This window comes from Shewanella polaris (assembly GCF_006385555.1).
GTDB classification, from domain to species: domain Bacteria; phylum Pseudomonadota; class Gammaproteobacteria; order Enterobacterales; family Shewanellaceae; genus Shewanella; species Shewanella polaris.
In genome coordinates this window covers 1,326,447-1,384,117 of record NZ_CP041036.1, presented here as the reverse complement: position 1 = coordinate 1,384,117, position 57,671 = coordinate 1,326,447, and the positions used below count along the sequence as shown (strand labels likewise).

Genomic DNA, 57,671 nt, shown 5'->3' with positions numbered 1-57,671 from the left:
AAAAGTCGCTCAGTAACAAAGCACCAATAACAATGCCTAACCCTAGCGAAAGTAGCACCTTACGGGTTAAAATGGCGAGTAAAATAGCCACAAGTGGTGGCAAAACGGAAAGTGCCGAATCGGCATAACTTATTATCATAATTTAATTATTTCTTCGTTGGATACGAATAGAGAAAACTAGAAATAAGGCTAAACATACGCCGAAAGAGTATGCATTAACTTAACTAGTAGCGCTCCACAGTAATACCCACTTAATATGAATATCATTCTTTTATCATATAGATAAAAACTCTATGACAGTGCAGCCCCTTTCGAGTACTGCACCAACAAATGTGTTTGATAGACTCATTTGTTTCGGCATTGCATCCTTTAATACTGAATTATTGGCATCACCCAATTCAATACGACTTTTACGCAATGCACCTCTACTTTGGCCATTTGCATTTAAAATGCATTACAAACAGCGCGAACATACAATCATAAACGACTTATTCTATGCCAGAAAAAAACACTAAATCGCAGTACAAATAACAATATTGCCAACAAAATCCACAATTGCATAGCATTAGTCTAACGTTTTTAAGTCAAATGCACACTAGCGTAATGGGCACAAAAACAGCAACTGCATCAAACTATTGATTTTTGAACTGACATTTTTAAAACTCAACATAAAAACTAATACTAATTCAAAACTAATCTAACACTAGCCCAATAAAAAAGGTTTCTACTTTATGAGTAGAAACCTTTTGAATAGAACAACGAACGTTTAATCGCGCTTCAAAGTCGGCTGAAAACACTAACTTAATCAACGCCCCCATCTAACGACTTAACGTCAGATTAAATTAGATTGTTCAATGCTGGTACTGCTTCAAATAAGTCGGCAACCAAACCATAATCCGCCACTTGAAAAATAGGGGCTTCAGGGTCTTTGTTAATAGCAACAATCACCTTAGAGTCTTTCATACCAGCAAGATGCTGGATTGCACCAGAAATACCCACTGCGATATACAAATCTGGCGCGACGATTTTACCCGTTTGACCCACTTGTAAGTCGTTTGGAACAAAGCCAGCATCAACCGCAGCACGAGAAGCACCCACAGCCGCGCCCAGTTTATCGGCAAGTTGTTCCAAAATAGCAAAGTTTTCACCGCTACCCATACCACGGCCACCAGACACAATAATGCCAGCATTACCGAGTTCAGGACGCGCTGATTCTGTTAACGATTGAGAGATAAACTCAGTACGCGCCTCAATAGCTTGACTAAGATTAACCACTTCAGCACTGCCTGTTGATGCGACGGCATCAAATGCACTTGAACGCACTGTCATGACTTTTTTATCATCTAAACTTTGCACGGTTGCTAAAGCATTACCCGCATAAATAGGGCGAACAAAAGTGTCACTACTGACAACTTCAATCACTTCAGAAAGTTGTGACACATCTAATAATGCTGCCACACGCGGTAACGTATCTTTACCAATACTGGTTGCTGCCGCTAGAATATGCTCATAGTCGCCCGCAATCTCTACAACTAATTTTGATACATTTTCAGCTAGTTGAGCACCATATTGAGCAGCATCAGCAACTAACACTTTACTCACACCGGCCAAACTTTGTGCTGCACTTACTGCAGCGCTACAATCAACACCAGCAACTAACACATGGATATCACCACCAATTGCGGTTGCCGCGCTGACCACTTTGGCCGTATCGGTTTTTAAACTAACATTATCATGTTCTGCTAATACTAAAATGGCCATGTTAGATCACCTTCGCTTCATTTTTTAACTTCTCAACCAACTCTTCTACAGAAGACACCATAATACCCGCTTTACGATCAACAGGAGGAGTGACCTTAAGCACAGTTTGATGTGCTTTTAAGCTAACACCTAAATCAGAAATCGTCAGCGTTTCTAGCGGTTTACGCTTGGCCTTCATAATATTAGGCAATGATGCATAACGAGGCTCGTTTAAGCGAAGGTCGACCGTAACAATCGCCGGTAAAGGCATTTTTAAAGTTTGTAATCCGCCATCTATCTCACGAGTCACCGTGACAGTATCACCATCAACTTTGACCTCTGATGCAAATGTCGCTTGGGGCATATCAGTTAATGCCGCTAACATTTGTCCAGTTTGGTTGTTGTCACCGTCAATAGATTGCTTACCGAATAATATTAATTGCGCTTGTTCTTTTTCTTGCACGGCTTTTAACAGTTTAGCAATTGACAATGGTACTAGATCTTCATCAGTTTCAATATGAATTGCTCTATCGGCCCCCAGAGCCATAGCCGTTCTTAATTGTTCCTGTACCACTTTTGCGCCCACACTCACCACGACAACTTCGGTGGCAATGCCAGCTTCTTTCAAGCGCACAGCTTCTTCTATTGCAATTTCACAAAATGGATTTAACGCCATTTTAAGGTTAGTAGTCTCAACACTTGTGTTATCAGCTTTTACCCTGACTTTCACATTGGCATCGACTACACGTTTAACAGGCACCAAGACTTTCATAGGGTTTCCTTCCTACAACTTCAATGAACGTGGACAACACATTGACTGTGGCCAATGCAATATGGGTTTACTCTACGTCCTGCTAACGTTAACGTCAACAAAAGTCAAACGCTTGTTTACATGTTTTTGTTGTGATAATGGCAACCAAACAGAACAAACCCTCATTGATTATTTGCTTAATTTATAAATTATATTTCATAAAAAGATAATTTAATTTGATTCAATACCGAATAGTTTCTATTATTGTATCCATATTCAGTGTTTATTAAACTTTATGGGTAATCATTAGGGATTTAAATTTACTTATATTAATAATAAGACTATAAAAAACAACATTAATACTTAAATTAACCAAAAAGATAGATAATTTTATCTATTATCGCTTTTACATTTATTAATAAATCATTTAGGGAATTTACAACATGAGTGACTTTTTAGACATATTAACCCATGGCCGTCGTTTTAAAGCTGCAATAAAAGAATTATCTCTTGATGATTTACGTGAAACAGCTGCCAAATTAGAAAAAATTATTACCGAACGTGAAGAAGAAGAAAAATTAGAACTTGAAGCGAATGCTGAACGTAATGCTCGGATTGCAGAAATTCTTGCTCAAATTGAAAACAGCGGTTTATCTATTGAAGATTTAGGTGAAGTCACGTCTTCAGTTAAAACAGCAACTAAAAAGCGTGCGCCACGTCCAGCAAAATATCAAATCACTGTTGATGGCGAATTAATTCAATGGACAGGTCAAGGTCGCATGCCAACCGTATTCAAACAACAAGTTGATAGCGGAAAAAATATGACTGAATTTTTAATTCCTGGCATGGAATAATTATTCTAACCAGCGATTAACAACACGATTACGTTTTTAGATTAAAAAGGGCTTACTTACGGTAAGCTCTTTTTTTATGACATTAGATTGCTTTATCATCACCATGAGACAAGGTAAACTACCCTTATTGAACCACTCTTATTAATTGAAGGTGACGGTTATGACTTCCCCCCTTAAATATGCATTTATTGCCTCTTCTATAGCACTATTATTAAGTGCATGCGCAAGTGATTATGCGTTCAACAGTAATTTAGACAAAAAAGCAATCAATGATTATTTTAAAGTCGGCGATGTAACGTTATATGAAGGAACTAATCAACCTAGAGGAAAGTTTGATGTATTAGGTTTAGTTGAAGGCGAAGCCTGCCAAGAAACCCTTCGAGATGCACCGCCACAAATGGCCGTTGCACGTACAAATGCCAGAAGAGCAGCGGCAGACATAGGTGCTAATGGTTTTGTGGTTAAAAGCTGTTTTATGATAAATGAAGCAGACAACAGCTGCATTAGCCGTGCTCTTTGTGTTGGGCAAGCGATTAAAACCCTTACAGAAAAATAACAACTCAATATAATATATTGGTAGCCTATAAATGATGAGTGCTCATATAACACTCATCAACATTATTTATATTTAAGTTATGATTCCCTTTCTCTGCTTAATTCAGGTATTGCATGACACAAGGCAACGATCAACACCAGCAAATAGATCCTATTAATAACCGTTCTAGCGTTCCGTTTAGCAGTCAATTAAATGCAGTTGCAATATGCAGAACACCTTATAAGCAAAAATTTGGTATCCCGCGTCAGCCTGGACTAGTCAATGCCATTGGCTATATTGAATTTGAGCCAGATTTTAATCACCTTGATGCTGTAAGAGGAATAGAACAATATTCTCACCTATGGTTATTATTTTGTTTTCATGAAAATCTAGCTCAAGGCTGGAAAACCACAGTACGCCCTCCCCGTCTTGGCGGTAATGAAAAACTAGGAGTGTTTGCTACACGTTCGACATTTAGACCCAATGGGATTGGTCAATCAGTGGTCAAACTCCATAGTGTTGTTCAACGTAAAGGTAAAGTGTGTTTAATGATCTCTGGCATGGATTTATTAGACGGCACACCTATTATCGATATTAAACCCTATGTTCCGTTCTCCGATGCGATAACTGATGCTAAAGGTGGAATTGCCCAAGATGCTCCCGTGCTTATTCCAGTAACTTATACCCCTGTTGCAGCAACTCAAATTAGCCAATATACCATTCAACAACAATACCAAGGCTTAGCCGAATTAATTAATGGCGTATTATCCCAAGACCCTCGCCCAGCCTATAAAAAAGCCAAAGATGATCCCAAACTCTATCAAGTGGCGCTGTATGATTTAGATATTTTTTGGCATGTCACGAAGCAAGGAATTGAAGTATTAGAGCTTAAACCGACCAAAGTGACATTATTAAAGGATTAAGCTTATGCCAGACATTGATTATCAAGCTCAACACAAAAAACGTTTATCATGGATGCCATGGCTATACTTTTCACTTAAACCCAAACATCTCCTTTGGGCTAAACCTTGGCAAGATGAAATTCAACAGCAACTTTGCCAATTAGAAACGATTCATATTGGTGAGCAATGTTTTATTGCCCCACAAGCACAACTTTTTGCTGAACCGGGTCGTGATATCTCTATTGGTAACCAATGCATGATTGCCGCCGATGTGTTTATGCATGGCCCTATCACCTTAGGTAATGAAGTGGCCATTAATCATGGTTGCAGTTTAGATGGTGGTCGTAAAGGTATCAAAATTGGTAGCCAAACTCGTATTGCTAACAACGTCACTGTTTATGCCTTTAACCATGGAATGTCAGCCGACACACCTATCTATAAACAACCTGCAACATCCAAAGGGGTAGTGATTGGCCAAGATGTATGGATTGGCGCTCAAGTAGGTATTGTTGACGGTGTGACCATTGGAGATAGTGTTGTCGTTGGCATGGGCTGCATTGTCACAAAAGATGTTCCAGCCTACGCCATCATTGCCGGTAATCCTGCTCGAGTCATTGGCGATAGACGAGATAAATAACTTCTATAAAGAATGGAAGGTGAAATAAGAAATACATAAGTTGACAAAAATCAGTTTATTTCTCGTCTGCAATATCAAACTTGCCATTTAAGCATCACAAAGCCTACTGTTGAATTGAATTAGCAGGTGACATCATTAATGCAGGTGCTAAAATGGCGCTCATTAATAGCAACTATTTTGGACATTGGTAATGCGAGTTAGTAAGTACCTGCTTTCAACACAAAAAGAAACTCCTGCAAACGCAGAGGTGATTAGCCATCAGTTAATGTTACGCGCGGGTATGATCCGCCGTAATGCGTCAGGTCTTTACAGCTGGTTACCGTCAGGTTTACGTGTATTACGTAAAGTTGAAGCCATTGTTCGTGAAGAAATGAACAAAACGGGCGCTATCGAAATATTAATGCCGTTAGTACAACCAGCTGATCTATGGGTTGAAACAGGCCGCTGGGATAAGTTTGGCCCTGAATTACTGCGTTTCCAAGATCGCAATAATCGAGACTTTGTATTGGGACCAACCCATGAAGAAGTCATCACGGATTTAGTCCGTAAAGAATTAAGTTCATACAAACAACTGCCAATTACACTTTACCAAGTACAGACCAAATTTCGTGATGAAGTACGCCCTCGTTTTGGCGTAATGCGTGCACGCGAATTCTTGATGAAAGATGCCTATTCTTTCCATTTAGATCAAGAAACCATGGACAGCACTTACCACGCAATGCACACCGCATACAGTAATATTCTGACACGAATGGGCTTATCATTCCGCCCAGTGCTAGCAGATACAGGCTCTATTGGCGGTAGCTTGTCGCATGAATTCCATGTACTCGCTAGCAGTGGTGAAGATTTAATCGCTTATTCAACAGGTAGCGACTATGCCGCTAACATTGAAAAAGCAGAATCACCAATGCCAAGCCAAACACGTGCACAGGCAACGCAAGCAATGACGTTAGTGGATACCCCTAACGCAAAAACGATTGCAGAATTAGTTGAACAATTTGGCCTAGACATCACCCAAACGATTAAAACGCTAATTGTTAAGGGTGCAACAGAAGAAGCACCATTAGTCGCATTAGTGATTCGTGGCGATCATGAACTTAACGAAATCAAATCTGACAAACTTGAATTAGTCGCATCACCATTTGAATTTGCATCAGAAGCTGAAATTCGTGATGCCGTGGGTGCAGGTCCAGGTTCTATCGGACCTGTTGGATTGACCATGCCAATTATTGTTGATCATAGCGTCACTGTGATGAGCGATTTTGCTGCTGGTGCAAATACTGATGATAAACACTATTTCGGCATCAACTGGGAACGTGATTTGCCGTTAGCTACTGCAGCGGATATTCGTAATGTCGTTGAAGGAGAACCAACACCAGACGGTCTTGGTACTTATGCCATGGCGCGTGGTATTGAAGTTGGTCATATTTTCCAACTAGGTACAAGCTACTCTACATCAATGAATGCCACTGTGTTGGACGAAAATGGTAAAGCACAAGTGTTATTGATGGGTTGTTACGGTGTCGGTGTCAGCCGTATTGTGGCTGCAGCCATTGAGCAAAATAACGATGACCGCGGTATTATTTGGCCAGAGTCGATTGCTCCTTTCACTGTGGGTATTTTACCAATGAATATGCATAAATCGCATCGCGTTGCTGACATTGCCGAAAAACTTTACCAAGACTTAACCAATGCAGGTGTTGAAGTCTTAATGGATGATCGTAAAGAACGTCCAGGCGTGATGTTTGCAGACATGGAATTAATTGGTTTGCCTCATGTGGTCGTTATAGGCGACCGAAATATCGATGCGGGAGTATTTGAATATAAAAACCGCCGCACCGGTGAGAAGCAAGATATTCCATTTGATGAAATCGTGGCATTTTTAACGAATGCAGCCAAAGGCTAATAGTTAATAGTTAATAGTTAACGAGATGGTATTTTAAGAACGCACTTTACGGTGCGTTTTTTTATTTCTGTTAGAAGATAATTGATGCTTATGTTTATCAACAGCAGTGACTATTAAGAGCTTAATATCCACGACAACTAGAACAACGACAAAACGAAAGTCTGAACTCGTACAAATGAAAAACAACATAGTCGACTTATTGGTAACTGGTGTATGACGTAAAAACAACTCATACTAGCATTCAAAATATTAAAAGTATAAAGGATCAAGATTGTCAGTATCAATAGCATTGGTGTTAGGTGGTGGTGGCGCTAGAGCAGCGTATCAAATAGGCGTATTGAAAGCCCTAGTGCAATGTTATCCACGCAATCACAATGTCCCATTCGATATTATTTGCGGGACGTCCGCAGGCGCGATTAACGCAACGTCACTGGCAACCCATGCATCTTGTTTTCATCTAGCGATAAAAAAACTCGATTGGGTCTGGCGTCATTTTGAAACAGATAAAGTATATCGAGCTTCCATCCCCCAAGTATTAAGACACTTGGGTCGAATGGCCATTAAAGGCTTACAAGGTGACAAGGTGAGCACTGATGCAAGCAGCTTACTCGATAATCAACCATTACGCGAATTGCTGAACAATCTAATTGATTTTAAAAGAATTGACCGTAATATCAGCAATAATGCCCTCAAAGCAATTAGTATCGACGCCTCCTGCTATAACAACTCACGATCGTACAGCTTTTATCAGGGTAATGAACATATTGACGATTGGCAGCGCGCGAGACGAATTGGTATTCGTAGCTTATTAAATACCGAACATTTATTGGCAAGCTCTGCTATTCCAATGGTATTTCCATCAATTAAACTTAATCAAGCCTATTATGGCGATGGGTCTGTACATCAGTTATCACCATTATCAAGCCCTATTCATCTTGGTGCGAATAAAATATTTGTGATTAATTTAGACAGCCCTCATAAACATTTCCCAATCGAGTTTGAATATCACCCTAAAACAGCAACAATAGCCGGGCACTTATTAGATACAATATTCTCGGATACCTTAAACAGTGATTTAGAGCGCTTGCAACGAGTTAACAACACAGTATCAAAAATTTCACTTCAAGAGCGAGAGGCGTTAAATTTACGTCATATTGAAACGTTAGTGATTAAGCCTAGTCAAGATTTAAGCCGCATAGCAGCACGTTATTATGAAGACATGCCTTTTGCGATAAAGACATTATTAAAGTTCATTGGAGTTAATCGCCAATCAGACTCGAGTATCGTATCGTATTTATTATTCGAAAAAAGCTATACCACTACCTTGATGGATTTGGGTTATCAAGATGCGATGGATAGAATTGATGAAATAAAACAATTTTTTGATATCTCGACTACGACTTAATATTCAATCACAACCATGCTTAGATGACATCATAATGACTAAAGATGGCTTGTTCGTTATCAAAGATAGCATTCTCTTAGCGGTATCATTTCCACATGCAATAATTTTTACCATCAATGATGAAATATTTCGCTTTAGCTTATTATTAACTTTAGGTAAAAAGAACTAGTACCAACAGCGGTACAGCTATCTGGAATGTTGAAAATGTCACACTCATTTGAATTTGATGAAGATGATACGCCATGGGGCGATAGCATCAAGGGAAAACCAAAATCGAAAAAAGTAAAACAACGCCGTCGAGATACTAAGCGACGTTACTTTGACGATAATGTTGGAATGGAGTTAGCGCCTGCTAAGTGGAAATAATTTAACAGGATTTTCTCATCAAGTTTAAAAAGCAAGTTGCCTGCAGCTTGCTTTTTTATTGAAAAATAGCCTTGATAAACTCAAGACCATTTAATGAATAACATTGACCCTTAAATAACTGATAACTGTTGATGTCGATATCCCACCTCATACTGACTTAATCAATTTTTACCGACAAAGTGCAGTCTTCTTAAAGATACAATATCGTTGCCAGCCCTAAAAAAGTAAAAAAACCAACCACATCTGTCACTGTTGTCAGAATAACTGATCCTGATAAAGCCGCATCTTGCTTAAAACGCTGTAGGATCATTGGCACCATTACTCCCGCAATGGCAGCAACAGCCATATTAATTAAAATAGCGCAGGCAATAACCACACCCATTATCGTATCGTTAAACCACCAACCGGCGATAATACCAATAACAATCGACCACAACAGGCCATTAAGCGCACCAATTCCGAGTTCGTTTTTCATCAACGACATCACGTTACCAGCAGAAATCTGACCCATTGCCATACCGCGGATCATTAGCGTTAACGACTGGCTGCCCGCAATACCGCCCATTGAAGCAACGATAGGCATCAATACAGCTAATGCAACCACTTGCGACAACACATTTTCAAATAATCCGATGGTAGCAGACGCTAAAAATGCAGTCAGTAAGTTAATCCCAAGCCACACAGCACGACGCTTTGCGCCCACTACAATAGGTGCGAATAAATCGTCGTGTTCATCCATACCTGCGGTAGCCATTAATTGAGCTTCGTAATGTTCACGCACTAGGGCTGTAGCCGTTCGCAGTGTCATTCGCCCAATCAAAATACCTTCTTCATCAACAACGGGTAACTCAAGCTCACTACTGTGCTCAATAGCTTCAGCCGCTTCTATGAGTGATGAATCAGCAGAGATAACACGATTATCTTCCCAAATTAATGTTTGTAACTGAGTATCAAGATCGGCCGTTTTAAAAACGTCATAACGACGCACCGTACCTAAATATTTATCAACGTTATCCACTAAAAAAATATGATCATTACAATCTAAATCTATTCGACGAAAAAAACGTTGCCCTTGAGCGACTGTGGACGTAAGACTTAATGCCAACATCTGGTGATCAGCATAACGACCAATTTCATTTTCAGAATATTGGTCATACAGCTCGAAGTGTTTACGTTGACGTTCCCCCATCTGTGCAAGTGCACGATCGGTTATATCGTCAGGTAACGAATCACTCCATTCAATAAGATCTTCTGGACTTAATTGAGAAAAAAGTAAGTCCAATTCCTCATCGGGCATTTTCTTAACAATGCCTAAACGAGGATCGGCACGCATTAAGTTTAGAACATCAACACGTTCTGCAACATTGACTTGCTGCCAGCGATCATAACGTTCATCAAGCGGTAATGATTCTAATAATAACGCAATGGTGCCAGGTTCAGCTTCAGTTAAAATATCACTGAACACTTCTGCCTGCTCATCACCTTCAGCTTCCGTTAACAGATGCACCACTTGGCTAACATCGGCTTGGGGTTGCGAACTAGTATCGACTTCATCTTCAGAACTAAGTTCGTTCTTCAATTCACTCATTAGCCCGTCCTTAATTCTTGATAGTAAATTATGCGCAAACTATATTGAAATTAGTATTTATAAGCAAACAGATAAATTAAATAGCGCGCAACTAAATTGCTTGCTAACAATTTTTACTTTATAGTTTATCTTTCATATATAAGGAGCTTCACATGACCGCAGCTATTTACCCAATAATCGTAAAAGACATTCAAGGCAATGACGTTGTCATGGAGCACTTTAAAGATAAAGTTTTGCTTATCGTAAACACGGCAAGTAAATGTGGTTTCACGGCTCAATATAAAGCACTAGAAGCCTTATATCAGCAATATAAAGACCGTGGTTTAGTTATTTTAGGATTCCCATGTAATCAGTTCGGCAAGCAAGAACAAGGCAATGAAGAAGAGATCAGCCAGTTCTGCGAACTTAACTTTGGTGTGACCTTCCCACTCTTTAGCAAAATTGAAGTGAATGGTACTAATACCCATCCCTTGTATCACTTTCTTAAAAAATCTGCCAAAGGCCTTTTAGGTAGCGAGTCAATTAAATGGAATTTCACTAAATTTTTAGTCGATAAGCAAGGTAACGTAATTGAACGTTATGCGCCAACAACTAAGCCTGAAGAGCTTAACGCTATCATTGAAAAGCTACTTGGTTAACCGTCACGTTTACCCATAATCAAATCCCGGCAATAAATATAAGCTTGCTTTGGGTGATTGATATCAGGTTAATCACCTTATCTTTGCCAACTAGATGTCGATAAGTGGCACCTAACAGATAAATATCCTGCACAGCCAAATGTTCATTTATTGGAAATGCTCAAGTCATAAAAAATATCATAAAAAACATCAAAACCTAAGTTAATGATAAATATCTATTTTAAAATTAACATCGATATTTTAATAAAAATAATACGTTTATATTGAACTTTTATACCATCAGGTACTCAAACTTAGTAACAGTGATATTCACTTTTGTTCATCATCTCCCTGGGACTTCTAGCGCGGTCCCCTTGATCGCTAAGTCGATCGATAGGCAATCATTTGATTGCCTTTTTTTATGTCTGTTTAATCCCTATTTTTCGCTTTCAATAAGAACTCAATCGCTGCAATGTATGAATTGTTTATCATCGACAGTATTCACTTAACAATTAGGCAATGATAATAATGCCGTCGCATGACCGTATATACAGTCATACTCAGCCAAGCTTGTTGGAATATACATTTTTCGCATTTATTCAAGAACACTCAGAAATATGTTTTATGTGTCACTTATCAATAAGTTACCTTTTGTTTACTCATAAGAAATAATAGAGACAGTGCTAATAAAAAATTATTTATAAATTTATTGCATCATTTAATGAACTTTTCCAAATAGCCCCAGTCTGAATATATGTAGCAAGTAAGACAGCAAATTCGGTAAACGTCCTTCATCAGCGTTTTAGTTTTTGCCTAAAAGTTAGCGTAATCACTTTTATTTACTTGTTGCTACTATTTTGTGTTTATTGTTCATCATCATCCCTATTGGGGAGTATTAACACGCTAGCGCACCGTTAATCACACCCCGCAAAGAACGTCTTAGGCAACCAGATTGGTTGCCCTTTTTTTATCTTCATTTTATGAATTATTCTTATTTATAACCATAAGCCTAGTCTACAAGTCATCATCATAGCGTTCTCTCTAACCTATAATGAGCTGCATTTGATCTCTGTACGATAAATAACATTGACAATTGAAACGCATAAATCACGCAAGAAAACTATCAAGTCATTGTTATATAATATCATTATTATTACCCCATATTTATTAACACTCAAAGACTGAAGTCCAAAAAATTAAGGGCATAACTCAATAAAACCAATTTTGTTTAAATTAATTAAAAAACTCAATTTTTCGGTGAACTTTCTTGATAAGCCCCGGTCTTATTAATTGTACGATTTAGAAATAGTTTGAAGTAAGTGCAATATGATAATTAACCTTCTCCCCCGATGTTAATTCATTAAATTGCCAAGTGAATCCCCTACTTACCTCGAGCTTTTGTTAGGTTTAAGTTATTGCTATACCGTTTTATGTTTATTGTTCATCATCATCCCTATTGGGGAGTATTAACACGCTAGCGCACCGTTAATAACACCCTACAAAGAACGTCTTAGGCAACCAAATTGGTTGCCCTTTTTTTATCTTCATTTTATGAATGATGCTTGTTTATTGGCACAAGCTTAGCTTCCAAGTCATCATCATCTCGTTCTACCTAACCTATAATGAACATCATTTGTTCTCCGTAAGACAAATAACATTAATAACTAAAATGCATGTCCCATGCTTAAAATAATCAATATATTGCATAAATTCAACAGCTTATGATTGGTCATTATTATTTTTAATTATTAGTATTTGTTTAAGTTAAAAAAACTGGTGTCTCCAAACTTAGGGTCACAACTCAATAAATATAATTCCATGTAAATTAATTAAAAAAACTCAATTTTTCGGTGAACTTTCTTGATAAGCCCCGGTCTTATTAATTGTACGGTTTAGAAATAGTTTGAAGTAAGTGCAATATGATAATTAACCTTCTCCCCCGAAGTTAATTCATTAAATTGCCAAGTGAATCCCCTACTTACCTCGAGCTTTTGTTAGGTTTAAGTTATTGCTATACCGTTTTATGTTTATTGTTCATCATCATCCCCATTGGGAAGTGTTAACACGCTAGCGCATCGTTAATGACAACCCGCAAAGAGTTATTTTGGCAGCCAATATGGCTGCCATTTTTTTATCTATTTTTACGTAAAAAAGTTCAAGAAACAACTTGTTAAAAATTCAGTAAACTATCTAGCTGAACTTGCAAAGAAGGATGATAACCAGCACGCGCTTTTATATAGATATCTTTTAATTCTTGCTGATAACCCGCTAGTTGTAATTCAACAAACAATGGCCTAACAAACTTAGCACGCCCTATACTGCATAAATAATCACTTAGCGCAGGTAACACGGAAGCAAAATGATTGCGGATCGCGACTCTAAACCAATCACATGCTATTTCGGCATTGAGACTGTCAGTTAAATTAAAGGTTTCATCTAAATCTAATAATGTAGTTTGGCTAACAACTAACGGTAATTGAGTGAGAAAATACTGCCAGTGGTGAACTCGCCATTCATCTACCTGTAACTCACTTGCAGGAGTTCCTTCCATAATAGCCTCTACAGCCTGATCCACTTTATTTAGGCTGTTTGACGTTGGACCAATAAACCATTGCGGCAATCCTTGGCCATACACCCATTCATTAAGCTCTGATAAGGTTAGCTTATCGCTATGCTCCACCAGCAATGTCTGTTTTGCATAATTAATAAACATTTCGGTAGTAATAGCATTAAACGAGAAATGCTCAACATACTGGAAAAGAAATCGATCGAATGCAGCCCGACCTAATCGGCTTTCAAGTTCATGTACAAACATCGATGCTTTATCGTAGGTAAACCGATTAAACGCTAGGTTAGGATCACGATCTTGCACATTAGCAGGTAGAGTTTGGTTAGCTAAAGGCATAGTGGCGAGCTCTTCTTGCAGCCGTCCATACTCGATAACCCATTCAAGCTCAGCCTGCTCTTTACCATAAACGGCTTCTACAATTCGATTGGTAAAGTAAGTCGTAAACCCTTCATTAAGCCATAAGTCTCGCCAGGTCGCATTACTGACTAAATTGCCAGTCCATGAATGAGCGAGTTCATGAGCTACCGTTGAAACTAAGCTCTTATCTCCAGCAATTAACGTAGGAGTCATAAATGCCAGCATAGGATTTTCCATGCCACCAAATGGGAAACTCGGTGGCAATATAATCATGTCGTAGCGTCCCCAAGCATAAGGTCCTAATATGGACTCAGCCATTTGGATCATAGACTCGGTATCTTCAAACTCTTTGGCTGCCGCAGCTAACATACCTGGTTCAGTATAAATTCCACTTCTAGGGCCAGTGGCTTGGAAACTTAATTCTCCGACAGCAATGGCTAATAAATGGGTAGGAATGGGTTTATTCATACAAAAGGTAAACACACCATTATGGGGTAATTTAGGTGTATTTTCTGCACTCATCACTGCACGTAAACCTTGTGGAGCAGTAACTGTTGCATTAAAAGTGATTCGCGCTTTTGGAGTATCTTGTAGCGGGATCCAACTACGAGCATTAATAGGTTGCGATTGGCTAAACAGATAAGGTAATTTTTTGCCTAAGGTTTGCTCCGGTGTAAGCCATTGAAGCCCTTGAGCTGTTGTTGAAGTACGATAATGAATGACAACCTCATCAACTTGCTCGCCTACATCAATAACCAGCTTTTGACCTAATATGGCATTCACATCAATCACATCATACGACAGTTTATTAGCATGACTGTCAGTGATATCTTCTATGATCAAATCTCGGCAATCTACCACTAAAGATGTTGCAGGCATTTCCCGAGTAAATTGCAGCTGGGCGGTACCACTAAGTTGTTGTAAGTCAAAATCAACCACAAGATTGAGCTCAAGATGATACACACATAAAGCATCAGTATTAGCACTTGAATGGTAATCGTGTTGTACATTCCAGTTTGCAGTCATAAAAAATCCTTATCTGACAGGGAAATATTAAATCTGCCAAGGATAATAACACTCGCATGATGAATAATATGCTGTAAAAAAGCTGATTAAATCCATTTTTTGAGTGAATTAAGTTTTGCGTTTGCGTTTGCGTTTGCGTTTGCGTCCAGCATAAACTTATTAATCAATAGAGAAGAAAAATTTTAAATTCATTAGCATAAAAAATGTGGACCATATATTTAATAGACACACAATAAATATAAGTCATTAATAATAATAGATTAAATAATATAAAAAACGTTTTAGGGTTCTCAATTCTTGTATCTAATTTTATTTTTAATAAAAAAAGAGCATTTTTTTGCTCTTTAAGGGAACTAACTTCACATAGAGCAGTCTGATTATATGAACCGAATTTGCATTACTTATTTATTGATAGCGAGTAGCGTTTTTTTGTTCATCATCATTCTCCTATTTGATAGTAGTAACCTCTATCTACAGCATTGCCCTTAGCAATAGCAGCAACCTCTTAGTTAGGTTGCTTTTTTTTATCTTTTTTTCAACAACGAAAAACAAAAAAGGCCTCAAAGAGGCCTTTTTAAGTTTACAAAAAGTTCGCTAATTAAAGCTTGATACCTACTTTTTCTAAATCTTTAGTAATCACAGATGTTGGTAATGGAACATAACCATCTTTCTCAACAATTTGTTGACCCTGCTTAGACAATACAAAGCGTAAGAATTCACGATCCATTGGTGATAATTCTTTATTAGGATGCTTGTTCACATAAACATACAAGTAACGTGAAAGCGGGTAAGTACCACTTGCTGCGTTGGCTGCAGTTGCTTCGATAAACTTATCACCTTTCTTAGAAATAGCGACAGCTTTAACACCCGCAGTCTTGTAACCGATACCAGAATAACCAATGGCATTTAGAGACTGTGACACTGATTGAACAACAGAAGCAGAACCTGGTTGCTCGTTTACATTTGGACGGAAGTCACCTTTACATAATGCTTTTTCTTTAAAGTAACCGTATGTACCAGACACTGAGTTACGACCGTAAAGTTGAACATCTTTTGCTGCCCAATTACCGTCTAAACCGGCGTCACCCCAACGATTAATTTCTTTACCGCCACACTTATGTGTAGAAGAAAAAATAGCATCAATTTGCTCAATACTTAAGCCTGTTATAGGGTTATCTTTGTGTACAAATACGGCTAACGCATCAATTGCAACGCGTACTGCAGTTGGCTGGTAGCCATAATGCTTTTCAAACGCTTCAACTTCGTTAGGCTTCATTTTACGGCTCATTGGACCGAACTGAGAAGTACCTTCAGTTAATGCTGGTGGCGCAGTAGAAGAACCAGCAGCTTGAATTTGGATGTTCACGTTAGGATAAATATGTTTAAACTCTTCAGCCCATAACGTCATCATGTTTGCTAATGTGTCAGAACCAACAGAAGACAAGTTACCAGATACGCCGCTTGTTTTTTCGTATGTTGGTAAAGTTGGATCAATAGCAGCCATAGACGCTGCTGAGAATACGCCAGCGGCTGTAAGAGTAATTGCGCCGACAAGTTTGTTCAGTTTCATTTTAATGCTCCAGAATTAAGCGTACTAAGTTTTTAAAACGTAGTCAGTATCGACCTCATTGATGACAAGTCTATGACGCTGATATGACAGTTGTGTGACACTAGTAGTAAAACTGTCTTATTTCTACAAAACTAACATAATCAATTTATTATCAGTAGCTTACAATGTTACATTGGCAATATATTATTTTATCCAGTAGATAAAAAATCACTAAACACATTATAAACGAGATATTAACTGCTCAAAATTATAGCAACAACACTAAATTGTGACATTCGTAATACCAGTATAATCGAAGAGACTTATGCCTTTTCAACCATTGATTAACGCCACCCCAACTATGTCTATATACATTAACAGTGCTCAGCAGTTTTGAACTGTTCAGGTCAATAACATTAGTCATTTGAATTGAAAATTTGTAATAAAAAACAGCACGTATGCTGTTTTTAAGGGTTGAACATCTTGATGTTATTTATTGTCGAATTAACAAATGCGACGGAATAATAAAGCTAAAGATACTGCCTTTGCCGTATTCACTGGTTACGTTTAGTTCACTGTGGTGATGGTTGAGAGCATGTTTTGCAATGGCTAACCCTAAACCACTGCCACCCGTTTTGCTCGAGCGGGCATTATCTACCCGATAAAAACGTTCAGTTAAACGATTAATATGTTGTGGCGCGATCCCCACCCCAGTATCTTTCACCGAAAACAATGCTCCCGTTGCCACGCTTCGCCACGTCACTGAAATGATGCCACCAGGAGTGGTATAACGAATAGCATTTGAAATCAAATTAGAACAGGCACTGCGTAATTGTAATTCGTTACCATGGGTATTCAAACCCGGCTCACAATTAAACTCTAAAGTATACTCAGTGCCCGCCAGAGCTTTAGCTTCTTCTTTAAGAATATCCATCATCAGTGCCATATTGACGGTTTGCGATAAATCGATATCAGCGGCATCTTCAATACGCGACAACGCTAACAACTGTTCAACCATTGACTGCATACGAGTTGTTTGTTGCTGCATCAGGGAGAGTGGTTTGTGATTAGGTGAATCAGTTTCGGCCATGGTTTGCATTATTTCCAAATAACCTTGCAATACCGTTAACGGGGTTTTGAGTTCATGGGAAACGTTAGCCACAAAATCTTTGCGCATACCTTCTAATTGTTGAATACGGGTAATATCACGCGCTATCAATAATAATTGTCGATCGCCATAGCTCATAACCCGAATTTCAAGTAAACGCTTATCGGACACTGGAGATGGAATTTCTAACGGTTCTTGATATTGTGCTTTTTTAAGATAGATGGAAAAGTCTGGGTGGCGAATAAGGTTGTCGATCCTTTGGCCATTATCCTGAGGCCAAACAAACCCTAAAATTAACTGAGCCAGTTTGTTGCACCACAAGATATTGTGTTCGGCATCTAGGACCACTGCAGCATCAGGCAAAGCTTCTGCACCTTGGCGAAAACGCCCTAATAACATTGCTAACTGACCTACCCGACGACGATTTTTTCCCTGCAGACGATATATCCCATTAAACACGCCTTCCCAACTTCCTCTCCCCTGTGGTGGAGTGAGTTTTTTATCTTTCCATAACCAGAAATTTAAACGGGTAATTTGGCGATAATGCCACACGAGTAATACAATAGTTCCAACTAACATTACAATAATGACATGCCCGAATAAGGCACCAATAAGCATGAATAAAACAAGCAGTAAAGCTAACCGAAAAAATAAACGATATCCAGAATACGCGATAAACATAGGCTACCTAAATGCGAAATAACGCCGCCAAACATTCAGCATCGAAACTGATAATGAGGGCTAACGAGGAACCACAAGATAGCCTAAATAGACTGATATGGCTAGACAGCAAAACAGTTTCCAAAAAGGTAATGTCTATTATGACAAAACCTTTAAAAATGCTAATAAAAATTACATTCTGGTTGAAAAACGATAACCGGCACCACGAACAGTTTGGATCAACTTATCATGTCCACCTTCTTCTACCGCTTTTCGTAAGCGTCGAATATGTACGTCAACGGTTCTGTCTTCAACATACACATTGGTACCCCAAACATTATCGAGTAACTGCTCTCGGCTATATACCCGCTCAGGATGAGTCATAAAGAAATGCAACAAGCGAAACTCAGTTGGGCCCATATCAAGCACGGCTTCACCGACGGTAACTCGATGACTCACAGGATCAAGTTGTAAACCTTGCACATCAATAGTTTCTTCTAGGCGAGTCGGGGCACTTCTGCGCAATACCGCTTTTATTCTGGCCACCAGCTCTTTAGGCGAAAAGGGTTTAGTAATATAATCATCAGCACCAACTTCTAGGCCTTTAACTTTATCTTCTTCTTCACCACGTGCTGTGAGCATAATAATTGGGATCTGACGCGTAAATTCATCTTGCTTTAAGCGTTTAGCTAATTGAATGCCACTTCCGCCAGGGAACATCCAATCCAATAAAATCAAGTCTGGGTAAGGCTCTTGAAGCAACTCAATCGCTGAATCAAAATCTTCAGCAGCAGCTGTCGTAAAACCATGTTGATCCATCACAAATGTCAGCATTTCACGGATTGCTGATTCATCTTCTACTATTAAAATCCTAGCTGTCATATTGGGTTTCTACGTTGATTTGCCACGAGGCTATTATTAGACACTTTTGTTACAGATTTATGATCTAACGACTAACTTTGACATTAATCATGCTGTTTTGTCATAAAAAATTCATTACTGTTAGTACAATGTAAATCGAATTAGGATAATAAACTACCGAATAACAACACATCTCCTCGTTAATATTATCGCCTTCACAACAGTAGCTGGCAACTAATGAGTAAGTAAACCCTGTTAAAGACGACTTAACAAATATGTTATTTGGTAAGTAAACTATTTTGGTTTGCCCTACTTCACCCAGTCTTATTTCGAGTAAAAAATAAGTCATTATAAATGATCAATATTCAATCCTACAGAGACTAAATTTATCATAGTTAGTGATATCGGAACGACGGGATTCAGCCTTACTAAGGTTTCAGAATTATTTTAGCCCTTAACGACGTGCTTATATAAGTCAGTTCAAACCCCACTAATTAACCATAAACCAAGCCATCGTAATGGTTTAAAGCACATCAAAACAAATGTAATAATTTAACCTAGTCCACTTTGAGTGATTGGATTTTGCTTAACCAGTAGCGTTTTTTGGAGGTTTACCACTTCGCTTCTATACCGTAGACTTAGCATATTGTGTTTTTCTTCTTAATTAATGAGAGCCTTCTATGTGGTTTAAAAATCTCACCTTATATCGTTTCAACAAACCTTTCTCCACCGACACAGAAACATTAGAAAATGCCTTAGCCGATTTCACTTTCTCGCCTTGTTCAAGCCAAGATATCAGCAAATTTGGTTTTTCAAATGCCCTAGGTAAAAAAGGCCAAGCATTAGTACATAGCGCAGAAAATCGTCATTTGATTTGTGTCACTAAAGAAGAAAAAATTCTCCCGGGCCAAGTGATCAAAGAAGCTTTAGATGAAAAAGTGGCGGAAATTGAAGAGTTAGAAAGCCGCAAAGTCACAAAAAAAGAAAAAGACACCATTAAAGACGAAATCACTACGACTTTACTGCCGCGTGCATTTTCTCGTCGTAGCCAAACTCACGCACTCATTATGCCTGAACTAGAGATGATTCTGGTTGATAGCTCCAGTGCGACTAAAGCAGAAGAGTTATTAGCGCTACTTCGTAAAGCTTTAGGCAGCTTACCGGTTATCCCGCTAAGTTATGCAACTCCAATTGAGTCGACTTTAACTCAATGGTTACAAGCTGGCGAAGCACCTGCACCATTTGAAATGCAAGATGAAGCAGAACTTAAGTCAGACTCGGATGAAGGCGGTATCGTTCGCTTTAAGCAACAGGTTCTTCAAGAAGATGAAGTGCTTGCCCATATTGCAACAGGTAAACAAGTGCACAAATTAGCATTGCATTTTGGCCAGTCGATTGCTTTTTTAATGCAATCCGATGCCAGCATTAAGCGTCTTAAATTTTCTGAAGAATTTAGAGCCGGCAATGATGAAGTTGGAACGGAAGATCCATTAGCGCGTTTAGATGCCGACTTTGCTTTAATGGGCAGCGAGTTAGTCGCCTTTATTAATGCCATAAATCAAGCATTTGGCCCTCTTGAACAAAGCGTCTAATTCAACAAGGACATACTATGAAACTATACGGTAGCTTCACATCTCCTTTTGTTCGGCACTGCCGAATAGCCCTATTGGAATCTACATTAGATTATCAATTTATTGAAACCGATCAGGCAAGCAGCGCAAAATTATCCCCAACAAAACGGGTACCTTTTTTGCGAGATGAGGAGTTATCGTTAACGGATTCTAGTTCAATCTTGCGCTACATCCGCCATAAATCATCAAAACCATTCCTTGAAACTGTGATAGAACTTGATCAGTTTTGCATGGTCAATACGGCGTTAGACAGTTCAATTAACTTGTTTTTCTTGTCTCGTGATGGCGTTGATATAGCGCGTTTTGATTACACCATCAGACAAGCACAACGCATTAACGCAACACTAGCTGAGTTTGAGCAATTCGAACTACCGCTATACGGACCGTTTAATGATGTGCAATTGCGCTTAGGTTGTTATTTAAGTTGGGCGGTTTTTCGCCAGCGAATTAATATCGACGATTATCCAAAACTGAAACTATTTTTAGCCGCAATAGAAAAAGAGCCATTTTTTATCGAAACTGCTCCTCCAGCGTAATACTTGACATAAAAATGCCCTGTTATCAGGGCATTTTTTTCAATGCTGGCATCTCAGTGCTCAGAGCACAATGACACGAGTTGATTTAGTCAGCAGTGCTAATCCACTCACCTTTATCATCAAATGGCCAATCAACGCCTAACCACGCTTTATAAAACGCTTTTTGGGCATCGGTTGCCTCATCCAGAGGCGCAATAGTTAAGTCACCTTTAGGCTGCTCAGTCAGCCGTAAACTCACCTCTTTTAAACGATCATCACTGAATATGCTTAGCTTGATGGTATCGCCAACAATAAAATCGTTAAGGCGTTTAGTCAGTCCGTCCGCCGTTACCTTCAATCCATTAATAGCCACAATCTCATCACCGGCAGTTAGCCCTGCTTTCCATGCAGGTCCATTTTTAATCACTGTAGCAAGGATTAAATCATCATGCAGACCTGATAACGCCATTCCAGCATCAACAACAGTTTTAGCTGATTTACCATAAGTGGTGGTTAAGCCTGCGTGCCCCAATAACTCATCAAACGGTAGACTGAACGGTTGATTGACAAATTCTTGCCACCAAGATTGATAGTCCTTACCTGAAAGTTGCTTCAAAATAGATTGCACATCGGCAACGTTATACCCCATTGGGATTTTGTACTCTTGATAAAGCGCCTTATGAACATCTCGGTATGAATGTTCAAGCTGTGTATCATTCAACAAACTAAAATCAAGCGCCATTGATGCCAAATAACCTTCAGAGTAAATATTCACACTATGATTAAGTGCATAATCTCCCCAAGTACTGCTCCATTGGCCTAAACTGGCTTCTGCAATAGATTGGACCTCTCGACCTGGATTGTGTTGGTTGAGCACTATTCGTTTACTTAAATCATCAAAAAATTCTTTTGCCGTGATAACTTCAGCTCGTAGCAATAACTGATTTTGAAAATAGCTAGTAGAACCTTCAGCCATCCACAACAGATCAGTTAAGTTTTCTGATTGGTAATCATATGGCACCAACCCTTGTGGTCGGTACGCTTTTACATTCCAAGTATGAATAAACTCATGAGATGCGGTGCTAATAAAACGTAAATAGTCTTCACGTTCACGGAAATTAAATCGAGGAATTTGAATGACAGTCGAATTCAAATGCTCTGTCGCACCACGAGCACCACTGGTAGCATGAACCATATACAAATAACGTTTAAAGGGATAACCATCCCAAATAGCAGATGCTTGGCCACTTATTTTGGCTAAATCTGCGACAATTTTTTGGGTATCGTAATTACCTTCCCCCCAAAATACCACGTCATAATCGCGGCCATCAGCCTCAAAGCTAACATGCTCACTGATCCCTGTTTCAATCGGCGAATCAACTAGCACATCATAATTTGGGGCACTAAATGAATGTGACTTAGGGCCTTTATCCATACCAGAATAACTTTGCCAACCTTCAGGCACAGCCATTTTGATTGTTACGGGTTGCTGACGAAATGCAGGGCTATACATAAATACACCACTGGCATCTAAATAAGCATGGCTATTATCAATGTGACGCAAACGGTCGCCTAGTTCATTGGCATGCAGTTGATAAGTCACCTTAACCGATGTCGGTTTGGTTAAGGCTATTTGCCATTCACCGCTTGCAGTTCGTTTCCACGGTAATGACTGTCCTTTACTGTCAGTCGCATTAAACAATCTTACACCATCAGCAACAGGTAATACTTGATAGCGACCCGTTCGCCATACCGGTAAATTAACGGTCAATTTGTCTGAGTCAGTTTGAGGAAATGAAACACTCACTTGAGCTAAATGATGCGCTGGTTGATTAATATCGATATGGTAATCAACATCTGCCAGTGCAGGTATTACCCAACTCATCGAAAAAATGGCAGTAGTGGTTAAAATTACAAGAGAAGTAGGTTTCACTCTAGGTTCCTTCTGGTATGATTCTATAGTTTTTGTTTTAAATTCTGAACAATTATAACGATCTAGGCACATTAACACAGTGGTAATTTACAACGTGGCAGTCAATACACTGAAATGACGACATCAAACCACAGTAAATGGACTTATCTTAATGAAGTCTACAATGTGGTTTATGCTAACTAAAACGATAAAGGTATCTCTTGCTATGCTGCGATGTTTTCCTCTAGTCAAATGTTGTTCAATACTATTCATATGTTACTCAATACTATTCAGTTCAGTGGTATCTGCACGAGACATTGAACAACAAGAGATATTGCTCAAAGAGAACCCACAAAAACTTTATACAAAGTTAGTTAGGGCCACCGAGTTTCCGTTGAAGTTTTCAAATAACGCAGAGTTTACACAAGCTGCTGAAGAATTAAGTTACCAACCAGATGAACTCCATCGAGATTTAGAACTATTGGCCCGGTTGAATTTAGAGGCAAAACTTAAATCATCGACTAAATATCAAGATGCTGAAATACTCATCAATCAACTAGATGCCATCGCATCTACCCCCCTTGAGCAAGCCATCGTAATAATGCTTAAAGCACGGATTAAGGGACGACAAAACCAAGAATATAATCAGGTGATAGTCCAATATAACAATGCGTTAAATATGGTTAACACAGATGTTAGCTTAGAAAGTACCCTTTTCAAATCTTCGCTACATGAGCAATTGAGCATGTTACACTCAATGTTGCTTCAACCTACACCTGCGTTATCTCATTTAAATCGTTACCGTGAAATCGCTTATCAACTTCGCAATGATTACTTTATATCAGATGCGGAGACTGAATTAGGCCGTTATTACAATCTGAATGGTGATCAAGCAAAATCATTACAGCATTATAGTGAAGCGTTTCGTCTCGCCAGCAACCTAGATTACCCAAGTATTAAAGCACACACACAACTCAATTTAGCCCGCACATACCGTGATTTAGAACAATGGGATGATGCACTAAAATATGCTCATAATGCTGCAGAAATACTTCAAGATTTAGGTCAGGATGCATACTTGTCTGACACATTGACTGTCATTGCAATGATTTACGCAGGACAAGATAAATGGAACAGAGCTGTCGATTATTATTTAAATGCACAACAAGTGAATGAGCGTAGTGGTAACGAAATAGCCACGGGGATCACTTTCCACAATTTAGGTGAAGCGTATTTCAAATTAAATAATATCCAAGCGGCATTGAAGGCATTGCAACAAGCAAACAATATCTTTAGAGAACGCAAGGTAAACCATTATTTAGTGCATAATGAATTATTATTTGCCCAAATCGACACTAATCAAGGCATGTGGCTTTCAGCCATTGACCACGCCAATAAAGCAATTGAATTGGCTAAAAAGAAAAACTTAATTGAAGTACAAATTGAAGCTCTGAGTTATTTATCTATAGCATACCGTAAAACTAACGACCTTAATGCCGCAATAGAAACCACTGATAGCATTATTCAACTGACCAATAAATCTCAAGAAAAAGCGCAACCAACTAATGATTATGCTGAACTTACTGAACAGAAACTCAAATTTGAATTAGGTTTGTTACAAGAAAAACTCGTAAAACAAACAACTAAAAATCAATATAATCAATTTATCATCTTAGTGTTAATAATTAGTTTCAGCATTGTAATTATATTATTAATTTTTATTTATAAAAAACTACAACAAAAAAACGAATTATATCTTAATAGTCAATATTTAAACTCCATTGATCCCATAACACAAATCCAAGGATACAGAGCTTTTATTCAACGAATAGACAATATAAGGCATATTGAACCTAAAACATTGGCACTTGTTAATATCAATGAATTAAATAATATTGATATTCAACTTGGGCTTACTGAATCAGTAACACTAATGCAGCAGTTTATCACTCAGTTTAGTCAACAATTAGACACCGAAGCATTCATCATACGTTCAGGCTTAATTGCCTGTTATTTCGATAAACAATATGAAGCTGATGCAATCTTAAAAGCGGTAATAACCTGCATAGAACAATTAAAATTGACCCAATTTACTATCCCCAACTTTATACATCAATCGGCTGGTCAGCACGTCAGTATTGGTCACATTAGTTTACCATTACTCGATAATCCTGATGTGAAAATTAGTGCTACATTACAATTCGAAACATTGCAGTATGCACTTGCCGCTGCAATGAAAATAACAGAGCAACCCGCTTATGTTTCATTACGACCACTTAATTTTGCCCCAGCGGCTATTTTTATGCCTCCACTGTTTTTAAACCTTACTCAAGCACTTAACCGAGGTATAATTCGTGCAGAAAGCAATCATGACATGCAAGATTTTGAATGGCCAAAACATTAATTGCTTAATAAACTCGCATTTTAATTAATTATATTGTTTTGTAAGTTAATTGGATTTGCTGCACAACATTTTTGAGATAACATCACTACAATGATACAACATGATATGTTAATTAATATGCATTAACATTGGTGTCGAATTAATATACTAATGATGACAATCGATACCTTTTTAGCTGACAAATTAGAGTAGGCGCTGCAAAATGAAAGAGTCAAATACAACGATAACTCAAATTTCGTTGATGAAGCAAAAGCTCAATGCAGCAAAGCTTGCACTCGAAGAAATTAATACTGACCGCAATGAAAAATTGAAGGTATTAATTCAGTTTATTACACATCTCAGCCTCGCATGTAAGGGGCAAAATATCGAGCTCGATAATAAGTTGGCTAAATTACGCCATCATATGCACAACTTTGAGCAAATTGATGAAGCCTTGCCAGAATTAGTCGATATTGAAAGGTTATTGAAATCTCAATATAGTCATACCATGTCTCGTCTAGAAGATAGCCGTAATGGACTCAATCGAGTCATTCGTCAGATCCAGCGTATTGATGCTGCACCAGACAAACTAAAAAAAGAAATAACCTATTTTAAACAAGAGCTAAATAAACCTTTTCATACCGTATGGGAATATATCCCCAAAGTTGAAAAACTTATTTTTTTCTACGAAGAAATTTTAAAACACCAATTTTCAGATGCCGACAACTATAAAATTTTGCCTCAACACATTCTGTTAGCCAAAGAACTAGCAGCTAAAATTTCTGAGATCGAATTTAGAAAAGATCAACGCGACCAAATTCTAGTCATTAAAGAAGTCTTACTCGGTGATATTAGTTTAAGTCACTTGTTGGACTCTTACCAAACAATACTCAGTTTACTGCTAGATAACATTGCACGCGAGAAAACGGCTTCACAAGATTTTTTATTCTCCCTTAATGACGCCCTGCTTATTGTTCATGATGTAGTCAATAATGTCCATAATAACAGCCAACGAAATGAACAGCTTAAAGGGCAATTAAACCAAGAGATTAATTTACGGGTTAATAGTACAGGTGAATTAGTGACAGGTGCGGATAACCTTAACGAATTAAAAACTCAGCTAACGGCGCAATTGTCTTCAATTCGAGATGCTCTTTCTCGTAAAGAGGCACTAGAGCAACGCGAACAAACCATCTTGCGTAAATCGATTGAGTCAATGCGTAAAGAGCTCAACGCTATGAGTCAAGAAGCGAGTAATTACAAAGAAAAATTGTTTGAACATCAAAAGCTCAACCTGCTTGACCCACTGACTCAATTGGCAAATCGTACTGCGTTAGAAGACCGAATGGAACAAGCATATCGAAACCACATTCGCTATAAAACACCGTTATGGATTGCGATAACAGACATTGATCACTTCAAAATTATTAATGATAACTTTGGTCACAGTACTGGAGATAAGACTTTACAAGTCATTGCAATGGCTCTAAAAAATTCATTACGCGATAGTGAGTTTGTGGCTCGTTATGGTGGTGAAGAGTTTGTATTATTGTTGCCAGACATTAACAATGATCATATCTCAATATTATTGAACCGCGTGAGAGAGAAAATCAAAAATATTCCATTTAAATTTAAAAATCAGAGAATTACAGTTACATTATCTATAGGTGCTGCACAAGTAATGGAAAATGAATCACTTGAAGATGCTTTTGAAAGAGCTGATGCAGCATTATATCAGGCAAAAAACAATGGCAGAGACCGAGTCGTTATTGATATATAGTCCATCCCAAGATCGTTTTCTTTGGACTCAGGTATCACTCACTCGCGTCCAAAGGAATGGCTTATGAGCATAAAAATTAGTCCACGCGGTAGTCTAGATCAACTGTCACAATTAGAGGTTGAACGACTAAAACAAGGGGCTAAAAGCGATCTTTATCAATTATATCGAAATTGTTCACTTGCGGTATTAGCTTCAGGTCTTGTCAGTGACAGTTCTGAAGCACTCTTTAGTCGCTATAAATCATTTAGTATTAATATATTACAACACGAAAGAGGTATTCAGATAGAGCTGATCAATCCTCCTACGCAAGCTTTCGTTGATGGTGAAATTATCGCTGGCATTCAAGAGCATTTATTCGCAGTACTCCGCGATATCATCTACATCAGCAACAAGTATGAGAATTTAAAGCACATAGACTTAAGTAATGCGACTCACATTACCAATGTTGTATTTGATATTTTACGTAATGCCCAAGCCATTTCTCCCATGAAAGACCCTAATGTTATTGTCTGCTGGGGAGGACACAGTATCAACGCGGTTGAATATCAATACACTCGCGATGTCGGGTATCAACTTGGTTTACGTAAATTAGATATTTGTACCGGTTGCGGCCCTGGTGCAATGGAAGGGCCAATGAAAGGCGCTGCAATTGCGCATTCCAAACAGCGGGTACACAATGCCCGTTATATTGGCTTAACCGAACCCAGTATTATTGCCGCAGAACCCCCAAATCAAATTGTTAATGAATTAGTCATTTTACCTGACATAGAAAAACGTCTAGAGGCGTTTATCCGTTTAGGTCATGGTATTGTCATTTTCCCAGGAGGGGCTGGCACAGCAGAAGAATTACTTTATCTCCTTGGCATCTTATTAAATAAAGACAATAGTCATGCCTGTTTTCCACTGGTGTTAACGGGCCCCGCAGAAAGTGTGGAATATTTTACTGTCATTGATGAATTTATTGGGGCAACATTAGGCCCAGAAGCACAAAGTAAGTATCAAATCATTATTAATGATCCCGTCAAAGTCGGACAAATAATGAAACAAGGTATGGAACAAGTAAAAATTTATCGTAAACAAAAATGTGATGCTTACCAATATCAATGGTCATTAAAAATTGAACCCGAATTTCAATTACCCTTTGCTCCAACCCATGAAGTGATGGCAAATTTAAACCTCTACTTTCAAGACAACAAAGCTGAACTTGCCGCCAACTTACGTAAAGCGTTTTCAGGTATTGTCGCGGGTAACGTAAAAGGCGATACCATCAAGTTGATCCAAGAGTTTGGTCCCTTTAAAATTAAAGGAGATGCTAAACTCATGCTGATGATGGATAAGCTATTAACTGCTTTTGTTAAACAACAGCGAATGAAACTGCCAGGAAGCGCTTATGTGCCCTGCTACAACATAATAAAAACAGATGAATAAATTACTTATAATTGATGGACTCAACCTTGTACGCCGTATTCATGCGGTACTACCAGATGAAAATGATATTACCAGCGTGCAAGAACGTACGTTAGCGGCATCAAAAAAAATGCTGTTGCAGCATCAACCCACTCATTGCATTATCGTTTGGGATGGCAATGAAACATCTTGGCGTAAAACATTGTATAACGATTATAAAAAAGGCCGTAAACCCATGCCAACGGCATTAAGTGATGGTCTGGTTAACATTAAAGCCACACTGGCAGAAAACGACATCAACTCATTCGATGCCCAATCTGAAGCCGATGATGTTATCGCCACCATAGCAATGAAAATGATCAGCAATGATGGTGAGGTGATCATAGTTTCAACGGATAAAGGGTTTAGCCAACTACCGAGTAAAAAACTCACCTTGTGGGATCACTTTAACCAACAGGTTTTTGATGTTCAACAATATGAAAAAAAACTTGGGATAGAGCAATATCAAATGCTTGATTTTATTGCACTCGCAGGTGATAGCGGCAATAAAATCCCCGGTATCACTGGCATAGGGCCAAAGTCTGCTGCAGACTTACTTAATAAATTTAGAACACTAGCCAATTTGTATCGTTCTTTAGACAATCTAGGTGCCAAGCAAGCACTTAAATTAGAAGAAGGTAAAGAAATGGCAAGAATTAGCTATAAATTGGCGCAGTTGCAATGCGATATTCCACTAAATATTAATTTGAAACAATTTAGAACCAAACCGATAACAAACTAATGCAATAATAGGATATCAATATTAATACCATAACGGATTATCCAGATTATGAACGCTAAAGTGACTTATATTATCGGTGGAATATTCACAGCTTATTTACTGTTTGTTGCCGTAGTCATTTTTGTATATGAACCCCAGCCAGAAGACCGGGCTTGGGATGACCGTCAAGCATTTAATTTGCAAAAAATGAGTGAAATCAGTTTTGGGCAAAACCTTGATGAGATACGAACATTATTAGGCAGTGCTGATTTTGTCGAAGCCAAAACCGGCATTGATGGCCAATACCAAGTAATGTATTACCGAACTCACCATATGAAATCTGACGGAGAAACGACTAAAGAAGAATGCACGCCATTATTATTTAGGGATAATCTACTGATTGCATGGGGACAAGACACACAAGAACAATACTTTGCCGTGCCAATAACCAATCAAGCCCCGCAATAGATCGGTTTCCACACCCTGTTCATCAACATAAAAACGCCCTAACAATATCTGTATAGGGCGTGAAAATTCAATGTAAACTAGTACTTATAAAATAACAATCAGCTTTAATCTGCTGTTTTATATTCCCGATAAGCTTCACCTTGGCGTAACCAATCAGGGGCTGGCGCACCTTTTAAATAATGGTCAAAGTACTGTTTCATCTTAATACTGTAATCAAGCTTGTTAGGGTACTTTTTCAAATGATGCGGTTCATCTTCATATTGCAAAAACACCACGTCTTTACCTGCACGACGCATCGCAAGATATAACTCAACACCTTGCTCCCAAGGTACAGCATCATCTTTATCACCAAACATGATCATCATTGGGGTTTGAATACGATCAACATAAAATATAGGCGAGTTTTCAATATACTTTTGTGGGGCTTTAAACAAACTTTCGCCAATGCGGCTTTGGCCTGTTTCATATTGAAACTGCCTTGCTAAACCCGAGCCATGACGAATACCACTGTATGCACTGGTCATATTCGACACTGGAGCCCCCGTAACAACCGCTTTAAAGATATTAGTTTGTGTCACAGCATAAGCACTTTGATAGCCTGCCCAAGAATGGCCTTGAATACCAATTGCGTTAGGATCGCTCACGCCCATCTCTATCAGCTTTTGCACACCTGCGGTCAATGCTTTTACTGATGAAATGCCAGGATAACCGATCTCAAAGCGGATATCTGGCAGAAAAATAGCGTAGCCATTGTCAGCGTACCAAGCAAAGTTAGGCCTATGATTGAGTTTCATATCAGGAAATGCATGTAATCTATCGCTCATAAAGCGGTAAAAATACACTAAAGTTGGATACTGTTTGCCAGCTTGATAATTCGCGGGCTTAATGAGTACCCCATCCATTTTGATACCATCACCATCACGCCAATGCACTAATTCCGCATTGCCCCATTTAAATGGCTTACGTTGTTTATCTAGGGTTGTAAGCTGTACAGCTTTCTGTGGCGAAGTATTATCCGCAATATACAAGTCTGGATACAAATCATAGCGCTGTTTTGAAAACACCACAGTCGCAGCTTTATCCGCTCGAGCAAGCAAGGTTAATTTGCTGTTACTCTCGGTTAACCTGTTCACGCCTGCTACACCAATTTTGACGCTGAAAAAACCATCTGCTTTTGATAGATGATTATAGCCTTGCAATAACACTGTTTCAGCATTATTCACTACCGCGGGTAACGGCTTATCTTGGACTAAACCAACTATTCTAAATTGAGTTTTTTGTTTTCGCCCCTCCCCGTTAGTCAGCATAAAACCTTGCTTCGATGCACTATTAAACTGCCATACATCGTATTTATCATATACCGTTATTGCACTCCCATCGGCTAACCAAGGACCAAAACCGTATCCAGGCGCTTCACTTGGGTAATCATGATCTTCATTAGCAAAGGGGGTGGAAATATTCGCGGTTAAATTAATCTTACGCTGGGAAGCAACATCATAAAGGTAAACATTACCTTGCTGATAATAAGCTAAATATTTAGCCTGCGGCGATAGCGTCGGCATTTCACCACTAGGTTGCTGAGTTAATACCGGGATTTTATTACCGTTGCTTACATCAACCAAATACACATCACGATAGAAACCTGCCCAGGTGATCATTTTTTGATATGGCACATCTGAACTAGCCAATAGAAAACGAGTTTGTTCACCGTAAGTGACATCTGGCACCATTTGATCGGCTAATTGGACTAACGTATTTGAATCTAGGTGTAAAACCGCTAAATAAGTGCGTTTTAATTCTTGCTCATATTCTTTAACTTCTTGAGGCTTAATTTTGGCGTCATCGCCATGCCAAATGCGTAACTGCTTTTTCGCCGTAATAATCTCTGGATTAAAGACATCATTTGGGTTTTGGTAATCAGCAAGTTCAGCTTGTTGTTCTACTTTTGGCACTCGACCGACAAATAAACGCTGACCATCTTTTGAAAACTGCAGGCTTGAGTATTGGTTATATGTCCAACCTTCTGACTGAGCAAATTGTTGTTGTTTATTCTGCTGCACATCAATAAGTAACATATTGTACTCACGACCATAGCGTATAGCACTCGCAGCGCCTTTTGTCACGGCAACATATTGGCCATCGTCACTAATTGCTAATGCTTCAATATGTTCATCTGTACTTGTATAAAGTTGGCGCTGTGTTTGGTTATCCAGCGTGATTAACACAACCTGGTGAAGCTTACTCTCGCCTTGATTAACCGCAGCAACAAAATAATTACCTGCTTTATCAAAAACAAATCGTGTTACATCAGACAACTGAGTTTGCTGTTCTGTAGCTAGGTTTATTAAGCGAATATCCGCGCCTTTATCAGCCTTTTCAATCTCTGGGGGCTCACTATCAGCTTTTGCATTGTTAGTATTTTTCGTTTCTGAAGCTGTTGACTTTAACGCTATAGGCTCTGAAGTAGTTGGTTCTGGAATTTTTGATTCAGTATTTGCCAACTCAGACTCAGCAGGCTCTGGTTTATTAGCTTCAAACTTCACGACTAAAAAATGACCGTCATCGCTAAATGAAGCTGAATTGACCTTGTCAAATTGTTGCTGTTTTCCATTTTCGGTATTGAGCAACACAATTTGATGAGGTAAATCGTCCTTCTTTTTGGTTTCTCGATCAAATAAAGTTGCTTCAATTGTAGCCAACACAAATTTACCATCAGCACTGACGTTAACATCGGTGCCATTGATAATTTCATATTGCTTGCGATTATCACTAAAACGAATTAATGCACGACTATCTCCCCTATCTGGAGTAGCCTGTACCGCAATCACTTTGCCATTATCCGAAATAACTGGCTGTTGTAAGGTTTCAAAATGCATTATGTCATCAAGAGACAGTGCACGTTCCGGAGCCGCATGGGCACTAAATGACAGGCAAATTGCCAATGGAATTAAATTGAATAATTTCACAGTTTTCCTCTAATGGTTGCCGTAATGGATTATCTGTAATTTTAACTAGGTAATAATAAGCTTAACGTGCCAGCAGTAGACTTAACACACTACACTCGACCAAAGTCGTCTATATAAAAAATGCTCACCGCATAAGCTAATGCTCGCCAATAGCATATTGAACTGCCGATAAATTTTCAGCCTTAAGATATGTTACAAGTAAACAACTTGTAACAAAGGCTCATAGTAAAACAATCGGAATAGATTTGACTTAAAAATAACGGAAAAAATGTGATAATACTCACTATTTTCTGTAAATAAACGTTAAAAGTGGTTAAAATACGCCGCAGAAATCGACGATTTCTATCGTCACTTGGCCGTGTTATGTATGCGGTCTAACAATTGCAGTAACCACAACCGTGGAAGGACTATTCATGTCAAAACGTACAATAACCGTGATCCCTGGTGATGGGATTGGACCAAGCATTATCGATTCAGCATTAAAAATCCTCGACAAAGCAGGATGTGATTTTGAATATGAATTTGCAGATGCAGGGTTAACGGCGTTAGAAAAGCACGGTGAACTCATACCCCAGCGTACTTTAGACCTTATCGAAAAAAATCGTATAACGCTTAAAGGTCCGTTAACTACACCTGTCGGTGAAGGTTTTACGTCTATCAATGTCAGCTTACGTAAAAAGTTTGCATTATATGCTAACGTGCGCCCGGTGATTTCATTTAAGGGAACCCAAGCGCGCTATGAAAACATCGATATTATTACCGTGCGTGAAAATACCGAAGGTATGTATTCAGGCTTAGGTCAAAAAATCTCTGATGATGGCCAAACAGCAGAAGCGACCAGTATTATTACTCGTCATGGCGCAGAACAAATCACCACATTTGCTTACGAGCTAGCCCGTAAAGAAAACCGCAAAAAAGTGACTATCGTTCACAAAGCTAACATCATGAAATCAACTTCGGGTTTATTTTTGAAAGTTGCTCGCGAAGTAAGCTTACGTTACCCAGATATCACCACAGAAGAAATGATCGTTGATGCCACGTGTATGAAACTGGTTATGAACCCTGAAAACTTTGATGTGATTGTGACCACTAACCTATTTGGTGACATTTTATCTGACTTATGTGCAGGTCTAGTGGGCGGTTTAGGTATGGCACCAGGCGCAAACATTGGTCGCGATGCGGCTATTTTTGAAGCCGTACACGGCAGTGCACCCGATATTGCAGGTAAAAATCTAGCCAATCCAACTTCTGTTATTTTAGCGTCGATTCAAATGCTGGAATACTTAGGCATGTCAGATAAAGCTGAGATGATCCGCAGTGCAGTAGCAGCGGTTATTGAAGAAGGTGACCGTACCACCCGCGATTTAGGCGGCACTCACGGCACAACCGACTTTACGCAAGCGGTACTTGACCGTTTAGGATAATGCTTATTTTTTAAAATAAGCAATCAACTAAAAAAGCCCCTCATGCATTGCATAAGGGGCTTTTTATTAATGTAGCTTTAGTTTCACAATAACGGTTTATGCGTAGCTAACGCCCTTTTCAGGGAAAATCCATAAATGCACAGTCACTTCATCGCGATCGTGATAAAGGTGCTTACACTGCATTTTAAAATCAATTTCATTTTCAGTTAAAATGGTCGCCATGGTTTGTAAAATCGTGCTGACTTCTTTATAGCGGCTCTTCATCGGTAATTTAAGGTTAAAAATAGCTTCTTTAAACCAACCATTAATCGCCCATGCTTCCATCAATTCTGCAACTCGAGCTGGCTTTTCAACCATGTCACACACTAACCAATAAATATTTTTACGTGGTGGTTCGAAACGGAAACCATCTGCACGAAAATGCTTCACTTGGCCCGTTTCCATCAATTTTGGATCCATAGGGCCGTTATCAATGGCTGCAACCATCATCCCACGGCGAACTAATTGGTAAGTCCAACCACCAGGGCAAGCACCTAAATCTACCGCGTTAAGACCACTACGGCAGCGAGTTTCTTGCTCTTCTTTAGTTAAGAATGCACCAAAGGCTTCATCGAGTTTCAGGCTTGAGCGACTAGGAGCATCGGCTGCCATTCTTAAACGAGGGATCCCCATAAAATGAGGAGAGCTATTATGGTTTAATGAATATCCGGCATACGCTTTACCCGGCCCAATAAAGCACACATGAATAATCGGTCGACGCGGATTTTCAGCATTCAGCAGCGCACCACTCTTTTTTAGCCCTTGGCGAAGCGGTACAGTCAACTTCCGGCAAAATGCAGATAATTCTTTAGCTTCATTGGTGTCAGGTGTTTCAACGCGCAACTCACCACACTTTGACATTTTAGCTAATGAGGCAACGATAGGACCAACACGGTCTTTCTCTGGCAAATCACTCAGCAACTCACCTGCAGCAAACATTTGGCGAGCAAAAATCAATGAACTCAGTTCCAATTCCTTAACTAACGTATCGGCACCATTTTCATCGAAACATTGAAATATCACATAAGCATCGTTGAGATTGGTTTTAACAAAACCATCGACATTTAATTCAGCTGCACGTTGTTGAATTTCTGCCGCACAGTCTTTTTCATAGCCTGAGCGACAAAATAGGAATAGGTTTTTCATTTGGAGCCTTAGCTTAAGGGTATTCGCATAATAGCGAGACAATAATCTCGCTATTATACCCAAAAACACTCACGGTGGGAGAATTTAGCCAAGCCATTATTCTGCTGATTTTGCATGCCAAATAGCTGCCGCAAATAATAACCACCCCACTAAGAAACATAAGCCGCCTATTGGTGTAATTGGACCAATCCATTTAGCCCCCGTAAAGGCATAAAGATATAACGAACCAGAAAACAATATTATCCCAGCAATGAAGCTATAAGCAGCCCAGTTAATCAGTTTTGACGGGATCCAATGTGCAGAAAATGCCAACGTAATCAGTCCAAATGTATGATAAAACTGATAATCGACCCCTAGTTTAAAAATACTAACCAGCTCTGGTGGCGCAATAGATTTAAGTCCGTGGGCAGCAAAGGCACCAAGCGCTACCGCCATAAAACCACTCAACGCAGCAATTAATAACAAGCCTTTTTTCATCTTACTTAACCTTCTTCATACTGATACTCGACGCATTTTAATAATGATGTGAACCCATTTTTGTGACTTGAGGCACGAGCTTTGATATTGATATGTCGGTAACCATAGTTTAATTAAAACTAGTCTACTCGAGCAATAAACTGGCTGATGTGATTAATTGCAATATTAAGATTACCATCAAGGGTATAACCTGACGATTTTCGCGGTTGTAAACTATGGTCACCATCACCAATCCAACAGACTTCAGCATGTTCACCTAAATCCCATGTAGGCACTTGCTGAAGATTGCCAAACTTATCTCGTTCACCTTGAACAATTAACATCGGGTGAGCATTATGCTGAATGGGCGCAAGTCTTGGCTCTCCACCTTTAAGTGGAATAAACGGATAGCCTAGACACACCACCGCAGCTATTTTATCGATTACAGAGGCAATAAGTGGCTGTTGTAATTGATGATCTGAACTGGTCAATATTGCTGACATACGTCCGCCCATAGACTTACCCATCAGAATTATCCGCTGACAATTGATCAGGCCAAGCGCCATCTTTTGCTGAACATCCATCAATACTTGTTCATAATGTACCAGCAATTTAGGCGCTCGATCAGGCGGACGACGTTTACCATCTTGCATATTGGCTTGCATATACAAAAAATTAAATCGATAAACTTGATAACCTTGTGCGACTAATTTATCTGTCATTGAAACCATATACTCATGGTGCATATTAGCACCAGCCCCATGAGCAAAAATAATCAATGTGTCGCTTATCGGCCCTTGTAATAGATAATCAATAGCTAACATCGGAGCATTATCCGGTGAGCAACTCACTACGAGACTCCTCGGTAAACATATCAACCATCCATTCCCTAAAGGCCGACACTTTACCTATTTCAGAATGACTTTGCTGACACACTAAATAATAAGCATCTTTGCTGACTAATACCTCAGCAAACGGACACACCAATCGCCCTGCTTTGATATCAGGCCTAGCAAGTACGCTATAGCCTAGTGCTACACCTTGACCATGGGCCGCGGCTTGCAACACCAATGAAGAGTGACTAAATATAGGACCTTGATTCACATTGATGTCAGTCACGCCACATTGCCTAAACCAAGCCTGCCAATCTTGGCGGTTGGAATCATGCAGTAAGGTATGGAACTTTAAATCACTCGGTTGGGTTAATGGTTTAGGACCATTGAGTAATAATGGCGAACACACAGGAATAAGCACTTCATTACGAAGTTTATCAGCACGTAATCCAGGCCAATTGCCTTGGCCATAATAAATAGCCACATCGACATCGTCAGTTAATGAATTAGAATCACTGTCTACGGCTTTAATACGTACATCAATATCAGGATTCTTTTCACTAAACTTTGCTAAACGAGGAACTAACCATTGAATAGCAAAACTAGGGGACATACTCACTGTTAACGAGCCGACAGCGCTTCGAGCCAGTAGACGATTAGTCGCTTCTCCAAGCTCAATAAAAATATCTTTAATGTCTAGAAAATAGCTTTGCCCCTCTTCCGTTAACAATAATGATCTATTTTTACGTCTAAATAATTTTAGCCCTAAAAAATCTTCTAATGCTTTAATCTGATGACTCACCGCGGCTTGAGTGACAAATAACTCTTCTGCGGCGCGGGTAAAGCTCAAATGTCGTGCTGCAGCTTCAAATGCTTTGACTGCATTTAAAGGCGGTAATCGTCTAGACATAATGATCAATCTCTCATTTTTTAATTAGTTTTTCTAATGATTATCGGTATTTTTTGTCGTTTGTAAAGAACTCTGTGTTTGGTTAAATTAGCGCCATTGAAAATACAGTTGGACAATCTCTACGACGTAAACGGGATAGTCCGGCAATTGTGATTGATTAGCCTGGAGGCTCACCCTTATGTTCAACCTAAATACCCTTTTTGCTATAGCGCTAACATCCATTCTAGGATTAACAACAGCCCAAGCGACTGAACTAGAACCTATCGATATGGTTGATTTACATGCAGAGTTATCACAAAGCATTGAAGCCATGCAAATCGATATGAATAATGATGTTAATAGTATTTTAATTGCTGACAATGATGAACCACAAGAATCATTAGAAGTGACATCATCAAATTAAGTGATTAAATAAGACATCGATTTACATTCTCAATTTCACTGACCGTAATATCATTGTACCATTAGTAACGTTGAGCAACGCCTAGTAAAAACAATATAGAATGTAGCATAAAAAAACCGCATATAATGCGGTTTTTTTATTTATCATGCTTAGCATCACGGTCATTGGTGACGTTATCACTCACAGCCTAAGGGCGATAAACTTTAACGTTTGTATAACCCTGCTCAACAAGATATAAAGCTTGCAGTTTACTCATCACACCACGGTCACAATATAACAAATACGTTTTAGACTTATCTAAATCTGCAAATTGCGTCGCTAATTTAAAAAATGGAATGGTTTTAATCATTACATTTTCAATCAATAGTGGTTTTCTTTCTTCTTCTTCCGGCGCGCGTACATCAATAATTATTTCGCCAGAAGCGACATCTTTAACCGTTTCGGTTTCGGTTACTTGTTGATTCATTTCAGCCTCAATATCACGAATATTCATCACTACGGCAGCCTCAACTACCCTATCAATTAAATCTTCAGAGAACTTTAACTCTTCCGCTTCAACTTTAGATAATACCGCTTTAACGGTAGGCTTTTGTGAGATCACACCACAATATTCAGGAATCGACTTAGCAAAATCTTCAGTACCAATAATACGACTCTGATTAATAATGTCTTGTTTGTCCATGGCGATAAGCGGACGTAAAATAAGTAAATCTGTGCAGCGATCAATCACATTCAAGTTAGTCAGTGTTTGACTCGATACTTGACCTAGGCTTTCACCTGTTACCAATGCTTGAATACCATACTTGTCTGCAATACGTGTTGCTGCACGCATCATCATACGTTTGAGAATAACACCCATTTGACCATTCTCAATACGCTCAAGGATCTCTTCAACTACAGGCTCAAATGGCACAGACACAAAACGTACTTTGTGTGATTCACCATACTTTTTCCATAAATGGTAAGCGACTTGCTTAACGCCAATCTCGTGCTGAGCTCCACCTAAATTAAAGAAACAGTAATGGGTACGTGCACCTTTTTTAATAAACTGGAAACTCGATACACCAGAATCAAAACCACCCGAAATAAGCGACAAAACATCTTCTTGTGTCGCCATTGGGAAACCGCCCAAACCTTCAATGCGACGTTCTACCATGTAAAGCTTATCTTGATTGATTTCAAGGTTAACAGTCACATCTGGATTTTTAAGTTTAACGCCTAACGCATCAGTGTGTTGATTTAATCCACCGCCGACATAACGTTCAACTTCAATTGAATTGAAGTCATGATTACCAGAGCGTTTTACCCGGACACAAAAAGTTTTACCGGCAATTTCATCACGGTATTTTGGCAAAGCTTGCTGATAAATATGGTCGATCGAATCAAAACTGTATTCACTCACTTGCACAACATGAGCAATACCTGGAATGCAGGCTAGTCGCTCTGCAAAAACGTCACATAATTCCGGTTTATCGCTCGGTACTTGCACTATGATACGATCATACAAACGTTGTACTTTGGCACCTTCATCCACATTTTTAAGCACATTACGTATATTAGTTTCAAGCATTTTGGTAAAGCGCATTCTTACCGACTTGCTCTTCATCATGATTTCAGGGTACAGCTTTACGATAAACTTCATGGGGCGTCCACAGGTATCAGCATCACAATAGCACTACACTCTTTGTAGCTAAGTAAATAGAGATAGTAATACGTTGATAATAAATTGAAAAAATAGCAAGGCTCAGTCTACTCAGTTTGCTTACGTTATTAAGTAAAAAGCAAAGCATATGCAATAATTCGCGGATTATACCAAAGGATGCCTATTAACCAAACCTATTCACTTTTTTATCTGCTATTTATTATACCAATCCTATTAGATATGTGATCTTTCAGCGGGAGTTCAAAGTGCTGTAGGCAAGCCAGATGATTGAAGCGAATCGTGATTCTCGGTAACAAGCTCCTGCATTACTCTACCTCCAGCATCTGACCGCCATGGAGGGTGGGAATGTCTTATTTTTTATGGAAAAAAATAGACCATGCAGTCGTATTTTGAAAGCATCTAACGAAGCATAAAGGACTTTGAAACCCGCCAGAATGGAGTCTCTCAGGTATTCCACTTCTGTGTTACATCGATTTAAAAGGGAACAACCATTTCTACATCAATGTGCCTTGAATTGAAAAACCTGAGAGACTCTGAACCGACCAGATATTTAATGAGATTGGTATTATAGACAACGACATAATGAATAACCTTCAGAGTCAGCATAACCGTCGCTAAAAAAGCCATGTCGATAATTAAAGCAGACTGAAAACAAAAAGGGCAACCCCTACTAAAGAGGTTGCCCTTTTGTTTATGATTAAAACGACCCACTATTCAGTAACGATAATTTCATTCGACTCTTTAGGCTTTCCTTGCTCAATGGATATTTCAACACGGCGATTTCTAGCTTGATTATCTTTAGTATCATTAGGTACCAACGGACGATTAGACGCTTCGCCAACCACCTTCATACGTGTTTCATCAAAACCAGAGACTTTTCTTAATTCGTGAGCCACAGCCACAGCTCGCTGAGTTGATAACTCCCAATTTGAACTGTACAACTCATTACTAATATCCGCACCATCGGTATGCCCCGACACCGTAATGATCCCAGGAACATCCTTCAATAACTCGCCAATTGAACGCACAATTGGTTTAAATTTTGGTTGTAAAAAACCAGAACCTGATGCGAACGAGCCTTTTTCGCGAATACGGATGATAATTTGCTGACCTAAAGATTCAATTTCAATGGCACCATCAACAATTTCTTCATTGAGCTTTTCAGCCATTTTTTTAACTTGTTCATTAATATTTTCTTGCGAAGACGCTGCATCTTTTTTAACGGCTTCAGCTTCTTGCTGAGCGGTCGCGGCAGCATTACCGCCACGTTGTTCACCATTTTGTTTCTGAGTGCCACCCGCACTGTCATCCTCACCGGCTTGATATTCAATCGTTGGCTGAGTCATTTCATTGGTTTGTTGATTAATGATCTCAATAGGGGTGGGATCAGGTCGTCCAGGGCGAAACTCAAGCGCGATAACCGATGTTCCCTTAGGAATATCTTTCACTTCAACTTTGTTTTGTACTCCAAATGCATACTTCATTGAACCGGCAATCTGCTTAAACTTCATGACGTCCATTTCTGAGAACGCCAAAAGCAACACAAAGAAACACATTAGCAACGACATCAAGTCTGCAAAGGTAGCAAGCCACAAAGGTGCTCCCGCTGGTGGACAATCACACTTGGCCTTAGCCATGAGTTACTCTCCGTCCGTTGTGTCAATGACTCGGAGTTTTTCTGATAGGTAATTCTTCAAGAATCCTTCAATCACCCGTGGATTTTGACCATCTTGAATCGCTAGTACCGCATCCATGATTAAATTACGATTCAACAATTCTTCATTCATTCGTAATGATAATTTATCCGCCAACGGGATAGCTATCATGTTCGCAATCACGGCACCATAAAGTGTCGTTAATAATGCCACGGCCATTGACGGACCAATAGATTTAGGATCATCCATATTAGACAACATCGCCACTAAACCCACTAGAGTACCAATCATACCCATCGCAGGGGCAACATCTCCCATGGCTTTAAAAATACTAATGCCTGTTTTGTGGCGTTCTTCCGTTAATGCAATATCTTTTTCTAAAGCATTACGCACCACATCACCATCATGACCATCAACTAACATATCGACAGCTTTTTGCATAAAGGTGTTGGTAATAACCGCCTCTTCTAAGGCTAAAAAACCGCCTTTACGGGCGGCATCAGCCATGGTGACAGCTTGTTCAATCAAATCTTCAGGTTTATCTAATTTAAACATGAAGGCTTTCATACCAATCTTTATCGAACCTAAAAACTGCTTGAGGTTAAATTTCATCATCACAACGAATAAAGAGCCTGCCACAACAATCAAAACTGACGGTACATCGATAAATAATCCAACACCGCCGCTGGTGGCCATCGCACCAATAATAAATGCAAAAGCACCGATAATACCTATTAGGGTAGCTAAATCCACAACATCTCCTCAACCGCAGTCATTACGCTGCCTATTTGTGCTACTTTATTGTGCTACGTTATGATGCATTAGCGCACGCTATATAACCCGAATAATCCAACATCATATCGTGTAAACTATCTTGCCCATCGTTATGTATTACAGCAAGAGTTGCAATACTATTTTACGTTAGCAATGTTAAACCATGACTTGTTATCGGACAAACTCCGCTCAAGTTTAGCTTGTTTTTGCATATTCTAAACAAAATTCAATAACAAAGCGTGCTGTTGAGCAAATAACCAGCGACTGTATTTGACCGATACGCTGGGCTGATATACCTTGTCACACGCTGAATGAAAGGAATATTAATCGTGGCTAAAAAACCAGAAAACCTCAGTTTTGAACAATCATTAACTGAACTTGAAACCATTGTTGCTCATTTAGAGCAAGGTGAAGTCTCGCTGGATGATGCACTTAAACAATTTGAGCGAGGCATTAAATTAGTGCGACAAAGCCAAGCCAAACTTGAGCAAGCACAGCAAAAAGTCTCTATCTTATTAAATGAAGATGATGCTGAATTAGCGCCGTTCACTGTTGAAAGTGAATAATCGTCAAATAGTGTGTATTGAATAATAGGGCTTGATACGTGTTAGCTGAAGCGATAAAAACATACCAAACACGCGTTAATGGTATTCTAAACCAACATTTAACGCAGCTTGATGATGCGGCGCCAGACTTAAAAGCAGCAATGCTTCATGGGGCATTATTGGGTGGTAAACGCATTAGGCCTTTTTTAGTCTACAGTGTCGGTGAGATGCTTGGGGTTAATAGTCATGCGCTTGATAAGGCCGCTGCTGCCATTGAATGTATCCATGCTTATTCCTTAATACACGATGACTTACCGGCAATGGACAATGATGCACTTCGTCGTGGTCAACCCACGGTTCATATTGCATTTAATGAAGCTACAGCAATTCTTGCGGGTGACGCACTGCAAACCTTAGCTTTTGAAATAATGACGGCACCCTGTAGCGACTTACATCCAAAACAGCAATTAGCCATGGTTAGGGCATTAGCAAAAGCATCCGGGTATCAAGGCATGTGCGGTGGTCAAGCAATTGATCTCAGTGCCACAGATAACAGTATAGAATTAACTAGATTAACCGAATTACATAATAAAAAAACCGGGGCATTAATCAGTTGTGCCGTCGAGCTTGCTTTAATTGCTGCCGACATACCTGATGAACACTATCAATTGATGATGAAATACGCCCAAACACTTGGATTAGCGTTTCAAGTACAAGACGATATTTTAGACATCACAACAAGCACAGAAGAGCTGGGGAAACCTCAGGGTTCTGATCAGCAATCGAATAAAAGTACCTTCCCAAAATTGTTAGGTCTCGAGGGTGCCAAAGACTGTGCGGAACAACTAATACAAGATGCACTATCAGCGCTGACTAAATTACCATACAATAGCCAGTTAATTGCAGACTTCGCCCACTATATAGTTGAGCGAAGATTATAATAAAGAGTCTGAAAATCTCGCTATGAGTTTTGATATTTCTAAATTCCCAGTACTAGCTAAAGCTAATACGCCAGAAGAATTAAGGAAGTTACCTCAAGGTTTACTTCCACAAGTGTCTGATGAACTTAGACAATTTTTACTTCAGTCTGTAGGTATTTCTAGCGGACATTTTGCTTCTGGCTTAGGCACAGTTGAATTAACTGTGGCACTTCATTATGTCTACAATACCCCATTTGATCGACTAGTGTGGGACGTAGGCCATCAAGCATATCCGCATAAAATTCTCACCGATCGCCGTGAGCAAATGCACACCATTCGACAAAAGAATGGTTTGCATCCTTTTCCATGGCGTGAAGAAAGTCCATACGATACCTTTAGTGTCGGTCACTCTGGTACTTCTGTTAGTGCAGCATTAGGGATGGCAATCGCCGCGGAAAAGGAAGATGCTGGGCGAAAAGTTGTTGCCGTCATTGGTGATGGCGCCATGACAGGTGGGATGGTGTTTGAAGCCCTTAATCATGCTGGCGACTTGCACAATGACATGCTTGTGGTCCTCAATGACAATGAAATGTCGATTTCAGAAAACGTTGGCGCACTTAATAATCATTTAGCACAGCTAATGTCAGGCCGTTTTTATACCACTATTCGTGAAAACAGCAAAAAAGTCCTACAAGGTATGCCCGTCATTAAAGAAATGGCTAGACGCACTGAAGAACACCTTAAAGGCATGGTAGTACCTGCTACATTATTTGAAGAGCTTGGGTTTAATTATATTGGCCCAATTGATGGCCATGATGTGGACTCCCTTGTCGAAACCTTGCGTAATATGCGTAACCTGAAAGGGCCACAAATATTGCATATCATGACCAAAAAAGGTCGTGGTTATGAGCCTGCTGAAAAAGATCCTATCGGTTGGCACGCAGTGCCTAAATTCGACCCTAGCCAGTTTAAGAAACCGGTAACAAAACCAGGTTTACCCACTTTTTCACAAGTGTTTGGTAAATGGTTATGCGATATGGCGGCCACTGATGATAAGTTAATGGCGATTACACCTGCTATGCGTGAAGGCTCTGGAATGGTTGAGTTTTCGCAGCATTTCCCTAAGCAATATTTTGATGCTGCAATTGCAGAACAACACGCAGTGACTTTAGCTGCAGGTTTTGCCTGTGAAGGTTTAAAACCTGTCGTCGCTATTTACTCGACCTTTTTACAACGTGGATATGATCAACTTATCCACGATGTTGCATTACAACGTTTACCCGTTTTATTTGCCATTGACCGTGGTGGTATTGTTGGCGCAGATGGACCAACTCACCAAGGTGCATTCGATTTAAGTTTCATGCGCTGTATTCCAAATATGATCATTATGGCGCCATCTGACGAAAATGAATGTCGCCAAATGCTTTACACTGGATATTGTTATCAAGATGGACCTGTCGCTGTTCGTTACCCTAGAGGGTCTGCAACAGGTGCCGAGCAAATTGAAACCATGACAATACTCCCTATTGGCAAAGGCGTGTTAACCCGTCAAGGCCAAAAAATTGCCATTATTAACTTTGGCACCACACTGGCAGCGGCAACAGATGCTGCTGACAAGTTAGATGCCACAGTTGCCGATATGCGCTTTGTTAAGCCGCTTGATCTAGAATTACTTGAACAAGTTGCAAACAGTCATGATGTCATTGTGACCATAGAAGAAAATGCAATCATGGGTGGAGCGGGTTCAGGAGTGCTTGAGGCATTGCACAAAATGCGTATTGAAAAGCCTGTATTGCAGATTGGTTTGCCAGATGAATTTATAAAACATGGCGCACCTGATGAAATAATCGCAGAACTTCGACTTGATGCAGCAGGTATTTTAGCGCAAATCCAAGAGTTTATAGCTTAATGCTTTTGTATTTTTTATGGTTGCGATGATTATATTTGCTATTCATAGCATCAAATAAAGCCAATAAAAAAGGACTGAAGATTCAGTCCTTTTTTGTGTCTGTTTTTTAACAACTCATGATGAATGCTAAAGATCAATACCATCGACTAATACAAGAAGCTAATGTTGAATACTAATATTAGAGACCTATATTAGTAACTAACTTAAGTGTCAGACTTAAATTAATCTTTATGCTTCGACATCCACACTTTCGCCGCCTTGAGATACCATCACCATTGCTGGGCGTAATATACGACCATTCAATAAGTAACCTTTCTGCATAACCATCATCACAGTATTAGCAGGATACTCAGCACTTGGTTGCATACCAATGGCTTGATGATGTTCAGGGTTAAATGGTTGACCTAAAGGATTAACTTGGGTCACACCAAACTTCTCAACCGAGGTTAAAAAACCCTTCATGGTCAATTCAACACCTTCATAGATAGATTTAGTTGCTTCATCTTCAGGGTTAGTCCCCTGTAATGCTCGCTCCATATTGTCTATCACAGGCAATAATTCGTTAACAAATTTTTCTAAAGCAAATTTACGTGCTTGTTCGACATCTTTGGCCGCACGAGTACGGATATTTTGCGTTTCTGCTGCTGCACGCATTTCAACATCTTTACGTTCAGCTAGTGCAGTTTCTGATTCAGCAAGGCGCTGCTCTAATTCTTCAATTCTAAAATTTGCTTGGGTTAATTCATCCATCAAACTTGCTTCATCAGCCGCGACATCAGATGTGACGACTTCTTCCACTTGATTTTGCGATTCGTTACTCATTTTCACTCCGGCTAAAAAATGCGTTATTGGCTATTCTAGGACAATAAAGTGGCCATTTACTGGAATTTAACAGTAAATCTCACACTTTTAATTTGTTTGAGTATATTATGGGGATCAATTTTCATGTTTCAAGGCCTAAAGGCATAACAAACCCGAATATGACTAAAATGTTTCAGACTATTGGACTCATCGGTAAGCCACATCATCAAGGTACTAACCTTACATTAACCCGGTTGCATCATTGGTTAAAAATGCAAGGGTATAAAGTCATTGTTGAAGAACGAGTATCTGCAGAATTAGGTTCAGACGTTTGTTCAATGGATCTGCTTGAAATGGGTGAACACTGTGATTTAGCCATCGTAGTCGGCGGTGATGGCAATATGCTAGGTGCTGCCAGAGTATTGGCTCGTTTTAACGTTGCTGTTATTGGTTTAAATCGAGGAAACTTAGGTTTTTTAACGGATTTACCACCCGATAATTTTGAAGAAGCTTTATCGAAAGTGCTTAGCGGTGAATTTGAAACCGAACACCGTTTTTTATTAGAAGCTGAAGTTCACCGTCATGGAAAAATAACCTCAAGTAACACAGCTGTAAATGAAGCGGTTCTTCACCCAGGTAAAATTGCTCATATGATCCAATTTGAGGTCTATATTGATGAGCAATTTATGTATAGCCAGCGCGCAGATGGAATGATTGTCTCCACTCCTACCGGTTCCACTGCTTATTCTTTGTCTGCTGGAGGCTCAATTTTAACCCCTAATCTGCAAGCTCTTATTTTAGTGCCTATGTTTCCACATACCCTGTCTTGCCGCCCTATTGTGGTCGATGCATGCAGCATTATAAAACTTGTAGTATCGCCAGATAATGGTGAAAACCTCGAAGTCAGTTGTGATGGCCATGTGCATTTAGCGGTATTACCTGGCGATGAAATATTTATTCGCCGATCGTCTGAACGCCTTAGACTCATACATCCCAAAGGCCACAATTACTTCCATGTATTACGCCAAAAATTAGGCTGGGGCAGTAAACTCTTTTAACATTTTACACTTTTTTACATTTTCAATATCTGTCGCGTGAACCCCTTCACATTAACATTGACTAATTAACGTTATTTTAAAGCCAATCGTTCAATCGTTTGGCTTTATTTGTATGTCTCTGCGTCCCCAAAATGAGTCTCTGAACCGATACCACTATTCCAGTATTAGACACAGATCTCATTTTTATCAACGAAAACGTTATCTTGGTTATTAAAATGATCTCGATCAACACTTTTAACACTTAAATAACGTCTATTACAGCCTCGTTAGCGAAACGCTAACAAATAATAATAATTTAGTACCCACAATACCAGAGGTATGCATGACAATATTACAGTTACTCGCTAGCTTAACGCCCATTATAAGCGTAATGGTATTTTTAGTCCTTATGCGCTTACCGGCATCCAAAGCGATGCCGATATCAATGGTAGTGACAGGGCTAGCGGCGGTCTTTATTTGGCAAATGGACACGCAACTCCTTGCTGCATCTGTCGTTGAAGGGCTTCTATCTGCATTAACCCCGTTAACCATTATTTTTGGTGCGGTATTTTTGTTAAACACACTCAAATATTCCGGGGCTATGGACACCATTCGAGCTGGTTTTACTAACATCAGTGCGGATGCTCGTGTTCAAGTTGTGATAATTTGTTGGTTGTTTGGCTCCTTCATTGAGGGCTCAGCAGGCTTTGGTACACCAGCGGCCATTGGGGCGCCGTTGTTAGTACTATTAGGCGTACCACCGATTGCAGCTGCTGTGGTTGCATTAATAGGAGACTCTACAGCCGTATCGTTTGGGGCGATTGGTCTACCCGTATTGTTTGGTATGGAACAAGGTCTAACTGAAGGTGGAGTCAACATGGCAGCAGGTCAATTTGCTGAACATGGTGGTACTTTTGTGGGTTACGCACAGTTTATTGCTAAGCACATGATTACAATAGACTTAGTGACAGGTTCATTGATTCCGTTAGTAATGGTTTGTGTCTTAACCGGCTTTTTTGGTCGAAATAAATCAATTAAAGAAGGCTTACAAATTTGGAAATTCGCCCTGTTTGCTGGCTTTGCCTTTACGGTACCTGCATGGTTAATTAACTATTTTGCAGGTCCTGAGTTCCCATCGGTTATTGGTTCACTTGTGGGTATGGCATTAGTCATTCCAGTGGCTAAAAAAGGTTGGTTATTACCATCACAACCTTGGTGTGATTTCAGTGAAAATGACAATAAATCAGACGGAGATCTAGCTGTTAATCAAACACCCGTTAAGTTTTCACAAATGGCAGCTTGGTCGCCATACGTCATTATGGCAGCCTTGTTAGTCTTGTCTCGTGTCATTGCCCCATTTAAAAGCTGGTTAACCAGCTTTAATATTAGTTGGACAGGTTTACTGGGTACCGAACTTAAAGCAGGCTTTGCCACGCTCTATGCTCCGGGTGTATTCTTTGTCGTGGTCTGCTTATTCGGTTTTATCTTATTTAAAATGAAGCCTGCTGCAATGAAACAATCAATTACCGTATCTTGTCGTTCAATGCTGCCAACGATTATTTCTTTAGGTGCATCAGTACCTATGGTGAAGATATTCCTTAACTCTGGAGTAAATAGTGCAGGCCTCGAGTCAATGCCAGTTGCATTAGCAGACTTACTGGCCAATAGCATGGGTTCAGTTTGGGCTTGGGTTTCTCCAATTGTAGGTATTTTTGGTGCCTTCCTTTCAGGTTCGGCAACCTTCTCAAATATGATGTTCTCAGGCCTACAGTACTCTGTTGCCGACAATATCGGAATGAATCACGCTATCGCGTTAGCCTTACAAGGTATTGGCGCTAATGCGGGTAATATGATGTGTGTGATGAACGTCGTGGCTGCAGCAACCGTTGTGGGAATGGCAGGAAGAGAATCAGAAATTATTCGTAAAACAATGCCTATTGCCCTAGGTTATGCCCTAGTAGCAGGCACCATTGCAGTTATCTGGGGTGGATTTTAATTCACCATAAAGTGACTTCTAATCTAACGATAACAATACAATAACAGTAGGCACGCTATGCCTGCTGTTCATCCAAGTGTTAAGAGAACATGTTATGACTATTAATTATCAAGTAGTGATGGATACGTTAACATCACAACTCGGCGCTGACGCCGTATCGAATGATCCTGTCCGCCGTTTTGCGTGGTCAACAGATGCCAGTTATTTCCGTATCGTACCTAAAATTGTGGTGCATGCAGATACCCCTGAACAAGTTAAAATCACCCTTAATATTGCCAAAGCTAACAGCGTACCAGTGACTTTTCGTGCCGCGGGTACCAGTCTATCGGGTCAAGCTATCGGTGAAGGTATTTTATTGATTTTAGGTCATGATGGCTTTCGAAATATTGACATCAGCGAAGACAAATTATCCATCACTTTAGGCGCCGCAGTGATTGGTTCTGATGCTAATTTAGCGTTAAAGCCGTTCAATAAAAAAATTGGCCCCGATCCTGCCACCTTAGCTTCAGCTAAAATAGCAGGTATGGTGGCAAATAATGCCTCTGGTATGTGTTGTGGTACCGCTCAAAACAGTTATCAAACAATCAAGTCGGCTAAATTAATATTCGCAGATGGAACTGAACTTGATACAGGCTGCCCACATTCAAAAGCGGCATTCAGTCAATCGCAGCCCATGTTGCTAGCGGCCTTAAGTGATTTGGCACAATTAACCCAAAACAATCCGACTTTAGCAGCACGTATTCGTAAAAAATTCTCAATTAAAAATACCACGGGCTACAGCATAAATGCACTGGTAGACTTTAGTGATCCCTTTGATTTAATCAACCATTTAATTGTAGGTTCTGAAGGCACACTCGCATTTGTTAATGAAGTGACTTATCACACGGTTGAAGAGGCCAAATACAAAGCCTCTGCCATGGCCGTGTTTTTCAATATGGAAGATGCCGCGAGTGCAATCCCCCCTATTATAGGTGATAGCGTAGCTGCAGCAGAATTACTTGACTGGGCATCAATTAAGTCGGTTACCGGCAAAGCTGGTATGCCGCTATGGCTCAGTAATTTACCCGAAGGTTCAGCAATTTTATTAATTGAGTGTCGTGCAAACGATGCTGAAACATTAACAAAATATACTGAAGATGTGATTGAAAAAATTGCTCATATCAAAACGGAACGTCCAACCGAATTCAGTAATGATCCTGCTGTTTATGGCCAATATTGGGCGATGCGTTCTGGTCTATTCCCTATTATTGGCGGAGCAAGACCAAAAGGCACATCAGTCATTATTGAAGATGTTGCATTTGAGGTTCAGCACTTAGCCGCCGCGGCAGCCGACTTAACCGCATTATTCCATAAACACGGTTATCCTGAAGGGGTCATTTATGGCCATGCATTAGCGGGTAACTTCCACTTTATTATTACACCCACTTTTGCCTCACAAGACGATATCAATCGTTTCCATGGCTTTATGCAAGATGTCGCAGAAATGGTGATCAACAAGTACGACGGGTCAATGAAAGCTGAACATGGTACCGGTCGTGCTGTCGCCCCATTTGTTGAAATGGAATGGGGTAGCGACGCTTATACCTTGATGAAGCAAATTAAACAGGTATTCGATCCAAGTGGATTATTAAACCCTGGGGTTATCCTCAATGACGACACGTTGGTGCACGTTAAAAACATTAAACCTTGTCCCGTGGTTGATGACTTTGTCGACAACTGTATTGAGTGTGGTTTTTGTGAAAAAACCTGCCCTACATCGGCACTGAACTTCTCGCCACGTCAACGGATTGCGGTACTTCGTGAAATAGAACGTTTAGAACAATCTGGTGACCAACAAGCTGCGGCAAAAATGCGTGCTAGCTCCAAATACGATGTTATTGACACCTGTGCAGCGTGTCAGTTGTGTACCATTGCCTGCCCAGTTGATAACAGCATGGGTGAGTTGACTCGTAAATTACGTACACCATACATCACCACCACAGAACAAAAAGTGCTCGACTTCCAAGCTAAGCATTATGGTGCGGTTAACCAAGTGATCAGCACAGGCTTTGATATTTTAAACATTGTCCATAAAATAACAGGTGATGGCATTACCAATTCGATAATGAAAGCCGGCCGTCTTATTTCTAAAGAAGTACCCTATTGGAACCCTGACTTCGCTAAAGGCGGAAAAGTGACTAAACCTTCAGCGCCTAAACAAGGTCAGCCAACGGTTTTATACTTCCCAGCTTGTGGTGGCAGAACCTTTGGTCCAACGCCGAAAGATCCTGACAACCGCACATTACCAGAAGTGGTTATCACCTTACTTGAGCGTGCTGGCTACAATGTCATTATTCCAGAGAATACCCGTAGTTTATGCTGTGGGCAGATGTGGGAGTCAAAAGGTGATTTTAAAAATGCCAACGCTAAGCGCGATGAACTGATTGAAACGCTCAGTAAACTGTCTGAAAATGGCAAAGTGCCAATAGTAGTTGATGCACTGTCTTGTACTTATCGAACACTAACGGGTAACCCAAAAGTGAAAGTGCTCGATTTAGTTGAGTTTATGCATGACGAATTATTACCAAGCATGACCATTACTAAGAAAGCCAACATTACCCTTCATCAAGGTTGTAGCGCTCGTAAGATGAAGCTAGAGCCTAAACTGCAAGCTATTGCAGATGCATGTACTCACAATGTTGTATTACCTGAAGGCATTACTTGCTGTGGTTATTCTGGTGAGAAAGGCTTGTACAAGCCAGAAATTAACGCCAGTGCTTTGCGCAACATTAAAAAGCTCATTCCGCTAGAAACCAAAGAAGGTTATTACGCTAACCGAACGTGTGAAGTGGGGTTAACTCACCATAGCGGTATTTCTTACCGTCACTTAGCTTATCTACTTGAAGAATGTACACGTTAGTGAACTAGGAACAAGGTCAATAAAAAGGACATTGATAATCTATCAATGTCCTTTTTTATTGGGATATGAAAGTGATGCCAAAGTGTATAACAAGTTCTTGCTAGATCGCGCAAGCAAACAACTGCTGTTGCAATGTATCGCCATCAAGTGGTGTCTCGCTAATGATCTCAATTCGCGAATCAAGCGCATCATCTAATTCATCTAAGCTCAGTGTATCATCGACCATATTGACACTTAAAATACCATCGTCAGTGATAACTATCGCTTTAAGCCTAAGCACATTTAACGCTTTGACCAATTCAACCCACCGCATAAACAGCTCAAAGTTGAAACTGCGTTGGCTATCAATAATCCAGCCACTACTGTAACAACCTTCACCTTGATTGGTTTTATAGATAAACCCTTGCTCAGCAAGCTGTTGTTGGTCAAATTGTTGATCATCGTCATTCACTGGCGATGTTGACGAAGCCATTGGCAAAAACCATTGCTTAGCACCGCCTGTTAATAAACGTGTAGGCTTAGTCGATGCTAATGATTGCTTGCGATTAAGCTTAGCTGTGGGTTGATCCAATAAATCGATAATCTGTTGCAATAACGCTGTTTGAGTAAAGTGAGCATCACAATAAAGTACCGGAGTCTCGGCTCGCTGTAGCTGAGCCATAAACTCGGTTAACTGTTGTTTATCTTGCTCAGTATAGTATTGCGCTTTATTGGCAATCACCGTATCAGCAATTTGTAATTGCTGAATAAAAGTATCATGGTTGTAATAACGGTCGTCACTGATTTTACGTGCATCAACCAAGCATAAGCTGGTTTGCAATTTAATCACTTGTTGAAAATGTGGGGCCTGTAATAACGTTATAATTTCTGCAGGATGACCAAGACCAGTCGGTTCAATCAATAATCGGTCAGGTTTAGCTTGTTGAATAAGTTGATTGATCGCCACTTGTGTCATCACACCAGCAGCACAGCAAAGGCAACCACCGGGCACTTCTTTAATCACCACACTTGGCAATGCTGCTGCTTGGTTTGGCTGCTGATCAGCTTGATTATTATCTGAAGTTGCCGTAACAGTATTAAGCAAACTGCCATCAATACCAATTTCGCCAAATTCATTAACCAACACTGCCCACACTTCATCAGGCGGCTTATGGGCTAGCAATTGTTTAATGAGCGTGGTTTTACCCACACCCAAAAAGCCAGTAATAATATTGGTTTTTATCGGTTTAGTGATCATTTTTTCGCTTTAGCGTATTTGCCTTTTCGGGTAGGCTTTACGTCTGTTTGAGATGGCTTGCCGCGTTTATGTTTAAACGCTTTTTTCGGTTTTTCTGCCGCAACATCTCGGTATCGGGCAGGCAGTGGTGCGCCTTCTTCATACCCTGTTGGCACCATTATTGGCAATGTTTGTTCAATGAGTTGTTCTATCGCTCCAAGCAATTCAAGTTCTTGCGGGCTCACCAGCGAAATGGCTTCACCACCTAATCCTGCTCGACCCGTACGCCCAACACGATGAATATAATCTTCGCACTCTTCAGGCAATTCAAAGTTAATCACTCTTGGCAGCGCTTGGATATCAAGCCCACGAGCGGCCAAGTCTGTGGCGATTAATACTCGTAACTGACCGGCTTTAAACTCTTCTAATGCACGGTTGCGTGCCCCTTGGCTTTTATCACCGTGAAATACCGATGCCTTAATACCGTCTAGGGTTAACTCGCGGTATAAATGATCTGCCGTTTCTTTGCGGCTGGTAAACACCATCACTTGCTGCCAATTATGTTTACCAATGAGTTCCGATAACAGCTCGGCTTTACGGCGAGTATCCACTTTATACACTTGCTGGACAACATTGGCGGCTGTGGTTTGGGTTTCAACATGGACGAATTCAGGATCGTTTAGCATCTTAGCGGCAAGGGTTTTAACCTCTTCAGAAAAAGTAGCCGAAAACATCATGGTTTGATGCTTTCGAGCAATTAAGCGTTTCACTTTTTCGATATCTTTAACAAAGCCAAGGTCGAGCATCCGGTCAGCTTCGTCTATCACCAAATGAGTAACCGATGATAAATCCAATTCATGCTGACCAATAATGTCGAACAATCGTCCTGGTGTTGCCACCAATACATCCACGCCTTGCTCTAATGCCTTACGCTGAGGGTTGATACTGGCGCCACCATAAACGGCTAAACTAGTAAGATTAATAAACTGGCTGTATTTAACTAAGTTCTGTTCGATTTGAATCGCTAACTCACGCGTAGGCGTCATGATAAGTACACGTAAACGTTGCGACGGCGACAAATCCACATCATCTTGTGCCATGAGCTGGCTTAACAAAGGTAATGCAAAAGCAGCTGTTTTCCCGGTGCCGGTTTCAGCACTGGCTAATACGTCTCGACCGGTGAGCGCTAGCGGAATCACTGCTTGTTGAACAGGAGTAGCAGTTTGATACCCGGATTGATTAACCGCATCTAATATTAATGGCGGTAACCCTAGCGACGTAAATGACATAACAGACCCAATAAAAGCAAATAAAAATAGGTCGCTATTGTATACTAATCCCCAACAGAATAACTAACCTCAGTTAGGTTTAAGGGATGAGATAAAGATAGAGAGAAACCAATATTTCACCAATTTCATATCAAACTAGTCATATGTTTTACCTGCAAGGTATTTTCATCTAAAAGCTACATCAATATCGGGTCGATGGTCAGTCAATGCAAATGGCTATGGGATAACCGTTTATAATCCTTATCTGAGCTTAACCCTGTAATCTCACAGGTTTAATGCAGTCCTCATATGCAGAAGGCTTAATCGGTAACAAGTATCCACAATATGTAATGGTATTAGGTTAGTAACTGACTGTTTGAAATGCGTTTATGCTCTTGAGTTGCCATTAAGTACTGCTGTTCGAAGTCATCTCGGCATAACGCATGTGAAAATAAATATCCTTGTGCATAATCACAACCTACCAAGGTCAATAAACGCCGTTGATTTTCGGTTTCAACACCTTCTGCTATCACTTTCATCCCAAGTTTATGAGCCATTACAATCATCGCTTCACACAAACACAGATCATTACTACCCGCAGCCAGATTATTCACAAAACATTGATCAATTTTAAGGTAATTAACACTGAATTTCTTTAGATAAGGTAAGGATGAATATCCGGTTCCGAAATCATCGAGCGACATTTGCATACCCGCTTTGCGATAAGCTAATAATTTAGCCTCAACATTTGGCTCAATATTAAACAATAAGTTTTCAGTAATTTCGATACAAATATTTTTCGTCGGTAAGGCTAATTGCGACATATGCTTAAGCCAACCTTCAATATCTGTAGACTCATTTCGAAACTCTACCGGTGACTTATTGATACTGATTTGCACATCACAATTAAATTGCGTTTTCCATTGAGCAGCCTGCTTGCAAGCTTGATAAAATACCCAATTGCCAATATCAATTATCATTCCAGTATCTTCAGCAATAGAAATAAAATCTGCTGGTGGAATTAACCCCATAGTAGGGTGCCTCCAGCGTATCAATGCCTCGGCTTTGGTGACCTGCTTATTATTAACATCAACAATTGGCTGATAATATAGCTCAAATTGATGTTGAATTATGGCAACTTTGAGATCCTGAATTAACATAATCCGTTTTTGTGCATGGTCTTGCATTGCAGGGGTAAAATAATTAAACCGATTACGCCCACTTGATTTAGACGTATACATCGCTTGATCAGCATTCTTTAATAACGTGTCGGTTGTTTTGGCATCGTCAGGGAATAAGGTGATACCAATACTGCCACTAATATGAGCAATTTGATCACCTAGAATATAAGGCTCGGCAAGCGTTTTTAGAATTTGTTGGGCTACACGTGCTACCCCGTTAAAATCTGCTAGATTGGTTAGTACTATTGTAAACTCATCCCCACCGAGGCGGGCCACTAAATCGTTTTCTCGTACACATTTTTTGAGACGGTCTGCAGTATCAAGTAATAACACATCGCCCATATCATGACCCAAAGAGTCATTAATCTCTTTAAAATAATCTAAGTCTAAAAACATCAATGCAAAATGATTATCTTGTCGTTCAGAGAGCAATATTTCTTGGTTTAAAAAGCTTAATAACATTCGGCGATTAGGTAACCCCGTGAGCGCATCATAATTTGCCTGACGCCATATAAATTCTTCAGTTTGTTTTTTCTCGGTAATATCAGAAAATAACGCCACAAACTGTGCAGTTTGAGATTTTGTTTGGATAATTGAATTAATGGTTAATAATATAAGATAGTTTTCACCATTTTTTCGCTGCATCCACACTTCGCCATGCCAATGCCCTTCCCGATTGAGCTGTTTTCTAAGTTGTTGATAAAAACGCTTAGGTTGCAGGTCTGTTTCAAACATACGTAAATGCTTGCCTTGAACGTCCTCTTTGCTGAATCCTGTAATTAAAGAAAAAGCAGGGTTTGAATCAACGAGAATTCCCTTAGTAGTAAACACACTCATGGCTTCACTGGAGTTTTGATAAACAGAAGTAGCAATACTCAACGAGTCTTCAACTTGTTTTATATCAGTAATATCACTATGGGTTCCGCAGACTCGAAGTGGTTTACCTCTGTCATCAATATCAACCACTTTGCCAGTTTGTAAAATCCAATGACTAACGCCCTTTAAATCCGTCAATAAGTACTCAACTCGCTGGCTAATACATCGACCTTTCACCATTTCATTGATACTGCGCAGAAACTTAAATTTGTCTCTGGAACGTATCGCGTTGAACCACAACTCAGGATGTAGATTAAGATCTTCAATTGAACACCCTAGAATATCTGCACTATATTGATTCACGCTAATACGGTCACTGACAACATCCCAATCCCATGCCCCTAATTCACTGCTATCAAGCACTAACGCGAGATGCTCTTTACTTTGTAATAAGGCTTGTTGAGATTGTTTTTGCTGGGTAATATCTAAAAAGCCCGCAATCACTAAAAAAGTATTGTCTTGAACAT

The 57,671-nt window shown here is 39.6% G+C and carries 44 protein-coding genes and 1 riboswitch (2 of these 45 cut by a window edge); of the genes, 23 read left to right on the top strand and 21 right to left on the bottom strand.

The features are described 5' to 3' along the window. From FH971_RS06065 to FH971_RS06055, 3 genes are all read right to left on the bottom strand, one after another. A protein-coding gene (locus FH971_RS06065; RefSeq protein ID WP_420853470.1) for a Na+/H+ antiporter NhaC family protein crosses the window boundary here: on the bottom strand, window positions 1–139 show its beginning. The gene continues 1,418 nt to the left of window position 1, outside the view; 139 of the gene's 1,557 nt are visible here — the first part of the coding sequence; it begins with the start codon at window positions 137–139; its stop codon lies off the left edge, out of view. A gap of 81 nt (window positions 140–220) precedes the next feature. Beyond that, window positions 221–436, bottom strand: a riboswitch (Lysine riboswitch). A 401-nt stretch (window positions 437–837) separates the two neighbouring features. Next, the gene (locus tag FH971_RS06060; RefSeq protein WP_140233723.1) at window positions 838–1,761 is read right to left on the bottom strand and encodes an electron transfer flavoprotein subunit alpha/FixB family protein; all 924 of its coding nucleotides are present in this window, start codon (window positions 1,759–1,761) and stop codon (window positions 838–840) included. A gap of 1 nt (window position 1,762) precedes the next feature. After that, window positions 1,763–2,512, bottom strand: a complete 750-nt coding sequence (locus FH971_RS06055) for an electron transfer flavoprotein subunit beta/FixA family protein (protein WP_140233722.1) — start codon at window positions 2,510–2,512, stop codon at window positions 1,763–1,765. 422 nt (window positions 2,513–2,934) lie between these two features. On the opposite strand from FH971_RS06055, the gene FH971_RS06050 reads away from it, so the two are divergent. The 7 genes from FH971_RS06050 (at window position 2,935) to FH971_RS06020 (ending at window position 9,096) form a co-directional block, all read left to right on the top strand. After that, window positions 2,935–3,345, top strand: coding sequence for an H-NS histone family protein (locus tag FH971_RS06050; RefSeq protein ID WP_140233721.1), 411 nt, complete (start codon window positions 2,935–2,937; stop codon window positions 3,343–3,345). Window positions 3,346–3,505: 160 nt separating this feature from the next. Continuing rightward, complete coding sequence (rcsF, locus tag FH971_RS06045) at window positions 3,506–3,901, top strand: Rcs stress response system protein RcsF (protein ID WP_140233720.1); 396 nt, start codon at window positions 3,506–3,508, stop codon at window positions 3,899–3,901. Between the two features lie 113 nt (window positions 3,902–4,014). Beyond that, window positions 4,015–4,803 (top strand): tRNA (N6-threonylcarbamoyladenosine(37)-N6)-methyltransferase TrmO, encoded by a 789-nt coding sequence (gene tsaA, locus FH971_RS06040; RefSeq protein WP_140233719.1) that lies wholly within the window; start codon window positions 4,015–4,017, stop codon window positions 4,801–4,803. A 4-nt stretch (window positions 4,804–4,807) separates the two neighbouring features. Further along, window positions 4,808–5,419: an acyltransferase gene (locus tag FH971_RS06035; protein ID WP_140233718.1), complete on the top strand. Its 612-nt coding sequence runs from the start codon at window positions 4,808–4,810 to the stop codon at window positions 5,417–5,419. Window positions 5,420–5,609: 190 nt separating this feature from the next. Next, on the top strand, window positions 5,610–7,325 hold the full coding sequence (locus FH971_RS06030; protein WP_140233717.1) for a proline--tRNA ligase: 1,716 nt from the start codon (window positions 5,610–5,612) through the stop codon (window positions 7,323–7,325). Window positions 7,326–7,596: 271 nt separating this feature from the next. Next, window positions 7,597–8,730 (top strand): patatin-like phospholipase family protein, encoded by a 1,134-nt coding sequence (locus FH971_RS06025; protein ID WP_137221888.1) that lies wholly within the window; start codon window positions 7,597–7,599, stop codon window positions 8,728–8,730. Between the two features lie 204 nt (window positions 8,731–8,934). After that, window positions 8,935–9,096, top strand: coding sequence for a small highly charged protein (locus tag FH971_RS06020; RefSeq protein WP_137221889.1), 162 nt, complete (start codon window positions 8,935–8,937; stop codon window positions 9,094–9,096). A gap of 190 nt (window positions 9,097–9,286) precedes the next feature. Here FH971_RS06020 and FH971_RS06015 read toward each other — a convergent pair whose 3' ends face one another. Next, window positions 9,287–10,684 carry a magnesium transporter gene (locus FH971_RS06015; protein ID WP_137221891.1) on the bottom strand — a complete coding sequence of 466 codons (1,398 nt, stop codon included), beginning with the start codon at window positions 10,682–10,684 and terminating at the stop codon, window positions 9,287–9,289. Window positions 10,685–10,836: 152 nt separating this feature from the next. Here FH971_RS06015 and FH971_RS06010 point away from each other — a divergent pair, with 152 nt between their 5' ends. Next, window positions 10,837–11,322: a glutathione peroxidase gene (locus FH971_RS06010; protein WP_140233716.1), complete on the top strand. Its 486-nt coding sequence runs from the start codon at window positions 10,837–10,839 to the stop codon at window positions 11,320–11,322. Between the two features lie 2,149 nt (window positions 11,323–13,471). Here FH971_RS06010 and FH971_RS06005 read toward each other — a convergent pair. From FH971_RS06005 to phoB, 4 genes are all read right to left on the bottom strand, one after another. Beyond that, a complete protein-coding gene (locus FH971_RS06005) occupies window positions 13,472–15,253 on the bottom strand; it encodes a M1 family metallopeptidase (RefSeq protein WP_140233715.1) in 1,782 nt (593 codons plus the stop codon). Between the two features lie 598 nt (window positions 15,254–15,851). After that, entirely contained in the window at window positions 15,852–16,823 is a 972-nt protein-coding gene (locus tag FH971_RS06000) for a PstS family phosphate ABC transporter substrate-binding protein (RefSeq protein ID WP_137221901.1), read from the bottom strand. A gap of 472 nt (window positions 16,824–17,295) precedes the next feature. Further along, window positions 17,296–18,591, bottom strand: a complete 1,296-nt coding sequence (gene phoR, locus FH971_RS05995) for a phosphate regulon sensor histidine kinase PhoR (protein ID WP_140233714.1) — start codon at window positions 18,589–18,591, stop codon at window positions 17,296–17,298. A 171-nt stretch (window positions 18,592–18,762) separates the two neighbouring features. Then, complete coding sequence (gene phoB, locus FH971_RS05990; RefSeq protein ID WP_137221905.1) at window positions 18,763–19,452, bottom strand: phosphate regulon transcriptional regulator PhoB; 690 nt, start codon at window positions 19,450–19,452, stop codon at window positions 18,763–18,765. Window positions 19,453–20,111: 659 nt separating this feature from the next. On the opposite strand from phoB, the gene rdgC reads away from it, so the two are divergent. Then, entirely contained in the window at window positions 20,112–21,023 is a 912-nt protein-coding gene (gene rdgC / locus FH971_RS05985; RefSeq protein WP_137221908.1) for a recombination-associated protein RdgC, read from the top strand. A gap of 17 nt (window positions 21,024–21,040) precedes the next feature. Continuing rightward, window positions 21,041–21,598 (top strand): glutathione S-transferase family protein, encoded by a 558-nt coding sequence (locus FH971_RS05980; protein WP_137221910.1) that lies wholly within the window; start codon window positions 21,041–21,043, stop codon window positions 21,596–21,598. Window positions 21,599–21,683: 85 nt separating this feature from the next. On the opposite strand, the gene FH971_RS05975 is transcribed toward FH971_RS05980, so the two are convergent. Beyond that, window positions 21,684–23,510, bottom strand: coding sequence for a M61 family metallopeptidase (locus FH971_RS05975; protein WP_140233713.1), 1,827 nt, complete (start codon window positions 23,508–23,510; stop codon window positions 21,684–21,686). Window positions 23,511–23,883: 373 nt separating this feature from the next. On the opposite strand from FH971_RS05975, the gene FH971_RS05970 reads away from it, so the two are divergent. The 5 genes from FH971_RS05970 (at window position 23,884) to FH971_RS05950 (ending at window position 30,287) form a co-directional block, all read left to right on the top strand. Next, window positions 23,884–25,893, top strand: a complete 2,010-nt coding sequence (locus tag FH971_RS05970) for a tetratricopeptide repeat protein (protein WP_167495985.1) — start codon at window positions 23,884–23,886, stop codon at window positions 25,891–25,893. Window positions 25,894–26,095: 202 nt separating this feature from the next. Then, a complete protein-coding gene (locus tag FH971_RS05965) occupies window positions 26,096–27,652 on the top strand; it encodes a sensor domain-containing diguanylate cyclase (RefSeq protein ID WP_140233711.1) in 1,557 nt (518 codons plus the stop codon). 63 nt (window positions 27,653–27,715) lie between these two features. After that, window positions 27,716–29,080 (top strand): nucleotide 5'-monophosphate nucleosidase PpnN, encoded by a 1,365-nt coding sequence (gene ppnN / locus FH971_RS05960; protein ID WP_137221918.1) that lies wholly within the window; start codon window positions 27,716–27,718, stop codon window positions 29,078–29,080. Continuing rightward, complete coding sequence (gene xni / locus FH971_RS05955; RefSeq protein WP_140233710.1) at window positions 29,073–29,840, top strand: flap endonuclease Xni; 768 nt, start codon at window positions 29,073–29,075, stop codon at window positions 29,838–29,840. Before ppnN ends, xni begins: the two co-directional genes overlap by 8 nt. A gap of 48 nt (window positions 29,841–29,888) precedes the next feature. Beyond that, entirely contained in the window at window positions 29,889–30,287 is a 399-nt protein-coding gene (locus FH971_RS05950; protein WP_137221921.1) for a DUF3192 domain-containing protein, read from the top strand. 104 nt (window positions 30,288–30,391) lie between these two features. Here FH971_RS05950 and FH971_RS05945 read toward each other — a convergent pair whose 3' ends face one another. Beyond that, a complete protein-coding gene (locus FH971_RS05945) occupies window positions 30,392–33,253 on the bottom strand; it encodes a S9 family peptidase (RefSeq protein ID WP_140233709.1) in 2,862 nt (953 codons plus the stop codon). 413 nt (window positions 33,254–33,666) lie between these two features. Between FH971_RS05945 and FH971_RS05940 the strand changes: the two genes are divergently transcribed. After that, window positions 33,667–34,677 carry an isocitrate dehydrogenase gene (locus FH971_RS05940; protein WP_137221925.1) on the top strand — a complete coding sequence of 337 codons (1,011 nt, stop codon included), beginning with the start codon at window positions 33,667–33,669 and terminating at the stop codon, window positions 34,675–34,677. A gap of 96 nt (window positions 34,678–34,773) precedes the next feature. Here the strand turns inward: FH971_RS05940 and rlmM are convergent, their stop codons facing one another. The 4 genes from rlmM to FH971_RS05920 form a co-directional block, all read right to left on the bottom strand. Continuing rightward, a complete protein-coding gene (gene rlmM / locus FH971_RS05935) occupies window positions 34,774–35,862 on the bottom strand; it encodes a 23S rRNA (cytidine(2498)-2'-O)-methyltransferase RlmM (RefSeq protein WP_140233708.1) in 1,089 nt (362 codons plus the stop codon). Between the two features lie 96 nt (window positions 35,863–35,958). Continuing rightward, a complete protein-coding gene (locus FH971_RS05930; RefSeq protein ID WP_140233707.1) occupies window positions 35,959–36,339 on the bottom strand; it encodes a DUF423 domain-containing protein in 381 nt (126 codons plus the stop codon). Window positions 36,340–36,458: 119 nt separating this feature from the next. Further along, window positions 36,459–37,169 carry an alpha/beta family hydrolase gene (locus FH971_RS05925; protein WP_140233706.1) on the bottom strand — a complete coding sequence of 237 codons (711 nt, stop codon included), beginning with the start codon at window positions 37,167–37,169 and terminating at the stop codon, window positions 36,459–36,461. Continuing rightward, window positions 37,150–38,061 carry a transcriptional regulator GcvA gene (locus FH971_RS05920; RefSeq protein ID WP_137221933.1) on the bottom strand — a complete coding sequence of 304 codons (912 nt, stop codon included), beginning with the start codon at window positions 38,059–38,061 and terminating at the stop codon, window positions 37,150–37,152. Before FH971_RS05920 ends, FH971_RS05925 begins: the two co-directional genes overlap by 20 nt. Window positions 38,062–38,239: 178 nt before the next feature. On the opposite strand from FH971_RS05920, the gene FH971_RS05915 reads away from it, so the two are divergent. Continuing rightward, on the top strand, window positions 38,240–38,464 hold the full coding sequence (locus FH971_RS05915; RefSeq protein ID WP_137221935.1) for a hypothetical protein: 225 nt from the start codon (window positions 38,240–38,242) through the stop codon (window positions 38,462–38,464). Between the two features lie 187 nt (window positions 38,465–38,651). Here the strand turns inward: FH971_RS05915 and thiI are convergent, their stop codons facing one another. From thiI to pomA, 3 genes are all read right to left on the bottom strand, one after another. After that, entirely contained in the window at window positions 38,652–40,106 is a 1,455-nt protein-coding gene (gene thiI / locus FH971_RS05910) for a tRNA uracil 4-sulfurtransferase ThiI (RefSeq protein ID WP_140233705.1), read from the bottom strand. A gap of 731 nt (window positions 40,107–40,837) precedes the next feature. Then, a complete protein-coding gene (locus FH971_RS05905; RefSeq protein ID WP_140233704.1) occupies window positions 40,838–41,764 on the bottom strand; it encodes a flagellar motor protein MotB in 927 nt (308 codons plus the stop codon). Window positions 41,765–41,767: 3 nt separating this feature from the next. Beyond that, window positions 41,768–42,535, bottom strand: a complete 768-nt coding sequence (gene pomA, locus FH971_RS05900; protein ID WP_140233703.1) for a flagellar motor protein PomA — start codon at window positions 42,533–42,535, stop codon at window positions 41,768–41,770. A 350-nt stretch (window positions 42,536–42,885) separates the two neighbouring features. On the opposite strand from pomA, the gene xseB reads away from it, so the two are divergent. The 3 genes from xseB to dxs are packed head-to-tail and all read left to right on the top strand — an operon-like array spanning window position 42,886 to window position 45,930. Then, on the top strand, window positions 42,886–43,122 hold the full coding sequence (gene xseB / locus FH971_RS05895; RefSeq protein ID WP_140233702.1) for an exodeoxyribonuclease VII small subunit: 237 nt from the start codon (window positions 42,886–42,888) through the stop codon (window positions 43,120–43,122). 38 nt (window positions 43,123–43,160) lie between these two features. Further along, window positions 43,161–44,042 carry a (2E,6E)-farnesyl diphosphate synthase gene (gene ispA, locus FH971_RS05890; RefSeq protein ID WP_140233701.1) on the top strand — a complete coding sequence of 294 codons (882 nt, stop codon included), beginning with the start codon at window positions 43,161–43,163 and terminating at the stop codon, window positions 44,040–44,042. 22 nt (window positions 44,043–44,064) lie between these two features. Further along, on the top strand, window positions 44,065–45,930 hold the full coding sequence (gene dxs, locus FH971_RS05885; protein WP_137221946.1) for a 1-deoxy-D-xylulose-5-phosphate synthase: 1,866 nt from the start codon (window positions 44,065–44,067) through the stop codon (window positions 45,928–45,930). Window positions 45,931–46,158: 228 nt separating this feature from the next. On the opposite strand, the gene grpE is transcribed toward dxs, so the two are convergent. Next, window positions 46,159–46,752, bottom strand: coding sequence for a nucleotide exchange factor GrpE (gene grpE, locus FH971_RS05880; RefSeq protein WP_137221948.1), 594 nt, complete (start codon window positions 46,750–46,752; stop codon window positions 46,159–46,161). A 158-nt stretch (window positions 46,753–46,910) separates the two neighbouring features. On the opposite strand from grpE, the gene nadK reads away from it, so the two are divergent. The 3 genes from nadK to FH971_RS05865 all read left to right on the top strand — a co-directional run bounded on the left by nadK (window position 46,911) and on the right by FH971_RS05865 (window position 52,663). Then, window positions 46,911–47,789 carry an NAD(+) kinase gene (gene nadK, locus FH971_RS05875; protein WP_140233700.1) on the top strand — a complete coding sequence of 293 codons (879 nt, stop codon included), beginning with the start codon at window positions 46,911–46,913 and terminating at the stop codon, window positions 47,787–47,789. Window positions 47,790–48,111: 322 nt separating this feature from the next. Next, window positions 48,112–49,764, top strand: coding sequence for an L-lactate permease (locus FH971_RS05870; protein WP_140233699.1), 1,653 nt, complete (start codon window positions 48,112–48,114; stop codon window positions 49,762–49,764). Between the two features lie 94 nt (window positions 49,765–49,858). After that, window positions 49,859–52,663, top strand: coding sequence for an FAD-binding and (Fe-S)-binding domain-containing protein (locus FH971_RS05865; RefSeq protein ID WP_140233698.1), 2,805 nt, complete (start codon window positions 49,859–49,861; stop codon window positions 52,661–52,663). Between the two features lie 100 nt (window positions 52,664–52,763). Here FH971_RS05865 and FH971_RS05860 read toward each other — a convergent pair whose 3' ends face one another. The 3 genes from FH971_RS05860 to FH971_RS05850 form a co-directional block, all read right to left on the bottom strand. Next, window positions 52,764–53,900 (bottom strand): CobW family GTP-binding protein, encoded by a 1,137-nt coding sequence (locus FH971_RS05860; RefSeq protein WP_140233697.1) that lies wholly within the window; start codon window positions 53,898–53,900, stop codon window positions 52,764–52,766. Then, complete coding sequence (locus tag FH971_RS05855; RefSeq protein ID WP_140233696.1) at window positions 53,897–55,168, bottom strand: DEAD/DEAH box helicase; 1,272 nt, start codon at window positions 55,166–55,168, stop codon at window positions 53,897–53,899. The genes FH971_RS05860 and FH971_RS05855 overlap by 4 nt, the downstream gene beginning before the upstream one ends. A 335-nt stretch (window positions 55,169–55,503) precedes the next feature. After that, window positions 55,504–57,671, bottom strand: the 3' portion of a protein-coding gene (locus tag FH971_RS05850; protein ID WP_140233695.1) for an EAL domain-containing protein. Its footprint extends 904 nt past the window's final position; 2,168 of the gene's 3,072 nt are visible here — the last part of the coding sequence; its start codon lies off the right edge, out of view — the gene reads right to left on this strand; it ends in the stop codon at window positions 55,504–55,506.

Coding starts and splice junctions, on each gene's coding strand:
- FH971_RS06050 (WP_140233721.1), top strand. CDS start 2,935: ATGAGTGACTTTTTAGACATATTAACCCATGGCCGTCGTTTTAAAGCT.
- FH971_RS05915 (WP_137221935.1), top strand. CDS start 38,240: ATGTTCAACCTAAATACCCTTTTTGCTATAGCGCTAACATCCATTCTA.
- FH971_RS05855 (WP_140233696.1), bottom strand. CDS start 55,168: ATGTCATTTACGTCGCTAGGGTTACCGCCATTAATATTAGATGCGGTT.
- rlmM (WP_140233708.1), bottom strand. CDS start 35,862: ATGAAAAACCTATTCCTATTTTGTCGCTCAGGCTATGAAAAAGACTGT.
- FH971_RS06035 (WP_140233718.1), top strand. CDS start 4,808: ATGCCAGACATTGATTATCAAGCTCAACACAAAAAACGTTTATCATGG.
- FH971_RS06015 (WP_137221891.1), bottom strand. CDS start 10,684: ATGAGTGAATTGAAGAACGAACTTAGTTCTGAAGATGAAGTCGATACT.
- FH971_RS06005 (WP_140233715.1), bottom strand. CDS start 15,253: ATGACTGCAAACTGGAATGTACAACACGATTACCATTCAAGTGCTAAT.
- FH971_RS05870 (WP_140233699.1), top strand. CDS start 48,112: ATGACAATATTACAGTTACTCGCTAGCTTAACGCCCATTATAAGCGTA.
- grpE (WP_137221948.1), bottom strand. CDS start 46,752: ATGAGTAACGAATCGCAAAATCAAGTGGAAGAAGTCGTCACATCTGAT.
- FH971_RS05920 (WP_137221933.1), bottom strand. CDS start 38,061: ATGTCTAGACGATTACCGCCTTTAAATGCAGTCAAAGCATTTGAAGCT.
- FH971_RS05930 (WP_140233707.1), bottom strand. CDS start 36,339: ATGAAAAAAGGCTTGTTATTAATTGCTGCGTTGAGTGGTTTTATGGCG.
- FH971_RS05860 (WP_140233697.1), bottom strand. CDS start 53,900: ATGATCACTAAACCGATAAAAACCAATATTATTACTGGCTTTTTGGGT.
- FH971_RS05905 (WP_140233704.1), bottom strand. CDS start 41,764: ATGGCTAAGGCCAAGTGTGATTGTCCACCAGCGGGAGCACCTTTGTGG.
- FH971_RS06055 (WP_140233722.1), bottom strand. CDS start 2,512: ATGAAAGTCTTGGTGCCTGTTAAACGTGTAGTCGATGCCAATGTGAAA.
- FH971_RS06010 (WP_140233716.1), top strand. CDS start 10,837: ATGACCGCAGCTATTTACCCAATAATCGTAAAAGACATTCAAGGCAAT.
- rdgC (WP_137221908.1), top strand. CDS start 20,112: ATGTGGTTTAAAAATCTCACCTTATATCGTTTCAACAAACCTTTCTCC.
- FH971_RS06060 (WP_140233723.1), bottom strand. CDS start 1,761: ATGGCCATTTTAGTATTAGCAGAACATGATAATGTTAGTTTAAAAACC.
- rcsF (WP_140233720.1), top strand. CDS start 3,506: ATGACTTCCCCCCTTAAATATGCATTTATTGCCTCTTCTATAGCACTA.
- FH971_RS05965 (WP_140233711.1), top strand. CDS start 26,096: ATGAAAGAGTCAAATACAACGATAACTCAAATTTCGTTGATGAAGCAA.
- thiI (WP_140233705.1), bottom strand. CDS start 40,106: ATGAAGTTTATCGTAAAGCTGTACCCTGAAATCATGATGAAGAGCAAG.
- FH971_RS06000 (WP_137221901.1), bottom strand. CDS start 16,823: ATGAAACTGAACAAACTTGTCGGCGCAATTACTCTTACAGCCGCTGGC.
- xni (WP_140233710.1), top strand. CDS start 29,073: ATGAATAAATTACTTATAATTGATGGACTCAACCTTGTACGCCGTATT.
- FH971_RS06020 (WP_137221889.1), top strand. CDS start 8,935: ATGTCACACTCATTTGAATTTGATGAAGATGATACGCCATGGGGCGAT.
- FH971_RS06030 (WP_140233717.1), top strand. CDS start 5,610: ATGCGAGTTAGTAAGTACCTGCTTTCAACACAAAAAGAAACTCCTGCA.
- FH971_RS05950 (WP_137221921.1), top strand. CDS start 29,889: ATGAACGCTAAAGTGACTTATATTATCGGTGGAATATTCACAGCTTAT.
- tsaA (WP_140233719.1), top strand. CDS start 4,015: ATGACACAAGGCAACGATCAACACCAGCAAATAGATCCTATTAATAAC.
- FH971_RS05980 (WP_137221910.1), top strand. CDS start 21,041: ATGAAACTATACGGTAGCTTCACATCTCCTTTTGTTCGGCACTGCCGA.
- FH971_RS05940 (WP_137221925.1), top strand. CDS start 33,667: ATGTCAAAACGTACAATAACCGTGATCCCTGGTGATGGGATTGGACCA.
- phoR (WP_140233714.1), bottom strand. CDS start 18,591: ATGTTTATCGCGTATTCTGGATATCGTTTATTTTTTCGGTTAGCTTTA.
- nadK (WP_140233700.1), top strand. CDS start 46,911: ATGACTAAAATGTTTCAGACTATTGGACTCATCGGTAAGCCACATCAT.
- FH971_RS05865 (WP_140233698.1), top strand. CDS start 49,859: ATGACTATTAATTATCAAGTAGTGATGGATACGTTAACATCACAACTC.
- dxs (WP_137221946.1), top strand. CDS start 44,065: ATGAGTTTTGATATTTCTAAATTCCCAGTACTAGCTAAAGCTAATACG.
- phoB (WP_137221905.1), bottom strand. CDS start 19,452: ATGACAGCTAGGATTTTAATAGTAGAAGATGAATCAGCAATCCGTGAA.
- ppnN (WP_137221918.1), top strand. CDS start 27,716: ATGAGCATAAAAATTAGTCCACGCGGTAGTCTAGATCAACTGTCACAA.